Origin of the sequence: Mammaliicoccus sp. F-M27 (genome assembly GCF_022387115.1) — a bacterium.
In the GTDB taxonomy this organism is placed as follows: domain Bacteria; phylum Bacillota; class Bacilli; order Staphylococcales; family Staphylococcaceae; genus Mammaliicoccus; species Mammaliicoccus vitulinus.
In genome coordinates this window covers 57,672-114,801 of record NZ_JAJNIE010000010.1, presented here as the reverse complement: position 1 = coordinate 114,801, position 57,130 = coordinate 57,672, and the positions used below count along the sequence as shown (strand labels likewise).

At 33.2% G+C, this 57,130-nt stretch carries 54 protein-coding genes, 1 pseudogene and 1 riboswitch (1 of these 56 running past the window's edge); of the genes and pseudogenes, 31 read left to right on the top strand and 24 right to left on the bottom strand.

The genetic code is table 11. The features are described from left to right. Nucleotides 1–182: 182 nt before the first annotated feature. Entirely contained in the window at nucleotides 183–1,379 is a 1,197-nt protein-coding gene (locus tag LQ598_RS10575; protein WP_239745494.1) for a S41 family peptidase, read from the bottom strand. 30 nt (nucleotides 1,380–1,409) lie between these two features. Continuing rightward, entirely contained in the window at nucleotides 1,410–3,668 is a 2,259-nt protein-coding gene (locus LQ598_RS10570) for an ATP-binding cassette domain-containing protein (protein ID WP_239745492.1), read from the bottom strand. Nucleotides 3,669–3,805: 137 nt separating this feature from the next. Here LQ598_RS10570 and LQ598_RS10565 point away from each other — a divergent pair, with 137 nt between their 5' ends. Then, complete coding sequence (locus tag LQ598_RS10565) at nucleotides 3,806–4,426, top strand: cyclase family protein (RefSeq protein WP_107536521.1); 621 nt, start codon at nucleotides 3,806–3,808, stop codon at nucleotides 4,424–4,426. 2 nt (nucleotides 4,427–4,428) lie between these two features. Further along, complete coding sequence (locus LQ598_RS10560; RefSeq protein ID WP_016913060.1) at nucleotides 4,429–5,271, top strand: tryptophan 2,3-dioxygenase; 843 nt, start codon at nucleotides 4,429–4,431, stop codon at nucleotides 5,269–5,271. 459 nt (nucleotides 5,272–5,730) lie between these two features. Here the strand turns inward: LQ598_RS10560 and LQ598_RS10555 are convergent, their stop codons facing one another. After that, nucleotides 5,731–6,516, bottom strand: a complete 786-nt coding sequence (locus LQ598_RS10555) for a putative hydro-lyase (protein WP_239745491.1) — start codon at nucleotides 6,514–6,516, stop codon at nucleotides 5,731–5,733. A 139-nt stretch (nucleotides 6,517–6,655) separates the two neighbouring features. Here LQ598_RS10555 and LQ598_RS10550 point away from each other — a divergent pair, with 139 nt between their 5' ends. The 4 genes from LQ598_RS10550 to lrgB all read left to right on the top strand — a co-directional run bounded on the left by LQ598_RS10550 (nucleotide 6,656) and on the right by lrgB (nucleotide 10,367). Further along, the gene (locus LQ598_RS10550) at nucleotides 6,656–8,410 is read left to right on the top strand and encodes a sensor histidine kinase (protein WP_239745490.1); all 1,755 of its coding nucleotides are present in this window, start codon (nucleotides 6,656–6,658) and stop codon (nucleotides 8,408–8,410) included. After that, a complete protein-coding gene (locus LQ598_RS10545) occupies nucleotides 8,410–9,132 on the top strand; it encodes a response regulator transcription factor LytR (RefSeq protein WP_016913074.1) in 723 nt (240 codons plus the stop codon). The genes LQ598_RS10550 and LQ598_RS10545 overlap by 1 nt, the downstream gene beginning before the upstream one ends. Before the next feature lie 120 nt (nucleotides 9,133–9,252). Further along, entirely contained in the window at nucleotides 9,253–9,669 is a 417-nt protein-coding gene (lrgA, locus tag LQ598_RS10540) for an antiholin-like murein hydrolase modulator LrgA (protein ID WP_016913075.1), read from the top strand. Further along, nucleotides 9,666–10,367, top strand: a complete 702-nt coding sequence (lrgB, locus tag LQ598_RS10535) for an antiholin-like protein LrgB (RefSeq protein ID WP_016913076.1) — start codon at nucleotides 9,666–9,668, stop codon at nucleotides 10,365–10,367. Before lrgA ends, lrgB begins: the two co-directional genes overlap by 4 nt. Nucleotides 10,368–10,819: 452 nt before the next feature. On the opposite strand, the gene LQ598_RS10530 is transcribed toward lrgB, so the two are convergent. From LQ598_RS10530 to LQ598_RS10505, 6 genes are all read right to left on the bottom strand, one after another. Then, complete coding sequence (locus tag LQ598_RS10530) at nucleotides 10,820–11,197, bottom strand: GtrA family protein (RefSeq protein ID WP_016913126.1); 378 nt, start codon at nucleotides 11,195–11,197, stop codon at nucleotides 10,820–10,822. 29 nt (nucleotides 11,198–11,226) lie between these two features. After that, on the bottom strand, nucleotides 11,227–12,510 hold the full coding sequence (gene kynU, locus LQ598_RS10525) for a kynureninase (protein WP_239745489.1): 1,284 nt from the start codon (nucleotides 12,508–12,510) through the stop codon (nucleotides 11,227–11,229). 166 nt (nucleotides 12,511–12,676) lie between these two features. Continuing rightward, a complete protein-coding gene (locus LQ598_RS10520) occupies nucleotides 12,677–13,807 on the bottom strand; it encodes a zinc-dependent alcohol dehydrogenase family protein (protein ID WP_239745488.1) in 1,131 nt (376 codons plus the stop codon). A gap of 26 nt (nucleotides 13,808–13,833) precedes the next feature. Next, nucleotides 13,834–14,682: an AhlS family quorum-quenching N-acyl homoserine lactonase gene (ahlS, locus tag LQ598_RS10515; RefSeq protein WP_239745487.1), complete on the bottom strand. Its 849-nt coding sequence runs from the start codon at nucleotides 14,680–14,682 to the stop codon at nucleotides 13,834–13,836. Between the two features lie 563 nt (nucleotides 14,683–15,245). Then, nucleotides 15,246–15,881, bottom strand: coding sequence for an FMN-dependent NADH-azoreductase (locus LQ598_RS10510; RefSeq protein ID WP_239745486.1), 636 nt, complete (start codon nucleotides 15,879–15,881; stop codon nucleotides 15,246–15,248). A gap of 205 nt (nucleotides 15,882–16,086) precedes the next feature. Next, entirely contained in the window at nucleotides 16,087–16,788 is a 702-nt protein-coding gene (locus tag LQ598_RS10505; protein WP_103322905.1) for a GntR family transcriptional regulator, read from the bottom strand. Nucleotides 16,789–16,943: 155 nt separating this feature from the next. Here LQ598_RS10505 and LQ598_RS10500 point away from each other — a divergent pair. From LQ598_RS10500 to LQ598_RS10470, 8 genes and pseudogenes are all read left to right on the top strand, one after another. Next, nucleotides 16,944–18,833 (top strand): annotated as a pseudogene (locus LQ598_RS10500) (beta-glucoside-specific PTS transporter subunit IIABC). A 13-nt stretch (nucleotides 18,834–18,846) separates the two neighbouring features. After that, the gene (locus tag LQ598_RS10495; RefSeq protein WP_239745485.1) at nucleotides 18,847–20,289 is read left to right on the top strand and encodes a 6-phospho-beta-glucosidase; all 1,443 of its coding nucleotides are present in this window, start codon (nucleotides 18,847–18,849) and stop codon (nucleotides 20,287–20,289) included. 732 nt (nucleotides 20,290–21,021) lie between these two features. Continuing rightward, the gene (locus LQ598_RS13810; protein WP_481817248.1) at nucleotides 21,022–23,439 is read left to right on the top strand and encodes a YPDG domain-containing protein; all 2,418 of its coding nucleotides are present in this window, start codon (nucleotides 21,022–21,024) and stop codon (nucleotides 23,437–23,439) included. Beyond that, entirely contained in the window at nucleotides 23,420–23,713 is a 294-nt protein-coding gene (locus tag LQ598_RS13950) for an LPXTG cell wall anchor domain-containing protein (protein WP_481817247.1), read from the top strand. Before LQ598_RS13810 ends, LQ598_RS13950 begins: the two co-directional genes overlap by 20 nt. Nucleotides 23,714–24,031: 318 nt before the next feature. After that, a complete protein-coding gene (locus LQ598_RS10485) occupies nucleotides 24,032–24,427 on the top strand; it encodes an acyl-CoA thioesterase (RefSeq protein WP_016913242.1) in 396 nt (131 codons plus the stop codon). 14 nt (nucleotides 24,428–24,441) lie between these two features. Continuing rightward, a complete protein-coding gene (locus LQ598_RS10480; RefSeq protein WP_107536816.1) occupies nucleotides 24,442–25,248 on the top strand; it encodes a glutamate racemase in 807 nt (268 codons plus the stop codon). A 428-nt stretch (nucleotides 25,249–25,676) separates the two neighbouring features. Continuing rightward, complete coding sequence (locus tag LQ598_RS10475) at nucleotides 25,677–27,467, top strand: ABC transporter transmembrane domain-containing protein (RefSeq protein WP_016913166.1); 1,791 nt, start codon at nucleotides 25,677–25,679, stop codon at nucleotides 27,465–27,467. Next, nucleotides 27,451–29,214 carry an ABC transporter ATP-binding protein gene (locus LQ598_RS10470; RefSeq protein ID WP_107536817.1) on the top strand — a complete coding sequence of 588 codons (1,764 nt, stop codon included), beginning with the start codon at nucleotides 27,451–27,453 and terminating at the stop codon, nucleotides 29,212–29,214. Before LQ598_RS10475 ends, LQ598_RS10470 begins: the two co-directional genes overlap by 17 nt. Before the next feature lie 125 nt (nucleotides 29,215–29,339). On the opposite strand, the gene LQ598_RS10465 is transcribed toward LQ598_RS10470, so the two are convergent. Next, nucleotides 29,340–31,295, bottom strand: a complete 1,956-nt coding sequence (locus LQ598_RS10465; protein WP_107536818.1) for a fructose-1,6-bisphosphatase — start codon at nucleotides 31,293–31,295, stop codon at nucleotides 29,340–29,342. 148 nt (nucleotides 31,296–31,443) lie between these two features. Here LQ598_RS10465 and LQ598_RS10460 point away from each other — a divergent pair, with 148 nt between their 5' ends. Next, nucleotides 31,444–31,815 (top strand): DUF488 domain-containing protein, encoded by a 372-nt coding sequence (locus tag LQ598_RS10460; RefSeq protein WP_103323070.1) that lies wholly within the window; start codon nucleotides 31,444–31,446, stop codon nucleotides 31,813–31,815. Nucleotides 31,816–32,392: 577 nt separating this feature from the next. On the opposite strand, the gene LQ598_RS10455 is transcribed toward LQ598_RS10460, so the two are convergent. Genes LQ598_RS10455 through LQ598_RS10435 form a run of 5 tightly spaced genes read right to left on the bottom strand, consistent with a single transcriptional unit; the run spans nucleotide 32,393 to nucleotide 36,049 of the window. Beyond that, on the bottom strand, nucleotides 32,393–33,391 hold the full coding sequence (locus LQ598_RS10455; RefSeq protein WP_107536819.1) for a ThiF family adenylyltransferase: 999 nt from the start codon (nucleotides 33,389–33,391) through the stop codon (nucleotides 32,393–32,395). Further along, nucleotides 33,391–34,158, bottom strand: a complete 768-nt coding sequence (locus LQ598_RS10450; protein WP_107536820.1) for a thiazole synthase — start codon at nucleotides 34,156–34,158, stop codon at nucleotides 33,391–33,393. The genes LQ598_RS10455 and LQ598_RS10450 overlap by 1 nt, the downstream gene beginning before the upstream one ends. A gap of 1 nt (nucleotide 34,159) precedes the next feature. Further along, the gene (gene thiS, locus LQ598_RS10445; protein ID WP_016912621.1) at nucleotides 34,160–34,360 is read right to left on the bottom strand and encodes a sulfur carrier protein ThiS; all 201 of its coding nucleotides are present in this window, start codon (nucleotides 34,358–34,360) and stop codon (nucleotides 34,160–34,162) included. Beyond that, the gene (thiO, locus tag LQ598_RS10440) at nucleotides 34,357–35,463 is read right to left on the bottom strand and encodes a glycine oxidase ThiO (RefSeq protein ID WP_107536821.1); all 1,107 of its coding nucleotides are present in this window, start codon (nucleotides 35,461–35,463) and stop codon (nucleotides 34,357–34,359) included. Before thiO ends, thiS begins: the two co-directional genes overlap by 4 nt. Continuing rightward, nucleotides 35,456–36,049 (bottom strand): thiamine phosphate synthase, encoded by a 594-nt coding sequence (locus LQ598_RS10435; RefSeq protein WP_107536822.1) that lies wholly within the window; start codon nucleotides 36,047–36,049, stop codon nucleotides 35,456–35,458. Before LQ598_RS10435 ends, thiO begins: the two co-directional genes overlap by 8 nt. A 54-nt stretch (nucleotides 36,050–36,103) precedes the next feature. Further along, nucleotides 36,104–36,212, bottom strand: a riboswitch (TPP riboswitch). Between the two features lie 163 nt (nucleotides 36,213–36,375). Between LQ598_RS10435 and LQ598_RS10430 the strand changes: the two genes are divergently transcribed. The 4 genes from LQ598_RS10430 (at nucleotide 36,376) to LQ598_RS10415 (ending at nucleotide 38,890) form a co-directional block, all read left to right on the top strand. Beyond that, nucleotides 36,376–36,771, top strand: coding sequence for a hypothetical protein (locus LQ598_RS10430; protein WP_016912624.1), 396 nt, complete (start codon nucleotides 36,376–36,378; stop codon nucleotides 36,769–36,771). 19 nt (nucleotides 36,772–36,790) lie between these two features. After that, nucleotides 36,791–37,120, top strand: a complete 330-nt coding sequence (locus LQ598_RS10425; protein WP_016912625.1) for a YflT domain-containing protein — start codon at nucleotides 36,791–36,793, stop codon at nucleotides 37,118–37,120. Between the two features lie 227 nt (nucleotides 37,121–37,347). After that, the gene (locus LQ598_RS10420; RefSeq protein WP_107536823.1) at nucleotides 37,348–38,193 is read left to right on the top strand and encodes an HNH endonuclease; all 846 of its coding nucleotides are present in this window, start codon (nucleotides 37,348–37,350) and stop codon (nucleotides 38,191–38,193) included. Between the two features lie 226 nt (nucleotides 38,194–38,419). Continuing rightward, a complete protein-coding gene (locus tag LQ598_RS10415; protein ID WP_107557063.1) occupies nucleotides 38,420–38,890 on the top strand; it encodes a hypothetical protein in 471 nt (156 codons plus the stop codon). 112 nt (nucleotides 38,891–39,002) lie between these two features. On the opposite strand, the gene LQ598_RS10410 is transcribed toward LQ598_RS10415, so the two are convergent. From LQ598_RS10410 to LQ598_RS10395, 4 genes are all read right to left on the bottom strand, one after another. Beyond that, complete coding sequence (locus LQ598_RS10410) at nucleotides 39,003–39,386, bottom strand: DUF3021 domain-containing protein (protein ID WP_107536679.1); 384 nt, start codon at nucleotides 39,384–39,386, stop codon at nucleotides 39,003–39,005. A 13-nt stretch (nucleotides 39,387–39,399) separates the two neighbouring features. Further along, nucleotides 39,400–39,855, bottom strand: coding sequence for a LytTR family DNA-binding domain-containing protein (locus LQ598_RS10405; protein WP_239745482.1), 456 nt, complete (start codon nucleotides 39,853–39,855; stop codon nucleotides 39,400–39,402). 181 nt (nucleotides 39,856–40,036) lie between these two features. Next, nucleotides 40,037–40,591: a DUF4256 domain-containing protein gene (locus tag LQ598_RS10400; protein ID WP_239745480.1), complete on the bottom strand. Its 555-nt coding sequence runs from the start codon at nucleotides 40,589–40,591 to the stop codon at nucleotides 40,037–40,039. A gap of 57 nt (nucleotides 40,592–40,648) precedes the next feature. Further along, nucleotides 40,649–41,005 carry a winged helix-turn-helix transcriptional regulator gene (locus LQ598_RS10395; RefSeq protein ID WP_016912630.1) on the bottom strand — a complete coding sequence of 119 codons (357 nt, stop codon included), beginning with the start codon at nucleotides 41,003–41,005 and terminating at the stop codon, nucleotides 40,649–40,651. A 112-nt stretch (nucleotides 41,006–41,117) separates the two neighbouring features. Here LQ598_RS10395 and hxlA point away from each other — a divergent pair, with 112 nt between their 5' ends. Beyond that, nucleotides 41,118–41,750, top strand: a complete 633-nt coding sequence (gene hxlA / locus LQ598_RS10390; RefSeq protein ID WP_016912631.1) for a 3-hexulose-6-phosphate synthase — start codon at nucleotides 41,118–41,120, stop codon at nucleotides 41,748–41,750. A gap of 1 nt (nucleotide 41,751) precedes the next feature. After that, entirely contained in the window at nucleotides 41,752–42,291 is a 540-nt protein-coding gene (gene hxlB / locus LQ598_RS10385; protein ID WP_107536676.1) for a 6-phospho-3-hexuloisomerase, read from the top strand. A gap of 527 nt (nucleotides 42,292–42,818) precedes the next feature. On the opposite strand, the gene LQ598_RS10380 is transcribed toward hxlB, so the two are convergent. Continuing rightward, nucleotides 42,819–43,502: an LrgB family protein gene (locus LQ598_RS10380; protein ID WP_107536675.1), complete on the bottom strand. Its 684-nt coding sequence runs from the start codon at nucleotides 43,500–43,502 to the stop codon at nucleotides 42,819–42,821. Continuing rightward, on the bottom strand, nucleotides 43,499–43,885 hold the full coding sequence (locus LQ598_RS10375) for a CidA/LrgA family protein (RefSeq protein ID WP_107536674.1): 387 nt from the start codon (nucleotides 43,883–43,885) through the stop codon (nucleotides 43,499–43,501). The genes LQ598_RS10380 and LQ598_RS10375 overlap by 4 nt, the downstream gene beginning before the upstream one ends. A gap of 187 nt (nucleotides 43,886–44,072) precedes the next feature. On the opposite strand from LQ598_RS10375, the gene LQ598_RS10370 reads away from it, so the two are divergent. The 7 genes from LQ598_RS10370 to LQ598_RS10340 all read left to right on the top strand — a co-directional run bounded on the left by LQ598_RS10370 (nucleotide 44,073) and on the right by LQ598_RS10340 (nucleotide 51,756). After that, nucleotides 44,073–44,759 (top strand): 2,3-diphosphoglycerate-dependent phosphoglycerate mutase, encoded by a 687-nt coding sequence (locus tag LQ598_RS10370; RefSeq protein ID WP_016913014.1) that lies wholly within the window; start codon nucleotides 44,073–44,075, stop codon nucleotides 44,757–44,759. A 205-nt stretch (nucleotides 44,760–44,964) separates the two neighbouring features. Then, nucleotides 44,965–45,165, top strand: a complete 201-nt coding sequence (locus tag LQ598_RS10365; RefSeq protein WP_016913015.1) for a cold-shock protein — start codon at nucleotides 44,965–44,967, stop codon at nucleotides 45,163–45,165. Between the two features lie 165 nt (nucleotides 45,166–45,330). Further along, nucleotides 45,331–45,840 carry a thioredoxin domain-containing protein gene (locus tag LQ598_RS10360; RefSeq protein WP_016913016.1) on the top strand — a complete coding sequence of 170 codons (510 nt, stop codon included), beginning with the start codon at nucleotides 45,331–45,333 and terminating at the stop codon, nucleotides 45,838–45,840. Nucleotides 45,841–46,261: 421 nt separating this feature from the next. Then, nucleotides 46,262–47,590, top strand: a complete 1,329-nt coding sequence (locus LQ598_RS10355; protein WP_275590107.1) for an amino acid permease — start codon at nucleotides 46,262–46,264, stop codon at nucleotides 47,588–47,590. Then, nucleotides 47,574–48,491 (top strand): homocysteine S-methyltransferase, encoded by a 918-nt coding sequence (gene mmuM, locus LQ598_RS10350; protein WP_107536672.1) that lies wholly within the window; start codon nucleotides 47,574–47,576, stop codon nucleotides 48,489–48,491. The genes LQ598_RS10355 and mmuM overlap by 17 nt, the downstream gene beginning before the upstream one ends. Nucleotides 48,492–48,815: 324 nt before the next feature. Next, a complete protein-coding gene (gene pruA, locus LQ598_RS10345; RefSeq protein WP_103323130.1) occupies nucleotides 48,816–50,366 on the top strand; it encodes an L-glutamate gamma-semialdehyde dehydrogenase in 1,551 nt (516 codons plus the stop codon). 178 nt (nucleotides 50,367–50,544) lie between these two features. Continuing rightward, nucleotides 50,545–51,756 carry a CynX/NimT family MFS transporter gene (locus LQ598_RS10340; protein ID WP_239745479.1) on the top strand — a complete coding sequence of 404 codons (1,212 nt, stop codon included), beginning with the start codon at nucleotides 50,545–50,547 and terminating at the stop codon, nucleotides 51,754–51,756. A 594-nt stretch (nucleotides 51,757–52,350) separates the two neighbouring features. On the opposite strand, the gene LQ598_RS10335 is transcribed toward LQ598_RS10340, so the two are convergent. The 3 genes from LQ598_RS10335 to LQ598_RS10325 all read right to left on the bottom strand — a co-directional run bounded on the left by LQ598_RS10335 (nucleotide 52,351) and on the right by LQ598_RS10325 (nucleotide 55,287). Beyond that, entirely contained in the window at nucleotides 52,351–53,346 is a 996-nt protein-coding gene (locus LQ598_RS10335) for an LLM class flavin-dependent oxidoreductase (protein WP_016913240.1), read from the bottom strand. Nucleotides 53,347–53,560: 214 nt separating this feature from the next. After that, entirely contained in the window at nucleotides 53,561–53,929 is a 369-nt protein-coding gene (locus LQ598_RS10330) for a transcriptional regulator, SarA/Rot family (protein ID WP_016913241.1), read from the bottom strand. A 524-nt stretch (nucleotides 53,930–54,453) separates the two neighbouring features. Continuing rightward, entirely contained in the window at nucleotides 54,454–55,287 is an 834-nt protein-coding gene (locus LQ598_RS10325) for an aldo/keto reductase (protein WP_107557065.1), read from the bottom strand. A 181-nt stretch (nucleotides 55,288–55,468) separates the two neighbouring features. Here LQ598_RS10325 and panD point away from each other — a divergent pair, with 181 nt between their 5' ends. The 3 genes from panD to LQ598_RS10310 form a co-directional block, all read left to right on the top strand. Then, entirely contained in the window at nucleotides 55,469–55,852 is a 384-nt protein-coding gene (panD, locus tag LQ598_RS10320; protein ID WP_016912454.1) for an aspartate 1-decarboxylase, read from the top strand. Nucleotides 55,853–55,864: 12 nt separating this feature from the next. Next, a complete protein-coding gene (locus LQ598_RS10315; protein ID WP_107536670.1) occupies nucleotides 55,865–56,224 on the top strand; it encodes a DUF1304 domain-containing protein in 360 nt (119 codons plus the stop codon). A 185-nt stretch (nucleotides 56,225–56,409) separates the two neighbouring features. Further along, nucleotides 56,410–57,130 carry the 5' portion of an MMPL family transporter gene (locus LQ598_RS10310; protein ID WP_107536669.1) on the top strand. The gene runs 1,691 nt beyond the window's last position, so 721 of the gene's 2,412 nt are visible here — the first part of the coding sequence; its start codon is at nucleotides 56,410–56,412; its stop codon lies off the right edge, out of view.

The following is a 57,130-nucleotide window of genomic DNA, read 5'->3' as shown; positions in this document are numbered from 1 at the left end:
GTTTAAAGTTAAAATCATATTTTTTTCTCATAAATAATGCACCCCTATAAGCTAGATTTGAGGTTCAACTTTTGGGGTGCACATCAGACATTGCTGAAGTCGTGAGTTAAGTCCTGAGTTAATCCAAGAAATTACCTAAGTCGTGAGTTAAGTCCGGAATTAATCCAAGACAATGCCTTAGCTTATATACGAGTCAATGCAACATTTAATATGACGTCCTCGTCAAGTTCTTTAGGAGTCCAAGGTACATAATAATCAACAGTTATACCAGTTTTAGCCATACTTTTTCCTACGTCAACACGTCCATCTTTTGAGTGAGGTACACTTAATATGTATTGATCATTAATATTTATAACCATAATATTACTATAATCATTCATGCCTTTAGTTGGTCTTCCGATAATTTCTATATTATCAAACTGGTTAATGGTCTCTACAAAACTGTCTCCGGAACTACAACATTCGAAGTCACACAATACTTTCACATCAGGTAAACTATTATGTATACCTTTAATAGTGTCAGGTTGAGTATTTTTATTTATATTTACTAAACCTTTATTGTAGTTGTCTTCAAATAATGTTGAAAATTCTTTATATTTTTGGATTTCTTGTGAATCCGCTATTTGATTAATAATTTCAGATAGAGTTTTTAATCTTTCATCGCAATAATCTTTTGTAAACCTATGATAATAAGGGTATTCGTTCTTTATAGTAACGACGTTGTTAGTAAGATAAGGCAATAATTCTAGAAATGCTAAATCAGAACCACCTCTATTTCCACGAACATCGATAATAATTTGGTTGGCATTTAGAATGTTTTTTTCATGTTGTTTAATTAGATGAGAGATTTTATTGTGATCTAAAAAGTCACTAAATTGAATATAAAGATAATTTTTTCTATCTTTTATTTGGTACGATTCTTCAAAAAAGTTAGGCCTATCTTTTTGTAATATAGAAATTTTATTGGACTGAACAACTACATTATTATATTTTTTGAGGACGTCTGCCCATTCCATTCTTTCAGGATTACTAGATTTTAATAAATCATAGTCTTCACTCAGTACTTGATCAATAGTATGTTCATCTAATTGCTCAATAATTGTTCCTACAGGTAAAGAGTGATTTACAGAATCTATAACATATAATTTATCATTAAAATATTGAACGCGTATATTTGGATAGAGTCCATTAATTTCATGTAATTTTAAATGAGGATCTTGGAACTTATTTAAGTAAGCCGTCATATAAAAGTAAAATTCATTGCTGTTTTTAAAAGATTCATGTTCTGGAAAATAATCAATCAGTGTTTTTTTATCTTCATATCCAGCATATTCATTTATTAATTGATGTTTAATGAGTGATAATTCTTTTTTATACATTATAAGTGTACCCCTTATGCTTGTGTATTCTTATCTTTCTACATATCTTTTTAAATGTTTAGCGGTTACGGATTCTTTAATGTTGAGAAGGGCGTTTGGTTCTCCACTATATAATATTTTACCGCCGTTTGCGCCTGCTCCGGGACCGACGTCGATTATCCAGTCTGCGTGTGTCATCATTGTCAAATTATGTTCGATTAGTATGACGGTATTGTCTTGATTAATGAGTTGTTCAAAACATGATAGCAGTGTTGGTATATCATCTTCGTGCAGTCCTGTTGTTGGTTCGTCAAAGATAAATATTTGGTTTGAAGCGTATTGGTCTAAATATCGACTGAGTTTAACGCGTTGTATTTCTCCTCCTGATAAAGTATCAAGTGATTGACCTAACGTCATATAATGCAGACCGGTTGATTCTAAATGTTTGAGTCTTGTGTATACTTTCTGGTTGTTTTTGAACATGTCGATGCCTTCTTCAACAGTCAATGCTAATACATCTGCTATTGAATAGCCATTTACAGTAGCTTCTAATACTTCTGGTTGATATCTTGTCCCTTTGCATACTTCGCACACTTGTGAAAAATCTGGCATAAATGCAAGTTCTGTTTTGATTATACCTTTACCATGACATTCTTGGCATGCGCCATCTGAATTATAACTGAACATACTTTTTTTCAACCCTGTTTCTTTACTAAAAAAGTCTCTTACTTCATCAAAGAGGTTCATATAGGTTAGTAAATTAGAACGATTAGATGCATGCACGGGTTTTTGATCGATGAATGTCGTTGCTGTATGAGATTTCAGTCCTGTTTTTAGTAATGTACTTTTACCAGAGCCTGCCACACCTGTTATAACAGATAGGATATTTTTAGGTATATCAACGGATACATTTGATAAATTATTTTCGGATATGTTTTTTAAGTTGAAATATTGTTGTGCTTTTCTAGGCGCTGATTTTAATTTGTGTTGACGTTTTAAAGCTTTGCCTGTAGAAGTATCGGATTGTAATAGCTCATGATATGTTCCTGTAAAGGTTACTTCTCCACCGTGTTTACCTGCTCCAGGTCCGATATCTATAATGTTGTCTGCTATTTGAATGACATCTGGGTCATGTTCTACGACGAGCACGGTGTTGCCTTTGTCTCGAATGGATTTCATAATATCATTTATTTTCTCGATATCTTCAGGGTGTAAACCGACGCTTGGTTCATCAATAATATAGACGAGGTCAGATAAAGGACTGTTTAAATGACGTATTAATTTGATGCGCTGAGATTCTCCACCTGAAAGAGAAGGTGTCTTGCGATCAAGTGTTAAGTAATTGAGTCCAACGTATGATAAAGCATTTAATTGTTCTAATAATGGTTTGATGATATATGTTGCTTTTTCATCTTTAAGTTTATTTAAAAAGGTAATAGCATCATCTATTGGAAGCGCTGTAAAGTCAGTAATGCTTAGACCATTAATTTTGCAACTCAAAACTTTGTCATTTAATCTTTTGCCATCACATTTAGGACATTTATGAGAAGTGACAACTCTATTGACATCTTCTAAAAAACGTTTCTTTTCGAAATTATCATTGAGTAAAAATGAACGTCTAAAACGGTGGATTAAACCTTCGAATTTAGCAGTTTTTGGCCAATTGTCAGGCGGGTTTTTAAGCTTTTTTGGTTTTGTATATAGAAAAGTGTCCATTTCTTCTTGAGTATAATCTTTAAGCTTTTTGTCATTATCGAATAGACCACTATATAAATAGCGTTTACCACGCCAGCTATCTGGTCTGAATGAAGGGAATTTTATCGCATCTTCATTTAAAGATTTATCATAATCTAATAACTCATTTAAGTTGATATCTTCAACATAACCTAAACCTTGGCAACGTTCGCACATGCCGCTTGGATTATTAAAAGAAAAAACGTTAGAATAACCGACAAATGGCTCGCCAATTCTTGACCATAAAAGACGAACTGAAGCGTAAATATCGGAAATAGTACCTACAGTAGAACGTGAATTACCACCTAATCTTTTTTGATTAATAATCATAGCTACTGGTAAATGTTCAATTCTATCAACGTCAGGCTTTTCATAAGATGTCAGTTGGTTTTGAACATAACTTGAATAAGTCTCGTTTAATAAACGCTCAGATTCTGCCGCTAACGTATTGAAAACGAGCGATGATTTTCCGGAACCTGACCTTCCAGTGAAGACAGTGAGTTGATGTTTCGGGATATCTATATTAATGTTTTTTAAGTTATTCTGATTTGCACCGTGTACACGTATGTATGACATATTATTTCACCTCAATATTAGTTTACCCAAATATCAATGATTACAAAACGATAGACCCATTAAATCATGAAATTCATGTACAATAGAAAGATAAAAAGGTAAGATGATAACGATTACATATGTAAAGGAGCATGTTTATGTGGATTGATGTTACACAAACGTTAACAAATGATATTGCAAATTGGCCAGGAGATGAACCATTCCAATTTAAATTATCAGCAACTAAGGAAGAAACAGGTTCTGTAAATATTGGGAGCATTTCAACAAGTACGCATATTGGAACACATATGGACGCACCATTTCATTTCGATAATGACGGTATAAAAATTCATGAAATTGATGTGAATAGGCTGATCGGTGAGGCTACATTAGTAGAATTTATTGGTGAAAAACTGATTACACGTGAGCTATTAGAGCATGTCGATATTAAAGGGACTATTGTTATGATTAAGACAAAGTATGAAGCACATTCAGATGTGTTTCCTGATACAGTTCCTGTATTAACAGAAGATGCGATAGCTTATTTATCTTCAATTGGTATAAAAGTATTTGGGATTGATGTACCTTCAGTTGATGACATAGATTCCAAGACTTTAGATAATCATCATGCATTCAATCGTTATGATATTATTAATATTGAGAACTTGTTATTAGAAAATGTTACACAAGGTTATTATGACTTTATAGGGTTACCGTTGAATATTGTAGGTGCAGATGGGTCGCCAATTAGAGCGGTTATTGCTAAAAAGGGGGAATAGTCATGAGCAAATACCAAGATGATTCAATTAAAGGGGAAAGTGTTAAAACAGATTTCACAGAAGATATGACGTATAGTGAATATTTAGGTTTAGACAAGGTACTTTCAGCACAACACACTTTAACAGATGCACACGATGAGAAGTTATTTATCATTGTACATCAAGTTTCAGAACTTTGGATGAATCTGATTATCCATGAAATAAATTCAGCTTGTGATGACATTAAAGTAGACCAATATAAACAAGCTTTTAAAAAGTTAGCGCGAGTTGGTAATATTCAAAAACAACTCATTCAAGTATGGGAAGTCTTATCAACAATGACACCAAGTGATTATTTGAAATTTAGAGATGATTTAGGCAATGCTTCAGGATTTCAATCTTTTCAGAATAGAATGATCGAATATAGCCTCGGATACAAAACAACACATGCCTTAAAAATATATGAAAAAGACCCAGCGATTTATAATCAGCTGAAAACACAACTTGAACGACCAAGTATATATGATGAAACGATTAAAGCAGTAAGTAGAGCAGGATTCGATATTGATAAAGAGGTATTGGATAGAGAAGTTACCCAAAATTATGTAAGAAATGATTCCGTCAAAGAAGCATTTAAAGAAATATACTTAAATTCAGAAGAACACTTTGAATTATACGAATTGCTAGAAAAACTCACAGACGTTGAAGATAGATATAGTCAATGGCGATTTAGACATATGAAGACCGTACAAAGAATTATTGGATTTAAAATGGGTACTGGAGGCAGTTCAGGTGTAAACTATTTAAAACGTGTTATTGACCAAAACTTCTTCCCAGAATTATGGGAACTACGTACTGAACTATAGAAAGTTGCAAGACTAACCAAACAAGCAACATAGAAGGTCTGTATGTTGCAAGACTGACCAAACAAGCAACATAGAAGGTCTGAATGTTGCAAGACTGACCAAACAAGCAACATAGAAGGTCTGTATGTTGCAAGACTGACTAAACAAGCAACATAGAAGGTCTGAATGTTGCAAGACTGATCAAACAAGCAACATAGAAGGTCTGAATGTTGCAAGACTGACTAAACAAGCAACATAGAATGACTGTATGTTGCAAGACTGACCAAACAAGCAACATAGAACGCCTGTATGTTGCAAGACTGGCTAAACAAGCAACATAGGAGTTCTGAACACACCAACCTTATCCAATTAAAAATTTGGGACATCATTCCCAACTCAAAATAAATCACCCAATCCGTTGGAATCATTTTCGGATTGGGTGATTTTTATATTTCTAATTTTTTCTCTAGTTTATATTAATTAATGACTCATTTCGCTATCTTTCACATCTGTTATAAACATGTGACCTGGCGCGTGTGTGATCATGATTTCGGGCTTGGCATCTAAAGCTACCGATTGTGGTGTGACACCACATCCCCAAAACACAGGTACTTCATTAGGTTTAATCTTTACAGAATCTCCAAAGTCAGGTGTAGCTAAATTTTGAATGCCTATTTCACTTGGGTTTCCGATATGAATAGGTGTGCCGTGTACTTCTTTAAATTGTGTCGTAATTTCAGTTGCTTTAATGGCTTCTGCCATCGTCATCGGACGCATGCTCACTGTAATGTTTCCTTGGAAAGTACCACTCGGTGTTGCTGGTATATTTGTGATATACATAGGTACATTGTGATTTTCTTCTATATGTCTAACTGGAATGCCAGCTTCTAGTAAAGCATGTTCAAAAGTAAAGCTACAACCAATCAGAAAGCTAACCATATCATCAGTATACAAGTCTGTAATATCTTGATATTCTTCGACAAACTTACCATCTTTATATAATCTATATAATCCTACATCTGTTCGTATATCCGCTTCTTTACCGTACTTCATAAATGAAGGTGAACCTACTTCAGAAACATCAAGTAATGGGCATGTCTTAGGATTTCTAAAACAAAACTTCAAAAAATCATACGCATATTTGGAAGGTAAAATAACGACATTTGCTTGCACATATCCTTTTGCCATTCCGCTTGTAGGTACTTTTAATGCTCCGCTTCTAATTTGCGCTCTAATTTCATTTGGTAATGCATTTTGTAAATTCATTGTCATATCCCCTTTGTTCATTGGTTATATATAGAATATTATATCATTTACTGTTCATTCAATAGATTTCATCATTCATATGGTAAAATGTTTATTGATATAAATGTACGTGAAAAATAAAGAATCGATAGGTGTAAATATGTTGAATTTATTTGTTTTATTATTAGAACGGGTTGGTCTGATTATACTAGTCGCGTATATATTAATGAATACATCGTATTTTAAAAATATGATGGGCGAACGCGAAAAATGGTATGTAAAATGGCGTTTAATTATTGTATTCTCATCATTTGCGTTGCTCTCCAATTTTACAGGTGTCGCGATACATAATGGAGAAATCGTTTCGAGCATGATTTATCTACATCTTGGACCTGAAGTATCGCTCGCTAATACACGCGTATTAACAATAGGTGTTGCTGGTCTTATCGGTGGACCTTTTGTAGGTGTTTTTGTAGGTGTATTATCCGGTATATTTAGAGTTTATATAGGTGGTGCAGATGCATATACTTATTTAATATCATCAATCGTGATTGGTTTAGTAGCTGGATACTTTGGCACATATGCCATGAAATCTAAAGGCTATTTATCTGTTACGCAAAGTGCTTTAGTAGGAGCTTCTACAGAAGTGATACAAATGATTTGTATATTATTGTTTTCTTCTCAAAAATCTGATGCATGGGAACTTGTACAGCTCATAGCACTTCCAATGATTATTATAAACGGTTTAGGAACAGCTATATTTATGTCTATTATCATTTCAACCGTCAAACAAGAAGAGCAAATGAGAGCTATTCAAACCCATGACGTTTTAAAACTCGTTAATCAGACGTTGCCTTATTTTAAGGAAGGGTTAACAGAATCATCAGCACATCAAGCAGCAAAAATCATTAAAGATTTAATGAAAGTATCAGCAGTAGCCATTACTAATAAGACGCATATATTAGCGCATGTTGGCGTTGCAAGTGATCATCACACACCTGACAAAACGATTATTACAGATTTGTCCAAAGCAGTGATTGAAACAGGAAATCAAAAAGAAGTTTATTCAAGTAAAGATATAGGGTGTCAGCATCCAAACTGTCCGCTTGAAGCGGCTATAGTTATACCGTTATATGTACATGAGGATATTGTTGGCACATTGAAATTATATTTTACAGATTACCATGATCTAACATTTGTAGAGAAAAGGTTAGCTGAAGGCTTAGCAAAAATATTCTCTAGCCAGTTAGAACTAGGTGCTGTAGAAACTCAACAGAAGTTATTACAAGATGCTGAAATTAAGTCATTACAAGCTCAAGTGAATCCTCATTTCTTCTTTAATGCGATGAATACCATTTCTGCACTCGTTCGAATAGATCATGAAAAAGCACGTCAGTTATTGTTACAAATGAGTCATTTCTTTCGTTCTAATTTACAAGGTGCGAGAAACAATACAATTACGATAGAGAAAGAGCTCGAGCAAGTTCGTGCCTATATCGCTTTAGAACAAGCGAGATATCCAGATCACTTTGTTATTGAATGTAATATACCTCATCAATATCAAACCGCACTTGTGCCACCTTTTGTGATTCAAATATTAGTAGAGAATGCCATTAAACATGCATTTACAAACCGAAAAGATGATAATCGAATTTGGGTAACAGTAAGTGGCAATGACCAATCGATTAAATTATCTGTAAAAGACAATGGCCAGGGTATTCCAGAAGGTAAGAAAGAATTGTTAGGAAAGACTATCGTAGAATCACAGTCGGGAACAGGTAGTGCACTTGAGAATTTAAATAAACGATTAATGGGATTATTTGGTCAAACAGCAGAATTGGAAATTGAGACGAGCAATCAAGGTACGACAGTAAGTACTGAAATACCACATAAATATAGAGAGGTGGATATGTAATGCATGCACTTATCGTTGATGACGAACCGTTAGCACGTAATGAACTCAAATATTTACTCAATCAAATTGGATCATTCAGTCAAATAGAAGAAGCGGAAAATATCGAAGAAACTTTGGAACAGTTGTTATCTCATGAATTTGATGTCATTTTCTTAGATATTAATTTAATGGAAGAAAGTGGTCTAGACTTAGCAAAGAAAATTAATAAAATGAAACATGTTCCACACATCATATTTGCGACAGCGCATGATACTTATGCAGTACAAGCATTTGAGTTAGAAGCTACAGATTATATATTGAAACCTTTTGAAAAAGCGAGAATTGAACAAGCGATTAAAAAGATTACAAACAGTGAGTCATCTCAATTAAATGAAACAAAGCTTGTGAATCAAGATGAAGTGTTGCCGATTGAAATAGAAGACCGCATTTATGTATTGAACTTAGATGACATCATTGCTGTTTCAGTGAATCAAGGCGTGACGACAATTAATACTGTAGAAACCGAATATGAAACAAATGAGCCGCTCAGTTATTATGAAAAAAAGCTCAATCAATCTAAATTTATTCGTATACATCGTGCAAGTATCATCAATAAAAAGCATATCCAATCTGTTGAACACTGGTTTAACTCCACGTATCAAGTAACATTGACCGGTAACATCAAATTACAAGTGAGTCGTTCATATATGAAGCCATTTAAATCAGAAATTGGGTTAGTATAATTTTCACAGTATTAAAATGGTAACTTAGCCTTGAAATATTGCATCTCGCAATGAAAACGCTTTATTTAATTATTTTCATAATAAGATAACCTTAACAGATTAATTCGGGAGGTTGTCAAAATGAAAAAAGTAAATAACTTCTTTCACCAAGTATTAACCATATCAATTATATTATTGATATCTCATGTAATAGAAAGCTTCATGCCAATACCAATGCCAGCATCAGTAATTGGCTTAGTATTGATGTTTGTCGCATTAACAACAGGAATCGTAAAATTAGAACAAGTAGAAGCGGTCGGCACAGCATTAACAAATAATATTGGATTCCTCTTCGTACCAGCTGGTATTTCAGTTATTAATTCATTAGGCGTATTAAGTACTAGTCCAATACTCATCATATTATTGATCATCATTTCAACAATTTTATTACTCGTATGTACAGGCATATTTTCACAAATGATTATTAAACCGAGTGAAAAAACAGCTAAAAGTACGAAAGATATTAAACATAAAGGTGTGGCAGGTGATTACGCATGATGGAACATTTAGGGGTCAATACACCATATTTTGGTATCGGATTATCAGTAGGACTGTTCTTAATCGGTACATATTTATTTAAACGTTCAAAAGGATTTTTCTTATTTGCGCCATTATTTTTCAGCATGGTAGGTGGTATCGTATTCTTAAAAGCTACAGGCATACCATATGAAAATTATAAAATTGGTGGAGATATTATTAATTTCTTCCTAGAACCAGCAACAATATGTTTCGCAATTCCTTTGTATAAAAAGCGTGAAATATTGAAAAAGCATTGGCACCATATTATGGGTGGTATTGCAGTAGGTACAGTAGCAGCATTAGTCATCATTTATATTGTGGCCAAATCATTCCAATTTGGTGATGATATTATCGCATCTATGTTACCTCAAGCAGCGACAACAGCTATCGCATTACCAGTTTCAGAAGGCATATCAGGTATTAAAGAATTAACATCATTAGCGGTTATTTTAAACGCAGTAATTATTATGGCACTAGGTAATAAATTATTGAAATTATTTAACATCACAAATCCTATCGCAAGAGGACTGGCATTAGGTACAAGTGGACATACATTAGGTGTAGCAGCAGCGAAAGAACTCGGTGAAGTAGAAGAATCTATGGCAAGTATTTCACTCGTTTTAGTAGGAGTCGTAGTTGTAGCAGTTGTACCATTCTTCGTTATGTTCTTGTTATAGCATAATAGTGAGTACGGGATATAAGTACCTATACTCAAAATAAAAAATCTCTTCATTAGGTCTCGCCTAGTGAAGAGATTTATTTAAATTTTAGGATTTTTGGTAAAAACTGGGTAAAACGCACGAAGACTCAAAAGATATCGTGCGATTTTGGTAAAATCTGGATAAAACGCACGAAGACTCAAAAGATATCGTGCGATTTTGGTAAAATACGGATAAAACGCACGAAGACTCAAAAGATATCGTGCGATTTTGGTAAAATATGAATAAAACGCACGAAGACTCAAAAGATATCGTGCGATTTTGGTAAAATACGGATAAAACGCACGAAGACTCAGAAGATATCGTGCGATTTTGGTAAAATCTGGATAAGACGCACGAAGACTCAATTAAATCTATGGGTAGAGTGTTCTAGTTGATTGCTCGTTTGTATTTAGAATTGCTTATGTTATTTACTTACCTACTAAAATCCACTTAGACAATATAAAAGTAATAGGTATGGTAATAACAAGCCCAATAAATGGTGCGAATGTTTCATTCAAATGTAGCCACTGTACAAATATATATAATAATAAAGTTTGCAAACCCATATTCACAACTTGTGTGATAGGGAACTGAACGAATTTCTTAATTGTCGGTTGTACATGATATACAAAATAACAATTTAGATAAAAAGATATAATAAAGCTGATGATAAATCCTGAAATATGACTTACTAAATAGTTGATATCTAAAACTTTTAGCAATAGTAAGTATACCCAGTAATAGTTGATTGTATTAATGCCACCAACGATAATAAACCGAAAAATCTCTCCGTATTTCTTGTACATGATGTTGCTCCTTTATAAAACTTGATTCTTTATACGACAAGTCCACGCTTGTTACTATACTGTTCATATAAATGGTCTTGTGCAATTTCTTCTAAGATTTCAACGACTTTATAGACTTCTTCATATGAAGTGTATAAAGCAATTGGTGCTAATCGAATGACGTTTGGCTCTCTAAAATCAGGTATAACCCCTTTGTCTTTAAGTGCGAGACTGATTCGATACGCTTCATTGTGAACTAAACAAACATGGCCACCACGTTTGAAATCGTCACGTAAATTACCAACTGAATAGCCATAGTCGGACAGTTTTTCATCAATAAGGTACATTAAATATGCAGTGATATGTAAAGATTTATTTCTAATAGCATGCATACCAATTTCGTTGAAAATATTAAGTACACCTTCAAGTGGTGCCATAGAAAGAATGTTAGGCGTACCAACTTGCCAACCGGATGCATCAAGTTGATGTTCGAAAGTGTGATTAAGCTGGAATTGTGTTTCATCTTTGTTACCAAACCATCCAGCTGTACCAGGATTTCGATTGAAGTGTCTTTTATTAATATACAATCCTGCTGTAGAACCTGGACCGCCTGATAAATATTTATACGTACACCATACTGCAAAATCAGCATCAATTTGTGTGAGATCCATCTCAATTGCCCCGATAGCATGACATAAATCCCAACCGATTATGATGTCGCGTTCTTTAGCCGCCATTGTTAATTTTTTCATATCTAGCACTTGCGCACTTCGATAAAGTACAGTAGGCAATAGAATAAGTGCAACATCATCTGTCATAGCTTCAATAATCGCATCTTCATCAATAAATACACCGTCTGAGCTTTTGACGACTTTAACAGCATTTTTAGGATCTAAACCTTTTTGGCGTACTTGACTATCAACCGCGTAACGATCAGTAGGAAAGTTTAAATCATCGACTAATATTTTATATTTTTTATCAGTTGGCTCGTAAAAGGTACTTAAAGCTTGGTGAATATTTGAAGTGGTACTACCAACTATAACCACTTCATCTGATTCAACACCAATTAACGGTGCCATTTGAGAAGCGATGTGTTTAGAATAATGGTAGTATTTACTATCTTTAATATTCCAAATCTTAATGCCTTCCTTTTTCCACACTTCTAGAGCATTTAGTAATGAAGCTTCAGCATCTTTAGAAGCAAGACCTAAAGAATTACCATCCATGTAAATTTCATGAGGCTGTATGTAAAAACGATCACGCACATGATGTAAAACATCTGCCTTATCTAGAGACTCAGCAAACTCTTTCGTTGTGTTAAATGCAGTATCCATAAATTTCATCCCCTTTAAAATAATGAATCAATCTTTAACTATAATTGTATACTTTCATAACAAAAGTAACAAAGATAAAATAAAATCACCCAATCCGAAAATGATTCCAATGGATTGGGTGATTTATTTTCAGTTGGGATTTATGTCCCAGACTCTATTAAAAATTTTAATCATTCATTTTAACAACTAATCTCGCTGCGTCACCTTTTGCTAAGCGATCAAAGCCTTCGTTGATTTCATCTAATGATAATGTGTCCGTAAGTAATTCATCAATATCTAACCGTCCTTGTTTATATAGTGCAATAAATCTCGGTATATCTCTTACAGGTACACAACTTCCTACATAAGAACCTTTAATTGTTCTTTCTTCGGCAGCTAATGTAACTTGTGGAAAAGAGAATTCATGTTTTGGATCTGGTAATCCTGTTGTTATGGTTGAGCCACCACGTTTTGTTACTTTATACGCAACTTCCATAGCTGGAACTACACCTGCTGTTTCAAAAGCATACTCTACACCGCCATCAACATAATTTTTAATTTGTTCAACGATGTCTTCATCTCCTGAATTAAATGTAGCAGTAGCACCTAGCTTTTTAGCTAATTCAAATTTATTAGGATTAATATCTATTGCAATGATTTCGCCAGCTCCAGCTAATTTAGCGCCTAAAATGGCGTTTAGACCAATTCCACCTAGACCTACAACTGCAACTGAACTACCTGGTTTAACTTGAGCCGTGTTAATAACTGCACCAATTCCTGTAATAACTGCGCAACCGAATATGGCTACTTTTTCAAAAGGAATATCTTTATCGACTTTTACAATTGAATGTTGTGATACTACAGCATAATCAGCAAATCCTGAGACACCTAAGTGGTGATACATGTTGTCTGCTTCGTTATGTAGTCTCTTTCCACCCTCAAGTAGTTCACCTTGCTCATTTGAAGCAGCACCATTTTCACAAAGGGCAGGACGACCTTCACTACAAGGTAAACAATGGCCACAGCTTGGAATGAATGTACAAACGACGTGGTCGCCAACTTCGAAGTCTGTTACATTATCGCCGACTTCAATAATTTCACCAGCAGCTTCATGTCCAAGCGCCATAGGAGTTGGTCTCGGTCTACTTCCATTAATAACAGATAAATCTGAATGGCATAAACCAGCAGCACCAATTTTAATGAGTACTTCATTTTGGTTAGGTTTGTTTAATTCAAGTGTTTCTATTTTTAAAGGTTTACTTTCTGCATAAGGACTTGATAAACCCATTTCATGTAATACAGCAGCTCTCGTCTTCATCAATTAACACTCCTCAATATTTGTCCTTATTCATAATATCCATCTGTAGATTTTCTGAATCCTTCAAATTGATCTCCATCATGACCAAACCAAATTTGAGCATTTTTTTCTTTTGCTAATCGTTTAATTTTTTCGACTGATTTTGCCCATCCGACAGAATCATATAAAATGCCAGGTGGTTTTAAAATGTCTCCCATACTTTCTTGAGTGTAAATAGCATCAGAAGCTAAAATGAGTGTTCCAAGTTCTTGAGTTTCTACTTCAAGACCAATCATTCCCCATGCGTGGCCGCTTCCAAAGTTAAGCACTTTGACACCTTTAACAATTTCTAAATTATCTTCATATGGTTTAATCGTTTTCCAAGTTAAGTCATTTTTTATCCAGGCATCAATATCCGCCCAAATATAGGCACCAGCTTTTTGATTGCGAGCATAGGTTTGCATCGTGCCATTGAGTTCGTCATCATGAACGATTACAGTAGCTTTTGTAAAATATTCAAGACAACCAGCATGGTCTAGATGTAAATGTGATGCCACAACATAATCTACCTCGCTTGGATTAACATTAATTTGTTCAAGTCTGTTAGGTAAATAGCAAGACTCATCAGCAGTGTACGGAAATGCTTTTTGTGTCTGATTAATCCATCTTCCGTTATCTCCCATAGAATTTGGGTTACAAGCTGTATCGAATAAAATTTTTGCTTCAGGATGATCGATAAATACAGTATAAATAGGGAATTCAAACATTTCGTTTGGAGCATTTGGATTGTCTAAAGTGGCTTGATTCGAACCAGCAATCATTAAGTTTTTGTCCATTTTCATACGTCCGTTGTCTAATACATAAAGTTTTATTCCTTGGTTATTTACATTCACCATAACTCATCACCTCACATTTAGTGTATATTTACATTGTATGTGTAAACGTTTACGATGACAAATAAAATGAATAAAAGAGTGCGATAGGAATTAAATTTAAAAGATTTATTTATCCGACATGCTGCTTGTGGCGGGAGCGGGGTCTGAATGTTGCTTGTTTGGTAAGTCTTGCAACATAGAGGCGGTCTATGTAGCTTGTTTGGTAAGTCTTGCAACTTACAAGCGTTCTATGTTGCTTGTTTGATAAGTCTTGCAACTTACAAGCGTTCTATGTTGCTTGTTTGATCAGTCTTGCAACATACAGCATGTACTTAAAAGAACAATCGGAAAAATATAAAAAAAAGGATATTCTCCACGATTTTGTGAAGTGCTGACGCCCGGGGGAATAGTATGAGTGAGAGACTACAGGCTCGAGCCATACCCCTAGGCAAGCATGCACGAACAAAATCGTAGATTTTATAAAAAAAACAACTCATTTCTAGCTGAATAAATCAGTAAAATGAGTTGTTTTTTATTTTGAGTTGGGATTTATGTCCCAGCCTCTCTAAAAAATATAAATAATATTAGAATGTTTGTCCTAAATCTATAGCACGTTCTATACCATCTGCTTTAATTTCTTCTGCTTTTTCTGGATTAGCATTGTGTCCTTCAACGATTAATCCTTCGAAATCAGTAATGCCATAAAAACTCATCATTTGTCCGATATAACGATGACCCATTTCTAAATCAGCTGCTGGGCCTTCACTGTAATATCCACCGCGTGCTTGTATATGAAGTGCTTTTTTATCTGGTAATAAACCAACTGGACCTTCAGCAGTATATTTGAAAGTTTTACCTGCTACAGATACTGAATCTAAATATGCTTTCATTACTGGAGGGAATGAGAAGTTCCAGAATGGTGTTACGAACACATATTTATCTGCATTAACAAATTGATCACTTAATTCGTTAAGACGACGTACTTTACCTTGTTCGCCTTCAGATAGTGCGTCAAATGCTTCTCCTGATTGTAATTTACCCCAACCTGCAAACACATCAGCATCAATTTGTGGAATGTATGAATTATATAAATCAATATGAACGACTTCATCGTTAGGATTTGTAGCTTTATAACTTTCGATAAATGCTTTAGCTGTTGCCATTGAAAATGAAACAGTCTCATCATGTGGATGAGCAGTAATAAATAATACTTGTGACATAATAAAATTTCCTCTCTATAATAAAAATTAAACTAACTATAATTATTATACTTAGAAAAGATGTTAAATCAATAGGAATGCTCATGAAAAAGTGGGGATATTACACTTTCGAAATCGTAAAATTTAAAAAAATCTCTTCACTAGGCGATAGACTAATGAAGAGATCTTTTATTTTGAGCATGTATCTTTATGTCCCAAATAATTTTTACTTAATGGACGGTATATAGAATTGTGAGTTTTCATAATGGAAAATGATTTTAGAATAATCAAACGGTATGCCAGTACTTGTATAGAATATTTGTTCATATTCTAATGAGGGATCGCCTTCTTTTAATTCTAAGTGTTGGGCATTTTCTTGAGATAATTTTTCGATTTTGAAATAAATATCTGTGAAACCGACTTTGACTTTTAAATTGTTTTCTATGTAATCAAATATAGAGCCGTTAGCGATTTCTTCATTCATATAAAGTACTACATTTTTACTGAAATAAGATGTTTCTATACAAAATACTTTACTATCTACATATCTAATACGTTCTACATAGTATACGGATTCATTATCTTTTAATTTTAATTGATTTTTAATATATTCTTCAGGTTTCATTTCGGTCACTTTCAAGACTTTGCTTGTAACTTCATGACCTTTTAAATCATCTGAAAATCCATCTGCAGTAAATAAATTTAAGAAACCATCTCTTTTAGGGTTTCTGACATATATACCGCTTCCTCTTGCTTGATATATCAATCCTTCTTTTTCAAGATTTTTTAAAGCATTGATAATTGTACTCTTACTTACATTAAATTCAGCTCTCAATATTTCTACACTAGGTAATTTATCTCCAGCTTCATATTGCCCATTCTCTATTAACGCTTCTATACGTTCTGCGATTAACTCGTACTTAAGCATATTAAACCCCACTTTTTTTCTTGATAATACTTACATTATAGCATTTGTTAAATTAATAATACTATATAATTTTATATCCGTCTTTACAAATTGTATCGGTATAATTATAATGTAAGTGTATACAAAATAGAAAACGAGATAATCGAGGTGGAATTATGGCGAATAAGAATGAAAGAATAGCGAAAGAAATTCTTGAGCTCATAGGCGGGGAAGAGAATATTGTTAAAAGTACTCATTGTGCGACACGCTAAAGACTAGTGTTAAAAAGGTCAGACCCAACTGCAAAAGAAAAAGTAAAGAAAATTGAAGGTGTCGTGACAGTTGTTGAAAATAATGGACAATTCCAAGTTGTTATCGGGAATAATGTAGGAGAAGTTCATAAGTCGTTTGATGAATTGATTGGCGGTTCGAAGCAGGGCCAAAATCAAAATGAATCAGAAAATAAAGGAAGCGTATTAAACAGAATTATTGCTACCATGTCAGCAGTATTTGCACCATTCATTTATATTTTAGCAGCTGCAGGTATTTTACAAGGTTTACTCATATTAATTAATTTAATTGTACCTTCATTTGCTAAAACGGGAACATATGAAGTGTTCAATTTTATATCTTGGGCGCCGTTCACATTCTTACCAATTTTTATTGCGATTACAGCAGCGAAACATTTTAATGTGAATATGTATATCGCTATCGCTTGTTCAGCGGCATTAGTGAGTCCGGATTTTACTGCAATACTAGATAGAATTGGTGATGGAGAAACAGTTAGATTATTCGGTATGCCTTTAACTGAAACAGCATACACATCTTCAGTTTTACCACCATTATTACTCGTTTGGATTTTATCTTACTTAGAAAAGTTCTTAAACAAGACAATTCATGAAGTTGTAAGACCACTGTTTGTACCATTCTTATCTATCATTATTATGGTACCAGTGACGTTATTAGTGATTGGTCCAATTTCAACATTGGCAGCACATGGTATAGCAAATGGATACAATTCACTTGTAGAAGTTGCACCTTGGTTAGCAGGCGCAATTATCGGTGGCGTATGGCAAGTGTTTGTCATATTTGGTGTACATTGGGGTATTACACCAGTCGTCCTCGCAAACTTTGAACAACATGGAAGTGACTCATTCCAAGCTTACCAAACGATTGCCGTTATCGCGCAAGTTGGTGCAGTAGTAGGTGTGCTTATTAAAGCTAAAAGCCAAGAAGTTAAAAGAGTGTCATCATCTGCAGGGATTACAGGTATTTTTGGTATCACAGAACCAGCAATATACGGTGTGAACTTAAGATTTAAAAAGCCATTCATTATTGCATGTATCAGTGGTGCAATTGGCGCATTTGTTGCTAGTTTCTTCACCCCTAAATATTATGCTTATGCAGGATTGCCAGGTCCACTAACAATTGTAAATGGCTATAATGCAGACAATGCATCATCAATTTGGGGTATATTAATCGGTACTGCGATTGCGATCATCTTACCAATCATTTTAATTCAAATTTTTGGTTATGGTGAAGATACAACTGAACAAGTAGAAAATGCTGATCCTAATCAATCAGATGCAATCATTCCTAATGAGAAATTAGAAATAGAAATTGCTTCACCTGTATCAGGAAATATTGTTCAGCTTGAAAAAGTGCCAGATCCAGTATTTTCAGAAGGTTTAATGGGTAAAGGTATAGCAATAGAACCTGATGAGAATATCATTTATAGCCCGGTAGAAGGAAAAGTAACCATGATTGCACCATCGAAACACGCGATTGGTATTAACACATTAGATGGGGCTGAAATATTAATTCATATTGGTTTAGAAACTGTAGAGCTTAATGGTGAAGGATTTGAGGTATTAGTATCAGAAGGCGATACATTATCTGCTGGAACGCCTTTAATCAAATTCGATAAAACATCATTAGAAGAACAGGGATATAACACGATTACGCCGATTATAGTAACGAACAGTGCAGAATTCAGTGAAGTTATACCAGTAACTGCATCAACATCTAACAAAGGTGATGTAATTTTAAATATCATTAAAATATAAAGGAGATTTTAACATGGCTAAATTAAATAAAGACTTTTTATGGGGTGGCGCATTAGCTGCTAACCAATTCGAAGGTGGATATGATCAAGGTGGAAAAGGATTAAGCGTCCATGATGTTATGACAGCTGGTGAACATGGAAAAGCGAGAGAAATTACAGAAGCAATTGAAGCAGACAAGTTCTATCCAAACCATGAAGGCATAGATTTTTATAATAGATATAAAGAAGATATCGGTTTATTCAATGAAATGGGATTAAAATGTTTACGTACTTCAATCGCTTGGACACGTATTTTTCCAAATGGAGATGAAACAGAGCCAAACGAAGAAGGTTTGAAATTTTATGATGACATAATTGACGAGTTATTAAAATACAATATAGAACCCGTATTAACACTGTCCCACTTCGAAATGCCTTTACATTTAGCACGTGAATATGGCGGTTTCAGAAATCGTAAAGTTGTAGATTTCTTTGTACATTTTGCAGAAACAGTATTCAATCGTTATAAAGATAAAGTTAAATATTGGATGACATTTAATGAAATCAATAACCAAATGGATACAAGTAATCCACTATTCTTATGGACGAACTCAGGCGTCACATTGTCAGAAGATGAAGATGCAGAAGAGGTATTGTATCAAGTCGCACATAATGAATTAATCGCAAGTGCACTTGCAGTTACAAAAGGTAAAGCCATCAATCCTAACTTTGCAATTGGAAACATGATTTCACACGTGCCGATTTATCCATATTCATGTAATCCTAAAGATATTTTAGAAGCGGAAATCGCAAGTCGTCTAAGATATTTCTTCCCAGACGTTCAAGTAAGAGGTTATTACCCAGGTTATGCACTTAAAATGTTTGAGAAAAAAGGATGCGACATTAAGTGGCAAGAAGGCGATGACGAAATCTTGAAAAATGGAACTGTAGATTATATTGGATTTAGTTACTACATGTCTACAGTGGTTAAACACGATGCACAACAAAGTGTTGAAGATAACATTGTAAACGGAGGATTATCAAATTCAGTTGCTAATCCATATATTAAAGTGAGTCAATGGGGATGGTCAATCGATCCAGTAGGTCTTAGATATACATTAAACGCATTGTATAATCGCTATCAATTACCACTATTCATCGTAGAAAATGGATTCGGAACAACAGACGAATTTCAAGAAGACGGAACAATAGACGATCAAGAAAGAATTGATTATTTAAGAGAACATATCAATGCATCAATCGAAGCGGTAGACGAAGATGGCGTAGAACTAATGGGTTATACACCATGGGGCGTGATTGATATCGTATCATTCACAACAGGAGAAATGAAAAAACGATATGGTTTAATTCACGTAGACCGCGATAACGAAGGCAAAGGAACACTGAAAAGAACTAAGAAAAACTCATTCTACTGGTATAAAAACGTAATCGATACAAATGGTGAAGAATTAAAATAAAATAATCAAAAAGTGCGGACATAAATACCTGTAATTAAAATAAAATATCTCTTCATTAGGTTATCGCCTAGTGAAGAGATATTTTTATGTTTTAAAATCTCACGATTTTGAAAGTGCATGCTTGCCTAGGGGTACGGTTCGAGCCTGTAGTCTCTCTCGCATACTATTCCCTCAGGCGTCAGCACTTTGCAAAATCTTGAGTACTATCCATTTAAATCTAAAGTGAATAAATTGCTTTAGCTTTAATCGCTATCAAATTTAATAATTATAGTAAAAAGAGCGCAAATTCTAATTTTCAAAGAATTTGTGCTCTTTTAAGTTAATCTTGGATGTTAATGTCTTCGTCTTTTTTTTATAGTCAAAAGTGGAAGTAATTGGATATACATTAATGCATATTAAATATTTGAATAGTAATAATGTTGATGTGATTAGTCGATATTGTTATGTTAATCGAAAAAATAATTATAAAACAAATTAAAATAGTTTTAAAACATGCATATTAGTAAGGTTTTTAGTTGTTTATATTAATTGTAAATTACAACGTTGTACAATACAAAGTATATTTATATATATTATCTTTATTATTTAAATATTGTTTAATAGAAAATCGCAAAGTATAATAACCTATGATAAGTGCTCATAAAATAAAACTTATCAAGATATAAATGATAATACATAGGAGGAATGTAGAGTGAAAAAAAGCATAAATCAAATCGGGGAAAATTAGATTTTATTCCTAATAAACTGAACAAATACTCTATTAGAAAATTTACTGTCGGTACTGCTTCAATTTTAGTTGGAGCAACGTTACTTTTTGGTTTGAGTGATGAAGCTAAAGCTGATGAGTCAGCAAATAGTACATCAATACAAGGTGAATCTAAAAATAATAATGAGGTCAATCAAACTGAAGAACCATTAAGTGAACAACAATCTTCATTAACAGAAGAAAATAGTGTGGAAAGTCCAACAACAGAAGAAGTAGCAAGCACAGAAGAAAAAGCAACAGGAGCTAACACAACAGAAAAGCCGAGCACGGAAGAAAAAGTTAATTTAGTAGAATCAGTTGCAAAGGATATATATAACAAAAAAGAAATAACTGATAAAGAAAAAACAGAACTTTTAAAAGCATTACCAAAAGACATTTCTAATTTAACAGATAATGATGTCGAGAAACTTGTATTAAGCGAAGCATTGAAAGAAAGTTCAAATGAAAAAGATAGCCAACCAAAAGCTACATTCCGTTCTATAAATACTAATACAAGAACTGCAAATACAAATAATATTTCATTATTGAGAAGTGTTAGTGAAGCTGAAAATATTATGGTTACTAATAAAGGAACTGATAATTTTAATTATTATGGAGATGTAACCCATAAGCAGTATCCACAAGAGTTTCCGGGTGAAGGTACTATTACGGCGATAAATGCAAATACTAACACAGACACTGGGACTAAGGGTGCTTTAGAATATAAGAACAAAATTGATTTTAACAATGACTTTGTTATAACAGTACCTGTAGCTAATTCAAATCAACCAAATACAACGAATTCAGATAGCTGGGGATTTATTTTTACAGAAGGAACTGGAGATGATTTCTTAAAGCAAGGCGGCATATTAAGAGACAAAGGTTTAGTGAATTCAGCTGGATTTAAAATTGATACTTCTTACAATAATATCCAAGGCGTAGCTGACCCAATGGATAAAGATAAAACAAAAAATTTAAATCAAGTTGGTGGAGTTAAAATTGGTTATGGTACTTTTGTATCGAATACTGCTGATGGAACAAGTAAGCAGGTCGGTACAACAGCGATAGGGACTACAGATAAACCTGCTAATAAGATTATATATGCGGATAATGCAACTAATATTAACGATGGTAAATTTCATGGTCAAAAATTTAATGATGTGATTCTAAGTTACAATGCAAAAACTGGTATGATGACTGCAACTTATGCAGGTAAAACATGGCAAGCAACAACAGATGAATTAGGTATTGATAAATCAAAAAAATATAATTTTTTAATTACTTCAAGTCAAATGCCAAATAGATATTCTTATGGAATAATGAGAACGAAATTAGATGGTATTGCAATTACAGCACCGAAAGAGACTTTGTCATCTGATATATTTGATCCAATTTACCCAGGTGATCATACTAAACCAGGTATTTCAGTTACATCACCACCACCTTCAGATAGTAGTAATAAAGTAATTCCACCAAATTCAACATACAAAATTAAAGAAGGAGGTATACCTTCAGGGTGGACGGTTACAATAAATCCAAACACTGGAGAAATTACATCGACTCCATCGATTGATATAAACCCAGGAACGGTTGTAGAAATTCCGATAGAAATAACATATCCAGATGGTTCGACTGATAGTACATCGAACAGGGTTACAGTAGACAAAACTTATAAAGATGAAAATGAGCCAGGATATGAAGAAGGTAATACAAAACCAGGTCAACCTGTAAGTATCGAACAAACTGGAGATAAAGATTTACCACCAAATACGAAGTTTGAAATCCCAGAAGGTAGTAACATTCCAGAAGACTGGACAGTTGAAGTAGATCCAGATACAGGTGTGGTAACAGTAACGCCACCGGAGAACAGCCAACCAGGAGATTCAATTGATATACCAGTAAAAGTGACATATCCAGATGGATCAACAGAAGAAGTGGAACTAAAAGTAACTGTTGAAGAAGATAGTGACTCAGACAGCGATTCAGACAGCGATCCTGACGTAGGTAGTGACTCAGATGTAGATAGCGACTCTGATGTAGACAGTGATTCAGACTCAGACAGTGATTCTGATGTAGACAGTGATTCAGACTCAGACAGTGATTCAGATGTAGATAGCGATTCAGACGTAGATAGTGATTCAGATGTAGATAGCGATTCAGATGTAGACAGTGATTCAGATGTAGACAGTGATTCAGATGTAGACAGTGATTCAGATGTAGACAGTGATTCAGACGTAGATAGTGACTCTGACGTAGATAGCGACTCAGACTCAGATAGTGACTCTGATGTAGATAGCGATTCAGATGTAGATAGCGACTCAGATTCTGATAGTGATTCAGACGTAGACAGTGATTCAGACTCTGATAGCGACTCAGATTCGGACAGTGATTCCAGACGTAGATAGCGACTCAGACGTGGATAGCGATTCAGATTCTGACAGCGACTCAAAAGTAAGTATGGGTCCTGGATCTGGTTCAGACAGTAATGACGGCAATGGTACTGCTAAAGCAGCTACTATAAATGATGATAGCGATGGTAAAGGTGAAAACAAACAAAGTTTACCGGATACTGGTGAACAGCCTTTAACTAACACTACTTTATTCGGTGGATTACTTGCTGGATTAGGATCATTATTCCTACTTGGTCGTCGTAAAAGAAATCACAATGAAAATAACTAATATATTCAGTTGAATAGCAGTTAAGTGGTTAAGTCATATGGCTTAACCACTTTTTTATAATATAAATAAATAGCCTATTGAATTTATTCTTCATTAAACACTATTGTTACCGGATGAGAATCACTCCTCCGTCAAATGAATCAAAAGCAGTAGTTAAAATGTTCAAAATATCTTCTTCTTTGCCTCGTGATAGAATGCTTAAAGGAAAGAATAATTTTATATTTAAAAATGTGTCTTAAGTCTTAGGGTTGATTTAGCGAAGTACTTTAAGTGATAATGAAAAGTACATAGGAAAAAATGACTGAAGGAGTCCTTGAAATGCAAGAAAGAAAATTAGTCGCTGAAAAAGAAATTGAAATCAACATTTACGATATAGATGCTATGGGAATAGTGAGTAACATAGTTTATGTAAAGTGGTTCGAAGATTTAAGAACTGCATTTATTAATAAACATATAACTTACTCTGAAATGATGAAAAATAATATATCGCCTATATTGATGAGAACGGAAGCTGACTATAAAGTACCATTAAATATTCATGATAAACCAATTGGTAGATGCTGGTTAGTGAAAGTGAGTAAATTGAAATGGGAACTTGAATTTGAAATCGCAACAAAAACTAAAGTTCATTGTACTGGTTATCAAAAAGGTGGATTTTATGATGTTGTTGAAGAAAAGGTAGTACCAACGCCAAAAGAATTGTTAGAAATCTAAATAAGGGGATAAAGATGACGCATTTACAAAATGAATTAATTAAACCAATTGCTGTTTTTGATGCGGGAATAGGTAGTTACTCGATTGTTGAATTGTTAAAAAAGGAATTTCCGGGACAAGATTTAATTTATTTAGCCGATCGTAATCAATTTCCATATGGTCAAAAAACTAAAAGTGAATTAAAAGAGGTTATCAAAGCAACTATACAATTTTTAGAACAATGGGAGCCAAGTGTGATTATTATCGCATCAAACGCGCCAACGATAACTGTGTTAGATGATGTGAAAAGTGACTTTAAAACTGAAGTGATTGGTGTTTATCCGCCTATAAAAGAAGCAGTTGAGAAATCGACTTCTAAACAAATTGGTATTTTAGGTGCTCAATCGTTAATTGAAAGTGAAGAATTAGACACTTATATTCAAAGAGAATTATCTGAAGGTGATGCTTATAAATTTAATGCATCGTCATTAGTTGAACTGGTTGAAACGAGTACGTTTATTTCAGATAAGTATCATACTTTAATTACTGTTAAAAAGTTTATTGATCATATTATAGAGGAACACGAAGATATCGATGTATTTACTTTATCATCGACACATTTACCTTGGCTGTACAGTTATTTCAAAGAATTATACCCACACATTATGTTTATAAATCCAGCACATACTATTATTGAAAAAGTGAGGCAGAAGACGTCTAAAGGTAATGGTATTATAAAATCTTTAGTTACAACGAACGACAACTATAGAATAGAAGATTTTGAAACAATGCTTGAACAATTAAATATACAGTTGGAATTAGAAGAAATTAGTATAAAATAAAATTTCTCTTCATTAGGTTATAGCCTAGTGAAGAGATTTTTTTATTTTAAATTTCACAATTTTGCTTGTGCATGCTTGCCTAGGGGTATGGTTCAATCCTGTAGTTGCAAGGGTCATACCATTCCTCCGGGCGTCAGCACTTCACAAAATCGTGAGGACAAATCCAAATGAAATTAAGGTTACGGTGTTCAATGAGTGCTCTGGATAAAACGCACGAAGACTCAAAAGATATCGTGCGATTTTGGTAAAATCTGGATAAACCGCACGAAGACTCAAAGATATTGTGCGATTTTGGTAAAATCTGTTCAACATATAGGCCATTAGTATGAATTTGTTAGAAAAGTGACAAAATTCAATTATTTCAAGTGTTTAATTAATTTTTTGTGATAAAATTTTAAAGTAAAGATATAAGGGGAGGGTGGTTTGTTTTGAAAGTATTTTTAAAATTAGGATGGTTTATTAAAGAAGAAAAAAAGAATTATATTATTGGTCTATTAATATTATTATTAGTAGCTTTAATTGATTTATTGCCACCGCAAATTATTGGTAAGGTTATTGATGGTATAAGTTTTAATACTTTAACGAAGAAAACACTTTTGATTTATGTCATAGTACTTTTTCTTGCTGCAGTTCTTACATATGTATTTCGCTATTTTTGGCGCATTATGATATTTGGGGCGAGTATGAGATTGGGTAAGATATTAAGATCTCGACTTTACCATAAGTATACTTCGATGAGTCCTTCGTTTTTCCAAGAGCGTCGTACAGGGGACTTGATGGCACATGCTACAAATGACATAAGAGCCGTTCAGAATACTGCGGGTGGCGGTGTGTTAACGATTGCAGATTCGTTGATGTCCGGTGGGGCTGTATTAATCACGATGGCAATTACAGTTGACTGGCGTTTAACGCTAATTGTCATGATACCTCTACCTATCATGATCGTATTAACGAGTTACTACGGTAAGTTGCTCAATCGTGGATTTAAAAAAGCACAAGCTGCATTTAGTCAATTGAATGATAAGACACAAGAAAGTATTGCTGGTATAAAAGTTACAAAAACTTTCGGATATGAAAAAGATGACCAAGCAGATTTTAAACGTTTAAGTGATGATGTTGTAAACAAAAATTTAAAAGTTTCTAAAATTGATGCATTATTTGATCCAACCATTATGTCAGTTATTGGTGTCAGTTACTTTTTAGCCATTTTCTATGGTGCAAAAATGGTGATTAATGATGACATTACGATAGGCCAACTTGTTACATTTACAACGTATTTAGGAATGATGGTCTGGCCACTGTTAGCATTGGGGCTATTTTTTAATATTGTTCAAAGAGGACATGCATCTTATGAAAGAATAAATGAGATTACAAATGTTAAAAACGGTGTTAATACAGAAGTCGAGACGGACAAAATTCCTGAAGGTGATATTCAGTTTGATATTAAAGAATTTCATTTTCCAAATGATGACAGTATTGCTTTACATGATATTCAATTTACAATTTCTAAAGGTGATACGGTCGGTATTGTCGGTAGAACGGGCTCAGGAAAAAGTGCAATTATCCGCTTGTTATTACGTGAGTTTGATACTGAACAAGCTAGCGAAATTAAATATGGTGATCATCCATTACGCTATTTCGATATTAGTAGTTTAAGAGCACAATTTGGATATGTGCCGCAAGATCATTTCTTATTCTCAACATCGATACGTAATAATATTGCGTTTAGTGATCCATCACTAGAGAATGAAATCGTTTATAACGCGAGCAAAACAAGCTATATTCATGAAGATATTTTAAGTTTCCCTGAAGGATACGATACAGTAGTTGGAGAAAGAGGCGTATCATTATCCGGCGGTCAAAAACAAAGGATATCTATCGCGCGTGCATTGATTATGAATCCACCAGTACTGATATTAGATGACTCGTTATCTGCAGTAGATGCTGAAACTGAAGAACATATTTTAGAAAATATGCAGAACGTCAGACAAGGTAAAACAAATATTATAACGGCACATAGAATGAGTGCGGTAAGTCATGCGGATATCATTATTGTTATGGATGAAGGCACAATTATTGAGCGAGGTACACATCATGAATTAATGCGTCATAAAGGTTGGTATTATGAAACGTATCAAGCACAAGCTTTACACGAAGAAATTGCAAGTAGTCTAGATGAACTAGCGAAGGGGGATGACAACGATGGCACAAAATCATAATTTAACTGCTAAAGATCAATTTGTAGTACTTAAAAGATTGATTAAATATACATTCCCCTTCAAAGGTATTATTGCGCTAGCTTTTTTAATGTTGTCGATTTCAACAGTAGCGAGCATTGCAACACCTTATTTAGTAAAAGTATTTATCGATGATTATTTAACACCGCAAGTATTTCCAGAAAGTGATATGACTTTATTAATTATTGTATTCTTTACGATACAAGTTATAGGCGCTATTACGACTTATTGGAATGTTTATCTTTTTCAATATTTAGCGTTTAAAGTCATCCAACAATTAAGAATTGATGCATTTGATAAAATTGGTCAATTAGGTATGCGCTATTTTGATAAGGAACCTGGTGGCAGTATTGTATCTAGATTAACGAATGATACTGAAGCGATTGTAGAAATGTTCATCGGCGTATTTGCATCCTTTTTAATGGCAATATTTATGGTCATTTCAAGTTATGCCATGATGTTTATATTAGACTTTAAACTAGCGTTGATGGCGCTTATATTTGTGCCAGTTATAATATTAGTGCTCGCACTTTATCGAAAATACTCTGCTATATACTTCTCACAAGCAAGACAACTTTTATCTGATTTGAATGCTAAACTTGCTGAGTCGATTGAAGGTATGAGAATTATTCAAGTGTTTAACCAAGAGAAAAGATTACAACGTGAATTTAACGACATCAATGACGAGCACTATGAATTTAATATGAAGACAGTCCGAATTGATGGACTATTGTTAAGACCTGCAATTAGTATGATTTCAGTCTTTGCAGTTATTATGATTCTTAGTTATTTCGGTATATTGAGCTTCTCAGGGGGCGTAACAGCTGGTGTTGTATTTGCTTTTGTACAATATATGGAACGTTTCTTTGAACCGATTAACCAAGTCAGTCAAAATTTAAATGTGCTCCAACAAGCGCTTGTTTCAGCTAGTCGAGTGTTTAAACTGATTGATAATGATATGGTGGAACCGGAACAACTAGAGAGAAAAGATTATCACATCAGTGAAGGTAAAGTTGAATTTAAAAACGTTACATTTAGTTATGATGGCAAAAATGATGTATTAAAAGACATTTCATTTACTGCAAATCCTGGAGAAACAGTAGCACTCGTTGGACATACCGGTTCTGGTAAAAGCTCAATTATTAATTTGTTTATGAGGTTTTATGAATTTCATCAAGGTGATATTTTAATTGATAATCAATCTATTAAAGAGATACCTAAAAATGATTTGAAACATAATATCGGGCTTGTGTTACAAGATGCATTTATCTTTTATGGAACAATTACGTCGAATATAACGTTGTATCATCCTACGATGACTTTTGAAAAAGTACGAGAAGCGGCTGAATTTGTGAACGCTGATCAATTTATCAATAAATTACCAGGGAAATATGACCATCAAGTAATTGAAAAAGGAAGTGCCTTTTCCAGTGGAGAAAGACAATTGTTAGCATTTGCGAGAACAATAGCGAGTGATCCGAAAATATTAATTCTCGATGAGGCAACTGCTAATATAGATTCCGAAACAGAAGCACAAATTCAAATGTCATTAGAAAAAATGCGTAAAGGCAGAACAACATTAGCAATTGCTCACAGGCTATCGACAATACAAGATGCTAATCAAATACTTGTATTGAACAAAGGTGAAATAGTAGAGCGCGGCACGCACGATGAACTGATAAAAGAAAAAGGTATTTATCATAAAATGTATTTGTTACAAAATGGTTAAAATAAAACACCCAATCCGAAAATAAATTAAACGGATTGGGTGTTTTTTAGTAAATAGCGTGATCTGTTTTAAAATCTTACGATTTTGAAAGTGCATGCTTGCCTAGGGGTATGGCTCGAACTTTTTTAATTTATATAACGATAAGACATCAGTTCTTGTAACATGTTAATTTCTTCTTGTAATTTAGCTCCGATGTTAGTATCGCGTACTTTTTTTCTTTCGAGTTCTTCATCAACAACACGTCGTACAGATAGTTCGTCTGCACCGTTTAAAAGTACATTCTCTTTAGTGCCAAAGTGTTTATGGGCAACGAGTTGCATGCCGAATGAGTTGTATAGTAGTGTGTAGCCTGCAATACCTGTTGTAGACTGATATGCTTTGGAAAATCCACCATCTATGACAATCATTTTACCGTTTGCTTTGATTGGATTTTCACCATCTATTTCTTTAACAGGTGTATGTCCGTTTATAATACGGCCTTGTTCTGGGTCTAAGTCGAATTCTTCCAACATCTTACGACACATTTCACTATCTTCTCTTAAATAGTAATATGGATTTTTTACTTCTTTATGAGAAGATTTATCTTTAATAAAATATCTTTCAAATGTTGTCATGGCACGTTTACCAAATAGGGAAGAATATTTACCCGTCCATAAATACCAGATTAAATCTGTAGATAAATCATCTGTTTCATTTTTATGGCTAAATGATTCTCTAATATGATGTTCGAATTGATCAAGTAATACTCTACCACTGTACATCTTACCGTCAATTTCCATATCTTCCATGTTGCCATGTTCATCTACTGGAATACATCCATGAATAAGTAAATTGCCGTTGTATTTCAAATATAAATTACCTTTTTTCATTAAGAAGTTCATGTGACGTTTAAGCTTTTCTGATTCTTGAACAGAGAGTAAAAGTTTATTGATCACTTCTTCTTCTTCTTCGATTAAATGTGCTGGATTTTCTCGATCGATAGTTTCGAAACAAGTATTTTCAAGTGGATAAGTATGACCGTACACAGTGATTTCTTGCTTGTCATAATCTACTTTTTCAAGAACTAATCTTTCTTCCATATCGAAAGATGGTCGACGTTTAATGATTGGACTTTCTAACTTAAATTGAATGATGGCAATGGCTTGATGAATTTTTGTGATTTGTAGCTTTTCATCTGCTGATAGCTTTTTTTCTGTATGTTCTTTCGGATAAAATGCTGGATTATCTCCATAATATTTTTCTGCTAAATTGACTAATGGGCGCAAGTTTATACCGTATGCATCTTCAATAATATCTAAATTATCATAACGAGCGCATATTCTTAATATATTTGCTAAGCATACTTTAGAGCCTGCATATGCACCAATCCAAAGCACATCATGATTTCCCCATTGAATATCAACAGAATGATAGTTAATCAATGTTTCCATAATTTTGTCAGGTTCAGGGCCACGATCATAAATGTCTCCTACAACATGCAAATGATCCACTACAAGTTGTTGAATTGTATAAGCTAAGCCGACAATTAATTTATCTGATTGGCCAAGAGAGATAACTTTTTGAACGATGGTTTCATAATAAGTAGTCTTGTTGTTATAGACATTGCTTTTATATAAAAGTTCTTCGATTATGTATACAAATTGTTTCGGTAATGCTTTACGTAACTTAGAACGTGTATATTTACTTGATGCGTACGAAATGAGATGAATCATTTGTTTAATTGTTTCAATATACCATTCGTTTAAATCTGTTTTTGTTTCAAATTGATTTTTTATAAGCTTTAGTTTTTCTTCAGGATAATAAACTAATGCCGCAAGTTCACTAATTTGTTCTTCAGAATGTGTCTCTTTGAATATATCATTTATTTTTGCCCGTACATTACCTGATCCATTTCTTAATACATGTTGAAAAGCATGATATTCACCATGTAAATCACTCACAAAATGTTCAGTTCCTTTAGGTAAATCTAATATAGATTGTAAATTAATAATTTCAGTCGCTACTTTTTCTTCTTCATCAAACTTTTCAGCTAATAAATTTAAGTATTTTTCTTTTAAATTCTGGTTGTCGTATTGAGTCATAAAAAATTCACTCCAATCATCATATTCGAGATTTATTATTTTGAATTACACCTATCATTTGAGATATAGTATAACACATTAAGCGTTTTCTTTAATGGTTTAAAAGCTCGTAATAACGGTTATCATTATAAAAAGGAGTGGATGAATCATGAGTTGTAAAATAGAAAGAATTTATGAAAGTGACGAGCAAGATGTCATTAGAGTATTAGTCGATGGTGTATGGCCGAGAGGTATATCCAAAGATAAAGCAAATCTCGATTATTGGCTAAAAGAAATCGCACCTTCTAGTTCTTTGAGAAAATGGTTTAATCACGATGAAGATAAATTTTCTTCTTTTAAAGAAAAATATAAACAAGAACTTAAATCAGGTGAACAGCAAGAAGCTTTAGAAAAATTAAAAGAAATATACAAAAACAATGATAAACAAATTGTCTTATTGTACGGCGCTAAAGATGAAAAACATAACCAGGCAGTCGTATTAAAAGAGATTATAGATCATCAAAAAAAGCCAAAGACATAAATAACCATACTCAAAATAAAAGATCCCTTCATTAGTTAAGTCTAGTGAAGAGATTTTTTTTATTTTAAAATCTTACGATTTTGAAAGTGCATGCTTGCCTGGGGGTATGGTTCGAGCCTGTAGTCTCTCTCGCATACTATTCCCCCGGGCGTCAGCACTTTGCAAAATCAAAGTAATCTTTTATAACGATAAAATAAGACGTATTCGTGTAATGTCTTGGATTAACTCAGTACTTAACTCACGAAATGGGCGATGTCTTGGATTAACTACGGAATAAACTCACGATATGGGCAATGTCTGTACTGAACCCAAAAAGTTCAACTTTTTGGGTTCAGTACAGTCTTGGATTAACTTCAGACTTAACTCACGACTTGGACAATGTCTTGGATTAACTGCATACTTAAACAATCAAAAGTGTACATTATTAAATTATCATTTCCAGATTAACTTTATACTTAGTGCACGAAGACTCAGAAGATATCGTGCGATTTTGGTAAAATATGGATAAAACGCACGAAGACTCAAAAGATACTAGCCCTAATTAAAAAAGCATATCACCCTAGAATGATGTTGAAAATTATTTTATACATTTAATTAATTGTTGATACATATCTTCAGCGTGTTCTTTTGTTTCAAGTCCTCTAACGTTCATACGACCATCTTTAAACAAAGTCATGTTAATATCATCATAATTTATGAATTTAACATAGCTATTTTCTTTAGCAATATGACCTGGGAAATAGTGCGCGAACTCAAATGCATGTTCTTTAAATCTGAACAAAAATGTATCTCCACAAAGTGATTCGATAGATGGACTAGGCGACGCGTTCAAAGCGTGATAAATATTTTGTTCACAAACGGTACATTGATCGTTTTTTAATATATCAATATTTGTTGCACGAGTAGATATTTCAAAAGTATCAAGTGTCACAAGTTTCTTAGAAAAACCTTTTCCGGAAACGAAGCGCAATAACTCAGATACTTCAAAACTTGCGACTTGTTGAACAACGGGTGGTAATACACCATTAATCGCACAGCTTTCACCAGTTTGTGGAACTGTATTGAGTATGCATTTTAAACATGGTCCAGTAAAATCAATGCCATAAACGGTTCCTTTACTTCCGACTGCAGCGCCATAAATCCATGGAATGTGTAGTTTATGACAAGCTTCATTGATTAAAAAGCGTATATCAAACTGGTCCATGCCATCTATCACAATATCAGGTTGTACGTTGCTAATGATGTCTTCTATATTATGAGGTGTGATTTCTTGATGGATCGCATTTAATTCAACATTGTGATTAATGTGCTTTATTTTTTCTTTCAATGCGAATACTTTAGGTAACATTTCTTTGGCATCATGCTCATCGTAAAGTGCTTGTCGATGTAGGTTAGATAACTCTACAATGTCCATGTCGATAATGGATAATTTGTGCGCACCCATTCTGGCTAACAATTCAGCGACATGACTTCCGAGCGCACCAGCACCCATAATTAAAATATTCGTTTGTTGTAGTTGTATTTGGCTTTGTTCTCCAAATTGTTGATACTTCATTTGTCTTTCATAACGATTCATTATAAGAATCCTAAACCTTCTGTAGGGCTAGATGCTTGAGCGGTATATTTAACAGGGATTCTACCAGCACTGTAACTTAATTGACCAGCTTCTATACCTAATTTCATAGCTTTAGCCATCATTACTGGATCTTTAGCACCGGAAATAGCTGTGTTTAATAAAATTGCATCTGCACCGAGTTCCATAGCAAAGCAAGCGTCTTTTGGAGAACCAATACCCGCATCTACAATGACAGGCACGTTAGATTGTTCAACTATATATCTTAAATTCAGTGGGTTATTGATACCTCTACCTGTACCGATTGGAGAAGCGAGTGGCATAATCGCGTGCACACCTAATGCTTCTAATCGTTTAGCTAAGACGACATCACATGAAATATATGGACAAACGATATAACCTTTTTCTAATAGTATTTCACAAGCTTTGTATGTTTCAATTGGATCAGGCAATAACGTTTTGTCATCTCCAATAACTTCTACTTTAATAAGGTTACATAAGCCAGCATGATCCGCAATTTCTGCGATGCGCACAGCTTCCTCTGCCGTATGAGCACCAGCAGTATTAGGGAAAGTAATAAATTTCTCTAAATCTACGTTAGCCAACGGGTTAGGAAGTGATTTATCGTATAAATTCATTCGTCTAACAGCAAATGTAAGGACTTCTGTCCCAGAAGCTTCAATGGCTTCCGATTGCGTTTGTTCATCTTCAAATTTACCAGTGCCTAATAATAATCTTGAGTTTAATTCATATGGTCCTATTTTTAACATTTTATCCGCCTCCAACAAATTCTAATAATTCTAATCGATCTGATTCTCTAACGACAATTTCATTAAACTGATCATTTTTAACAAGTGTGTCGTTCCACTCCACGATGATTCTTTCTTGATCTAATTCCAGTGACTGTAGTAAGTCCGACAAAGTTAATGCCTCATCGAAATTAAATTCATCTCCATTAATGATACATTTCATAAATGAACACTCCTTTTAGCTTTAAAATCTTTAATTAATGATGGTGGTTGATCATTGACGATCCATTCTGACATGAGCTTTCCAATGATCGGTGAAAGTAAAATGCCATTTCTATAATGGCCAGTAACGAGAAACAGTCCATTATCTATTTCATCCATGATTGGCCACTCATGATCAGTGTATGGTCTAATACCTGACCATTTATGAATAATGTTGCTACTGTTTAACAGTGGAATATATGCGGCTGCTTTGTTAAATAACCATTGTTCTCCTTCAGTTGAAGTGCCAACAGAGTAATCATCTACATAACTCGTCGCACCTACTAAAAATCTATTGCCTCGTTTAGGTACGATATAGCAGCCATTCGTCATAAACAAAGTTTGTTTTAAGTTAAGATGTTTATGCTCTAATAACAACACTTCACCTTTAACCCCCGTTACTTTAGGTTCGATTTGATAGTTTTCTAGTAAGTCATTACTCCATGCACCTCCAGCTACAACAACTTTTTTCGCAAGCAAAATGCTGTGAGAAGTTTGAACTTTATAACAGTCTTTCAAACGCTTTAAAGATTTGACCTCGGTATGATATAAGCGGTCAATGCCTTTATTGTTAATAGATTTCAACAATGCTTTCGTATATTTAGAAGCATTAATTTGACCATCATTAGGAATGTAAATGGCATGATGATTGAACTCAATTGAGTCGTTACAAAGGTCTTTTAAACTATTTTCACTAAGCGTTGTCACAGAACGATCTCGCTGATTCAAAAAGTGATATTGTGCTTTTAAACATTCAATATCATCTTCTGATGCAGCCATTTTAATTAAGCCATGTTCTTGATAATCGATATTAATATTTGTTTCTTTGTATAAATCTTGGCTCAAAGATTTGAAATAATCTCTTGAACGTAATGCAAGTTGGTAAAGAGCTGTATCTTGTACAAATTCATTTTGAGCACCTAACATGCCACCAGCTTTATATGAAGCATGTAAACCAGGGACATCACGGTCAATCACGGCAATAGATAAAGAATCCTTATCACTTAGCGTTCGTGCAATAGACATACCAATCACACCAGAACCGATAATTACTACATCATACATATGCATTCCACACCTTTCTTAAAGAATCAATTTCTTTGATACTAGAATCTCTGAAAAACGAAATTGCACAAATGCCTTGAAAACCTTTAGGAAGAAATTGAAGAGAATGTTGATCAATACCACCAATTGCAAAAATAGGTATATCAATAGAAGTAGCACGTTTGATTTCTTCAGCTGTCCTAGGAACATAGCCTTCTTTAGAAGTTGATTCAAAGATGTGGCCAAAGAACACAAAATCTAAATGATGCAATTGCGCTTGTTGAATGCTCTCAGATGAATGTGTCGACATGCTCACTGAAATATGAGCATGATTTTGTTTATATAGAAAAGCTTGCGCATCATTTTCTCGAAAATGAATAAAGCTTAAGTCATATAATTCAAGCAGAGAAGTATCTGAATGAATCATTAATTTATTTTTAGGAAATCCATGGTCCATTAAATACTCAATAGAATGGCATAGTGAATCACGACTCATAGGCACTCTGAGCAATAACAAATCAATCTCCTTAGAAATGCTAATGTAATGATCTAAATCAATATGTTCCAAATACTTGTACGGTGAAACGGCAATAAACAATTGAATCACTCCAAATAAAAAAGCGCTATTTCTCTAGATAGAAAAATAGCGCAAAAATTAGCTTCTTTAGATACGCCACTTTCCTACGCCAGTATGAACTGGATCAGGTTCAGGGAATCCCAAAGTCACTACTTTAGTCTCAGCCTCTAATAAGGCACTTCCAGTGGTTACTTATTTAGTTATTAATTTCATTGTACATATAATAGTTTGAATGTTCAAATAGAAAAGTAAAAGAGCATGGAGTTTAATAAAAATAATAAAGGGAATTAAAACATATAATAACAAGATTATTATACACGTTTGAAGAGTTTATAACATAAAAGGTGGGATGAGAGATGGGTACACTTTTATTTATCGTATCATTAATTATTATTTTGATTTTATACCTTATTCTTAGAATGAAATATATTAAAGATTTCAAAAAAAGAAGAAGCGTACGTAAAAGAGAACAAAGAATAAAAGAACTCGTTAACGCAGCATTTAAAATCGATCAATTACAGTTGATTGAAGAACGGAAAACGGACATTAAACTGAAATATAATAAAAGGGCAATAGCCGTTCAGCCTGAACAAATCAAATTAGTAGATGCTATTGAAGATGAAAGAATAGAAGTTACGTACGAATTACCAAATGGAATTACGAAAGAAGAAGTCTTTGATTTCATCATAGACAACAGTAATTTCTATATATCTAAAGAACGCTATAATGATTTAAAAACACATAATAAGTAATTGAATGGAGGTTGTATTTATGAACCCTGTTGTAAAAGTATATACAAATGAAAAAGACTTAGAAGCGGATCTTAATACGCTGAAAGATACTGGCATTAGCCAAAAAGATATTTATGTATTGTCATCAAGCGAAGAACACACAGAAAAGATTGTCAGCCAAACCGAATTAGAAAATGTGAATTATAATAGACAAGATATTGGTGGTTACACATATAAAGAAGATGAATTTCTAAGAAAATTAGAAATACTTAATGTAAAAAAAGAAGAAGCGGAAAAATATATAAAAGAAATAGAGCAAGGAAACGTGCTGTTGATTGTAACAGATCAAAGAATAAAAGGTGCGTTGTAATAGGATAGGTGATGAAAGTATAGAGCAAAAGAAACACTCCAAAGAATAATTGGAGTGTTTTTATTATGACTGGACTGATTAATCGAATTATATTCGTTAAGAAATTAGAAAATAAGAGGAAAATTGCACTATTTATTTGAATAGTTTAATATTAAATAAAATCAATAAATTGTGAGCATTTAATAATTAAATTAATAATATATAGAAAATGATTAGGAGTATAATAAATGTTCGAATTTCATAATATTTCCACTAAAAGCAACGAGTATATAGATACAAAAGAAAAATATAAACAAGAATTAGAAAAATTTAAAGATTATGCTCAATATCTCACTGATAAAGCAGGAAAAGCAAATAAAAGCAGTCAAAAAGCTAGTTCTTATATGAGGAGTCTCGTTAGATTAATTATTGGCTATGAAGTAAAATTTAAAGACAGCATCAGTACACTTAACAACTTTGATACATATAAAAAGCTTATGAAAATAACTGAGATTGAAGGATTTAAAGAGTTTAATGGAAATACTAATCATTTTTATAGTGCTACTTTAGGATGTTTATTATCATATATAACATATTTAAACTCTGAAAATGAAGAGAAAGTAGACATAGAATTAAATAGTCAAAATCAATATTCAGGTAAAAGTAAGTTGATAAGTTTTGAAGATACTGATTTGAAGAATGTTAAAAGAAAAGAAAAAAGATCAATTCAAAACACTTATTTTTATCCTAGAAACTATCATGAAAGTGTAAAAGCTAAGAAAAAAAGTGGTTGGGTATGTGAATTTGATAATTCCCACAAAACCTTTATAAATGAATCAGATAAAATGCCACACGTGGAAGCTCATCATCTTATACCAATGGCAGCACAAGGACTATATGAGAATTCAATAGATTTTTCAGGGAATATCATAAGCTTGTGTCCAACATGTCATAGAAGGATTCATCATTCAATTGATGAAGATAAAAAGCAAATGTTAAAATATTTTTATGAGAAGAGAAGAAATATTTATAAAAGTATGGATATAGATATTAGTTTGAAGGAATTATATAAGATGTATGGAATACTGAAGTAATTCAAATATAGCCTTATATATATCGTTCGTTGTATTAAATAATGTAAAAAAGACACTTCGACTTTAATGCGAAGTGTCTTTTGGTAACAAATATAAAACGTATGTGAGATGAAAATGTATTGGTAATATAGTTATATGTATATATAAGTGTAAATATTAAATTTATTGATTTTATTTCGATTTTTAGTGATAATTATATTATTATTCTATATAAGTGGGTGTTAGCATGACTGAATCTAAATATGCTAAAAACATAGAAGATGAAAGAATAGTAGGGGAATTTTTAGATAAATATTTTTATCCTGTAATAGAAAAGAAATACATGAATAAAATTAATAATATTGAAAGAAATTATGATGTGTCTAAACAAAACAAAGGAGTAGATGTAATATTAGAATCAAAAAGTGGGTCTTTAATTAATATTGATGAAAAGACAGCAACTGATTATTTTAATAAAGATATTCCAACATTTGTTTTAGAAATATCATTTCTTAAGGATAATGTATTAAAAGAAGGTTGGCTATTTGGTAATAAATATAGTGACACTGATACATATCTATTTTGTTGGGGATGGAAAGAAGATGCAAACAAAGATTTATCTGTAGAAAACATTAAACATATAGAAGCATATTCTATTAGAAAATCTAAGCTACAAAAATTATTAGATGATAAATATGACCTTAACAAATATAATTAGTGGAAGATATTGTAGAAGATATAGTGGGAATAAATATTTTCGAACTTTAAAAGTGGGATATTGAATATTTTAAAGAAGGCCCTTAAGGTTGATGACCTTAAGGGCTATTTTTTTACATTTTTTTAAGTTTTGTATTAATTTTCTTGCTTTGTTGTATGTTGATCATGAGGAATATCAACCATATTACAATGAATATGAGCGTGAATACTGTGAGTGCGCCTATTAGGGGCTCAGGTTGTAATGGTACCCAATTGTTTATCGTTGAGATGATGAAGAATGTTAAGATGCTGCCTCCTAAATGAATGATGAGTTTGAAGGGTAATGGTATGCGATCTACTTCATAAACGATTGGTAAGAATCCGCATACTGCACCGAATAGGTAAACGCTGAATACTTCTTGGAATCCTATTGTAACTTCAAATATGGCGATGAATATGAGCATGATACTGCTTCCTATGCCAATGCCTTGTAGGGTTGATTTTAATGTTTTATTCATGATTTTATCCTCCTTATATTCCTAATATTTGAGTTAAGTTTTTGACGTATCTTCTGGATATCGTCACTTTTTGATTGTTTATAAGTGTTGCATACAAATTTCCTGAAAAGGAAGGGGATACTTTTGTGATATGTTCTATGTTTACGATGGATGATTTAGTAATTTGTACAAATTTATTTTCGGGCAATGATTGTTGTAAGGCATTGAGTGACATTCTAGTCGTATATGTTTCTTTTGTTGTCGCAATGGTAAGTTGTTTATCAAATACTTCTGCGAATATAATGTCTGTTTTCGTAATGAGATAAACACCTTGTGAAGTTTTAATGCCTATTTTCCCGTTAGGCGTTTCATATTGTTGTATATATTTTAATAGGTTGTTACCAATTTCTTGTTCATAAGTGTTGATGGTGACATCAGTTATTGTTGTAGATGCATCAATTTGTAAGTGTACATTGAATTTAACTTTCATATCCATGCCTCCTTTATATATATCGTATGTGTTTTGTACGATGTTGTCAGTAGTTATGTCATAACCGGTTTGATTGAAGGTGCAAGTGGTTATAAGTGATGCTTTATTGTTGAATTTTAATCGTGAATTAAAAAGCTGCCTTAACAAATCACTATACGTGGATCGTTAAGACAGCTTTAATTTATATTTTTAACATGCTACGGAAACCTCTTGCGCCATAATATGAATCGGCTCCGTTGTGATAGGTAAAGACTGTGTCGTAGCGTAAATTACAGAATAATGCACCACCAAGGTTTCTAATTTTCTCTGGTGTTTCTACCCAGCTTGATGATTTTTTATCAAATTCTCCAAGTGTTTGAAGGTGTCTATATTGTTCTTCTGTAAGCAATGTGACTTTCATTTCATTTACCATATCTATCGCGCTTGTTTCTGGTTTATATTTTTTTCTAGATTCTAGTGCTTCTCTGTCGTAACATACACTTCTGCGGCCTTTTGGACTTTCTTTTGAGCAGTCTACAAAAATATATTGACCATCTTCATATCCTATAACGTCAGGTTCTCCTTCTGTACGTTCCATTTCATGAAGTGACCATAATTTTTCTTGATTAGATTGTAAATGGCTTTCTACATCCGACCATTCGATATTTTCGTGTCGTTCTGGAAATTTTTCAAAACGTTTTTTTAAGGTAGTGATAAGTTCTGTTTGTTCTTCTTGAGTAAGCTGTTGTGATGTCATAAAATAACCCCTTTTTATTTTATTTTAGCAAAATCTAACTTTATGAAAAGTCATATGTTATTGCTCTTTAGGAATGGATTGTAAAAATGATAAATATTCGTCTCCCCAGTTACATATCCCGTTTACGACAGGTTCTAAATCTTTGCCAATTTCAGTTAAACTGTATTCTACTTTAGGAGGAACGACTGGATAAACAGTTCGACTAACAATATGGTCCTCTTCAAGTTCTCTTAATTGTCTAATCAGCATTCGTTGGTTAATATCTGGTAATTTTTTTTCTAACTGATTGAGTCTTAATGGTGTTTCTTGAAGTAAATGCCAGATGATTGGTATCTTCCATCGGCCACCGATAACCGATAATGCTAAGTCTTTAGAATTATAATATTCCGTTTCTTTATAATTGATGAGTAACATGATACGACCCCGTTTCTTCACTAAGTGACATATTTGTCAGTATTGCTTATTTTTGTATATTGTATCATAATTGATGATGTTAAGTAAAAAATACAAAGGAGATATAAATACTATGAAATTACAATTAGCAATAGATTTATTAAATAAAGAAGAAGCTGCCAAATTAGCTCAACAAGTTGAAGAATATGTAGATATAGTAGAAATCGGTACACCAATCGTAATTAACGAAGGTTTAGGTGCTGTTGAATTATTAAGTCAATCTGTTAAAGATGTTCAAGTTCTTGCAGACTTAAAAATTATGGATGCGGCTGGATATGAAGTGAGCCAAGCTATTAAATTTGGTGCTGATATCGTGACAATTTTAGGCGTTGCAGAAGATGCATCTATTAAAGGTGCTGTTGAAGAAGCACATAAAAATGGCAAAGAATTATTAGTAGATATGATTGCCGTTCAAGACTTAGAAAAACGTGCTAAAGAATTAGATGCATTAGGTGCAGATTATATAGCTGTTCATACTGGATATGATTTACAAGCTGAAGGTGAATCTCCATTAGAAAGTTTACGCAAAGTAAAATCTGTTATTAAGCAATCTAAAGTAGCTGTAGCAGGCGGTATTACACCTGAAACAATTAAATCAGTTGCAGACGAAAATCCAGATTTAATTATCGTAGGTGGAGGAATAGCGAACGCTGAAGATCCAAAAGCAGCTGCTAAATTATGCCGAGATATTATTGAAGGTAAATAATATGAATAACTATAAAGTAATTCTTAATGAAATAGAAGATACTTTAAATCAAGTGAGTAAGCAAGTTACAGAGCAAGTCATAGAACATCTTTTATCTAAAGATGCTGTATTTGTAGCTGCAAAAGGACGCTCAGCATTTGTCGCAAATGGTTTTGCAATGAGATTGAATCAATTAGGTAAGAAAAGTCATGTCGTTGGTGAATCAACAACACCATCGATTAAACAAGACGACATATTACTTATCGTTTCAGGGTCAGGTAAAACAGAACACTTAAAATTACTCGCACAAAAAGCAAAAGACATTGGTGCAGAAGTTATATTGCTATCAACGCAAGATAGCTCACCGATAGCAGATATTGCAAATCAAGTGATTAAATTGCCAGCAGGTACAAAATATGATGAGCAAGGATCAGAGCAACCGCTAGGAAGCCTATTCGAACAAAGTGCTCAAATATATTTAGATAGTATCGTAATAGATTTAATGCGAGAATTAAAAGTTAGTGAAACAACAATGCAAAATAATCATGCAAATTTAGAATAAAAAGTTTAGGACTTTATGTCCTAAACTCAAAAAAATCTCTTCATTAGGCGATCGCCTAGTGAAGAGATTTTTTTATATTGAATTATACGATTTTGTTCGTGCATGTTCAACTCACAATACTGTTTTTAGTATATATCATAATATGTTTTAAAATCTTACGATTTTGTTCGTGCATGCTTGCCTAGGGGTATGGCTCGAGCCTGTAGTCGCGCGCGGCATACTATGCCCCCGGGCGTCAGCACTTCACAAAATCGTGGAGAATAAACCCAAGTGAAAATAGGATTACGTTGTTCAATGAGTGCTACGGATAAAACGCACGAAGACTCAAAAGATATTGTGCGATTTTGGTAAAATCTGGATAAAACGCACGAAGACTCAAAAGATATCGTGCGATTCTGGTAAAATCTGGACAAAACGCACGAAGACTCAAAAGATATTGTGCGATTTTGGTAAAATCTGGATAAAACGCATGAAGACTCAAAAGATATCGTGCGATTTGAGTAAAATCCGGATAAAGTGCACGAAGACTAATATATCAATAAAACAAACAGCGGTAAGATTATAGAACTGATCAGCGCAGTTAAAATCATACCTATTGAACTAAAAGCAGCCGACTCGATATCAGTTTCTAATATTTTAGCGGTACCTATAGCATGTGAAGCATTTCCGTACGTGAGTCCTTTTGCAATGGAAGATTTAAAGTTAGCTATTCTTATTAAATATGAGCCTAGTATACTTCCTATAAGACCTGTCCCGATAATAAACAGTACGGCTAAACTGTCTGTCCCTCCTATTTGCTGTGATACTTGAACACCAACTGCTGCTGTAATGGATCTAGGCAATAGTGAAGCAATCATTTCTTTTGAGTAACCTAAGACGTTTAACACGGTGAACATTAATATGAGATTGACGGATATTCCGACAAGTACGCTTGTTATAATAACTTTGAAATGTTTGACGATCATCGTTCTATACAAATATAAAGGATAGGCTAAACATACAACTGTGCAATTTAAAAAGTTATAAATCCACTTACCACCTGTCATATAATCTTGATAATCATATCCTAAGATAATGAGCACAAATATAATCGCAATCGAGGATACTAGGGCAGGATGGAGTAGGGCAATTTTAAATTTTTTTTGAATAAATAGTGAGAATATGTACATGATAATTGTTAAAACAATCATAAATAATGCTTTAATAATCATGAGTTATCACTACTTTCTTCTATATAACTGTGTTTTATCATTTTTTCAGCAACGTATCCAGAACATAAAGCAACGATACATGTGCTTGCAATGACTAAAACGATTAAGAAGATAAATTGTGAATTCATTTGTTCCATTAAATCCATTGCACCTACAATAGAAGGGATAAAGAAAAATATCATTGTCCCTAATAATAAGTTCGCACCATCTTTTATCCAGTCTTCTTTTATAATTTTGAACTGCAATAGTAAGAATAATATTACGAGTCCTATAATACTCCCAGCAATTGGAATGTTTAACGTTTCCTGAATCCAACTACCTAATAAGGTAATTAAATAAAGAACACAGATTTGAAGTACGATTTTAATCATTTTTGAAATCATGTTAATCCAACCTTTTGTAAAAAAATTAAGATGGCTGAAAGGTCATCCGATTATATAATAGTTAATTATAGAACTGATTCACGTAATTTGGAATATTATTTGTAGTGGTATGCTTTCTTTTTATTTTAAAAAATAAGGGATTAGTGTTTCAATGGATATAACAAGTGTATAGATTGGAGCGAATCATATGCCAAAATTAATTTTATGCCGACATGGTCAAAGTGAATGGAATGCTCAAAATTTATTTACAGGTTGGGCAGATGTGGCATTATCAGAACAAGGCTATAATGAAGCGAGAATCTCAGGTGAAAAATTATTAAAACAACAAATAGAAATAGACGTTGTGTATACTTCTCTATTAACTAGGGCCATTGAAACAACTTATTTATTATTAAAACATTCTCATCAATTATGGATACCTGTTTATAAAAGTTGGCGTTTAAATGAACGACATTATGGAGGACTACAAGGTAAGAATAAAGATGAAGCAAGAGAAGAGTTTGGTGAAGAACAAGTGCATATTTGGAGAAGATCATATGATACTAGACCACCAGAAGCGGATGAAAAGTTAAGAGAAACATATTTAAATGATAGAAGATACGCAATGTTAGATAGAAGAATTATGCCGGTATCAGAAAGTTTGAAAGATACATTAGACAGAGTGATACCATTTTGGATAGATCATATTTCTACAAGTTTGTTAAATCATCAAACAACACTTGTGTCTGCCCATGGAAATTCTTTAAGAGCACTCATTAAATATTTAGAAGATATACCCGATGATGAAATATCGGAATTAGAAATCAAAACAGGTGCACCGCTTATATATGAATTAGACGAATCATTAAAGGTAATTGAAAAGTATTATTTGTAGTGATTATGAGTGATAAAAGTAAGAAAAAAAGTTATTTTTAACATAAGGGTTTACATTTTCTAATTTATACTGTATAGTAAGTCTCAAGTGATATTTCGAGATTAAATTAATTGGTAGTTTTATTCATTGTTAATAAAGTCCATTTAAGTTTGAAGATTGATTATTGCAAATATATCGTGCAAAAGCACACAGGAGGACTTTTATTATGAATAAAGGTACAGTAAAATGGTTTAACGCAGAAAAAGGTTATGGTTTCATCGAAGGAGAAAATGGTAACGACGTATTCGTACATTTCTCTTCAATTCAAACTGAAGGTTACAAATCATTAGACGAAGGCGCTTCAGTTACATTTGATATCGAAGAAGGCCAACGTGGACCTCAAGCGGTTAACGTTAACAAAAACTAATATTAAATTATTAGTTAAACACCTCATAACTTAGTTATGAGGTGTTTTTTTGTATGCTTTTTTATAGTTAATGACAATTGATTAACAATTCTGAATTTAATCATTAGCATTATAGTCGATGAAATGGTTAAATTAATATAACAATATATATAGGAGGTAATCGTGATGACAGAAATACAACATTTAACTTTAGGCAATAAAGATGCAAATATAACAGTAGAAGCATTTATAAATTTCGCATGTCCATATTGTGCGCATTATTTTGCAGCAGCTGATGAAGTTTTAGAACCTTATATCAATGATGGAAGTGTTCAATATGTGATTAAGCATTTTGATAAGACGAAACAAAGGCTATTAAAAGGTACTGTTGCAAATATTCATCTAGATTATAATGATCCTGAAGAAACATTGAAGATTATACGTCACCTATATGATACACAAGAAGAATGGACATTGAATTTTGAAACGATAGAAAGAAAAATGGAGTATGATCTTAGTTTATCTCCACAAAAAAATGCAGACGATCGATCATTAGCGATACATCAAGAAACATTTGAAAGAGGTATTAAAGGTATACCAACAGTTTTTATAAATAATGAAAAGTTTGAATTTAGCCCAACAGAAGATGATGTAGCTACAATTCAAGAAAAATTAAAAAAAGCACTCGAAAGTTAATGTATAGCATGATGATTAAATGGAGTCTGGGACATAAATGTCCTAAACTATAATGATTTTGTAACGTGCATGCTTGCCTGGGGGTATGGCTCGAGCCTGTAGTCTCTCCCACATACTATTCCCCCGGGCGTCAGCACTTTACAAAATCAGAAATATAAAATCACCCAATCCGAAAATGATTCCAACGGATTGGGTGATTTATTTTAAGTTGGGATTTATATCCCAAACTCTTGGCATGATAATCATAAAAGTGAATCTTATAAAACACATGAAATATTATCCTTTTTATATCAATTATTCTTTCTATATACTGTTTGCAGAAAATTTTGAGTTGACTGAATTATTCGAAAGATATAGAATTAAAGATATTTTTAATTTAGAGAGAAGGTATTTTGTGTCTAGTCAGTCATATAAGCGCGATATGAAACAACGTCATATTATGTTATTAAGTTTTGGTGGTGTAATCGGTACTGGTCTCTTTTTAAGTTCTGGTTATACTTTGCAACAAGCTGGTCCTTTAGGTACGATGTTATCTTATATAGTAGGTGCAGTGTTAGTTTATCTCGTGATGTTATGTTTAGGTCAATTGGCCATTGAACATCCTGTTACGGGAGGGTTTCATGTATATGCTTCTAAATATATTCATCCTTCTATAGGATATATCGTCGCTTGGTTTTATTGGTTAACGTGGACTGTTGCACTTGGTTCAGAGTTTACTGCAGTAGGTATTTTAATGCAGAAATGGTTGCCCGACGCACCTGTATACATATTTTCAAGTATTGCGATAATACTTGTACTCGTTTTTAATATTATATCGACTAAGTTTTATGCTGAAGTTGAATTTTATTTTTCTTTAGTGAAAGTCATAGCTATTATTGTTTTTATTGTTTTAGGTGCATTAACTTTATTCGGCCTTATTCATTACAGTGGATATAATGGGTTAGAAACAATTAAGTCTAGGTATACTAATCCTTCATTTCCAAATGGTTTAGGCGCTGTATTTTTAACGATGTTAGCAGTCAATTATGCATTTAGTGGTACTGAACTGATTGGTATTGCAGCTGGTGAGACTAAAAATCCTAAAGAAGTGATTCCTAAAGCGATTAATGCAACTTTATGGAGGTTAATTATTTTCTTTATCGGAACAATGATTGTTATTTCTATTTTAATTCCGAGTTATCAAGGCAAATCTTTAGAAAGTCCTTTTGTTGTTATTTTTCAAAATATGGGTATTCCATATGCTGGAGATATCATGAATTTAGTGATCATTACGGCACTGTTATCTGCAGCAAATTCAGGACTGTATGCTGCGAGTAGAATGGTATGGAGTTTATCTAATGAAGGCATGTTTCCAAATTATTTTAAAAAGTTGAATAAACATCACATGCCGATACGCGCTACAATATTCAGTATGTGTGGAGGTTTATTAGCGCTATTTTCAAGTGTTTATGCAGCAGACTCATTATATATTGTGCTCGTATCAATTGCAGGTTTAGCTGTTGTCATTGTTTGGATGAGCATTTGTTTATCTTATTTTAATGCTAAACGTTTAAATAAACATATGAAAATACATCAAAGTGTGCCCATTATTGGCTTTATCTTATGTTTAATTTCATGTGTAGGTATGGTGTTTGATTCTAATCAATTTCCGGCCTTATACTTTGGAATACCATTTGCTATAATTGCGATTATTTTTTACTTTGTAAAATATCATAAAAAGGACGGTCAAACTATTGAGACTTCTAAATAAAATCAATCATGAACAAACATTAGTGTTAGATGGCGGTTTAGCGACAACTTTAGAAGGTTATGGATGTGATTTGAATTCTTCATTATGGTCTAGTGAAGTGTTGATCCATCAACCTGATAAAGTAAGAGAAGCACATCAAGCATTTACGGATGCTGGTGCGGATATCGTATTGACGAGTACATATCAAGCAAGCTTTGCTACGTTTAAATCTATTGGTATGTCGACTACAGAGATAGAACAATTATTTGATGTTGCGGTTAATAATATAAATGCAGCTGTAACAGATAAGCAAGTCGTAGTTGGAAGCTTGGGCCCATATGGCGCATATTTGAGTGATGGTTCAGAATACACTGGAGAATATGACATCTCGGTTGAAGACTATGTTCATTTTCATGAAGAACGTATAAATGCTTTGATTAATAGAGGTATTTACGATTTCGTATTTGAAACGGTACCTAATATTAATGAGATTAAAGCGATTGTCGAATATATCATTCCGAACTATAGTGATCAAATGACTTTTTGGATATCATGTACGGTTAATGGTGAAGGTAATTTATCAGATGGTACTGATTTTGAAAAGGTAGTTCATTATATTAGTCAGCATGTCGATCGCGTGCCTGTATTTGGTATTAACTGTTCAAGTATTAATAGTGTAGACAAAGCTATTCATAAAGGATTGCTCGAATTACCACAAGTTATCGCATTGTATCCTAATGGCGGTAAAACATTCGACCCTATTGAGAAAGTTTGGATAGGTGAAGCAGAGAACGCATTACTTATTCAAAAATCAATAGAATGGATTGAACAAGGTGTTCAAATAGTTGGCGGTTGTTGCGAAACGACACCTCAAGATATAAAGCAAATATATGATAGAACAAAGAAAACGTTTGGGATATAAATCCTAACTTAAAATAAATCACCCAATCCGTTGGAATCATTTTCGGATTGGGTGATTTTATATTTCTGATTTTGTAAAGTGCTGACGCCCGGGGGAATAGTATGTGGGAGAGACTACAGGCTCGAGCCATACCCCTAGGCAAGCATGCACTTTACAAAATCATGATAGTTTAGGACATTTATGTTCCAAACTTTTTTTCTTTATTTTGATGAATATCTCATTCTTGAAAGCCCTTTACTTGATAAAAATGGAAATAGAATAGTAAAATGTTCTATAAGAGGTATTTCCCTCTTATTAGTTTTATATATTTAGGAGGTATTTAGGATGGTAGTAGAATTTCACAATGAACCTGCAACAGATTTTACAAATGAAGAGAATCAACAGGCTTTTAAAGAGGCTTTAAAACAAGTTAAAGCTGAATTTGGTAAAGAAATTCCTCTCGTGATTAATGGAGAGAAAATTTTTACAGATGATAAATATGAATCTGTAGATCCCGCTAATCATCAACAAGTCCTAGGAACAGTTTCTAAAGCTACTAAAGAACAAGTCGATCAAGCTATGGAAGCGGCGAAAGAAGCTTATAAGACTTGGAGAAAATGGACTCCTGAAGAAAGAGCTGAATTATTAATAAGAGTATCTGCTATTATTCGTAGAAGAAAACACGAATTTTCTGCTTTAATGGTTTATGAAGCTGGTAAACCATGGAATGAAGCTGATGGAGATACAAATGAAGGAATAGACTTTATAGAATACTATGCACGCTCTATGATGGAATTGGCGCATGGTAAGCCAGTCTTTGATAGAGAAGGCGAGCATAATCAATATATTTATAAACCTATGGGCCCTGGTGTTACGATACCACCATGGAACTTCCCATTTGCAATTATGACTGGTACGACAGTAGCACCCATTATCGCGGGTAATACAGTATTATTAAAACCAGCAGAAGATACACCTTTAATCGCATATAAGCTTATTGAAGTCTTAGAAGAAGCTGGTCTTCCTAAAGGTGTTGTTAACTTTGTACCAGGTGAACCTAAAGAAATAGGTGATCATTTAGTAGATCATAAAGATACACACTTTGTCACATTTACTGGTTCAAGAGCAACTGGAACACGTATTTTTGAAAGAGCTGCTAAAGTTCAAGAAGGACAAAACTTCTTAAAACGCGTTATCGCTGAAATGGGCGGTAAAGATGCAATTGTTGTAGATGAAAATGTCGACACAGATTTAGCTGCGCAAGCAATTGTAGATTCAGCATTTGGCTTCTCTGGTCAAAAATGTTCAGCTTGTTCAAGAGCAATCGTACACAAAGATGTCTATGATGAAGTTCTAGAGAAATCAATCAAGTTAACAAAAGAACTGACAGTTGATCATACAGAAGGCGGTTCTGATGTGTATATGGGACCAGTTATCAATCAAAAACAATTCGATAAAATTAAAAATTATATCGAAATTGGCAGTAAAGAAGGTAAACTTGAAGTTGGTGGTAAAACGGATGACAGCAAAGGTTACTTTGTTCATCCAACAATTATCTCTGATTTAAAATCTAGCGATCAAATTATGCAAGAAGAAATTTTCGGTCCAGTCGTTGGGTTTACTAAAGGAGAAAATTTTGAAGAACTATTAGAAGTAGCGAATGATACGGACTACGGTTTAACAGGTGCAGTGTTTACAAATAATCGTGAGCATTGGAGACAAGCTTGTGAAGATTATGATGTAGGTAACTTGTACTTGAACAGAGGTTGTACAGCAGCAGTTGTAGGTTATCACCCATTTGGTGGTTTCAAAATGTCTGGTACAGATGCTAAGACTGGTAGCCCTGATTATATGCTTAACTTCTTAGAACAAAAAATTCTATCAGAACAATTTTAAATAAAGAACAAAATATAAAAAATAAACGAGCAGTAAGCGATGCTTTCATGTTAGACTGTCGATAAAGTCTTTAATTTATCGACAGTCTTTTTTGTTTAAAAAGTTAATTTACTTATATGAATTCAACTATACTCATGTAGTTTAATACATATAAAGCATAATCGTGGTGGTGGAAAATTTGGAGCATAATATTAAGAAATATAAATTTAAAGAAATATGGCTAATTCTTTTTGGCATGATATTCGTAGCAGCTACATTAAGAGCGCCTTTAACATCGGTAGGACCTGTAATAGAATTAATTAAATCAGACTTAGAAATCAGTAACACCCTTGCAGGACTGTTAACAACGATTCCGTTGATTATATTTGGATTTGTCTCACCGTTCGTATCTAAAATCGTGACTAAGCTTACGATGTCGAGCACCATTCTATATGCTTTATTAATATTATTAGTAGGGTTGTTATTACGCGTATCAGGAGATATAGGGTTATTTATAGTCGGAACAATTCTATTAGGTATCGCTATCGCTTTTGGAAACGTATGTTTACCAAGCTATGTAAAATGGAGATTCCCATTACAAATAGGATTATTTACTGGTGTATATAGTGCCACTATGAATTTCACTGCAGGATTAGGTGGTGGATTAAGTTATCCATTGTCTGAAATAACACCACTAGGATTTCGGTTATCACTATCATTTTGGGTTGTATTAACAATATTAGCCATCGTATTTTGGTGTCCACAAGTTAAAAGTGGCAAACAACAAGAATTACAAGCTACAAAAGCAATGCAAGCTAAAACACAAGGACCAAAAGTTAGAATGGCCACATCCAAATTAGCTTGGGTAGTGGCATTAACAATGGCGATGCAATCAATGGTATTTTATACGGTTATAGCTTGGATGCCGACCATTTTAGTAGATAAAGGTTTGTCACCAACAGTAGCAGGCTTTTTATTAATGCTAAACCAATTTTCACAAGTACCAATGACATTTATATTTCCAATAATCGCATCTAAAATGCAAAATCAAAAATTACTCGTAACAATTGTAAGTATGCTGTTTGTATTAGGATTTAGTTTGTTATTCAGTCAATCATACATAGTATTAGTTATTGGCATTATAATAGCAGGATTTGGAATGGGAGCAGGATTCAGTTTATGTATGACATTCTTTTCAATACGTGCAAGAACAAACGCAGGAAGCATGTCATTATCAGGATTCGGACAATCGATTGGTTATTTCATAGCTGCCATAGGACCATTCTTAATCGGATTTTTACATGATTTATTAGGAGGATGGGATGTCGGAATCATCTCATTAATTGTCATATCAGTGTTATTTTATATCTTCGCATTACAAGCAGCTAGCGATAAATATGTAGAAGATTAGATGATAAACGATTCGTGAATTAAAAATTAAAAGAAGAGTCCGGGATATAAATCCTAACTCAAAATAAATAACAACTCATTTCACTGATTTATTCAGCTAGTAATGAGTTGTTATTTTTTATAGAATCTACGATTTTGAAAGTGCATGCTTGCCTAGGGGTATGGTTCGAGCCTGTAGTCTCTCACTCATACTATTCCCCTGGGCGTCAGCACTTCACAAAATCGTTATAAATATCCATTTTTCTTATATTTTTTTCGTTTGTTCGTTTAAGTACATATTCTATGTTGCAAGACTGATCAAACAAGCAACATAGAACGTCTGTAAGTTGCAAGACTGACCAAACAAGCAACATAGAACGCTTGTAAGTTGCAAGACTGACCAAACAAGCAACATAGAACGTCTGTAAGTTGCAAGACTGACCAAACAAGCAACATAGAACGGCTCTAAGTTGCAAGACTAACTAAACAAGCAACATAGAACGTCTGTAAGTTGCAAGACTGATCAAACAAGCAACATTCAGACCCCTTTAATATGTTAATTGTAAAATAGACATTAAAGTTAGTACCGAATATGATACACAATCTATAATTCTCATTACAACATTTCTTCTGCTATCAATTTATATGACTTCTTCTTGTCTTCAAAGTTATATATATTTGTGATGATCATAAATTCGTCTGTTTGATATGCTTCAGCTAGTTGATTAAGCTGCTTTTTAACTGTGGATGGTGATCCTATTATACATCTATTTCTATTTTTCTTAATTTGTTCTAATTCTTCATTACTGTATTCATCACTATTTATTTCTTCAGGTGGTTGTACTTTTGTACCTAATCCTTTCCCAACGTTTAATAGCCATCTGTCTTGCGTGATAGCAAGTGCTTCTGCTTGTTCGTCAGTTTCTGCACATACGACAAATATGCAAATAATTGTTGCAGGTTCTTTATGATTTACTGATGGTGTGAACTCTTCATAATAGCGTTTCATCGCGACTTTACCGTACTTCGGATTAATAAAATGCCCAAATACAAATCCTATCCCTAGTTGTGCTGCATTTTTTGCACCATTTTCTGTCAGACCTAAAAGCCACATTGCAGGTGGATTATCTATACGAGGTCCAGCTTTAACGAGTCTGAATTCATGATTTCTAGGCAATGTATTGTGCATGAAGCCTTGTAAATCTGACGCTTGTCTATAAAAGTCTTCTTTCGGTTTAATATGATGATCTGTTAAAGCTTTTTGAGTAATTGGAGAACCACCTGGTGAATTTCCAAATCCTATGTCGATGCGATTAGGGTATAAAGCAGATAAAGTTTTTGCGTTCTCTGCAATTTTGTATGGGCTATATTGAGGAAGTAATATACCTCCAGATCCAACTCTGATTTCATGAGTAGAAGCGGCAATTTGTGTCATTAAGATTTCCGGTGATGAACTCGCTAAACCGCTTGTATTATGATGTTCAGCAACCCAATAACGATGGTATCCTAGCGACTCAGCCCATTTAGCTAATTTAATAGTATGTTGTAGTGTCTCTTCAGGTGTATGCCCTTTAGATATAGGCGCTTGATCTAATACACTTAATCTCAACATTGTAATCCTCCTTCTGAACAAACACGAATAGTGCCATCTACGTCTCTTCTCATAGCACGTCTATAATTCATAAGTTTCTCCAACTCTATATTTTAATACAAGTATATCCTATCCATAAAAATATAATTAGAATTTGCTCATGGATATGAGAGGAAATATAAATCACCCAATCCGTTGATTTCATTTTCGGGTTGGGTGATTTATATATACATACTTACAATACTGTTTTTTCTTCATCTGAATCGAATCGATCTAAATGATCCACTGTGATATTTTTGCAAATGCATAAAGTGGAATTAATTGCTTCATAGTCAATATTCTTCAATATAACAGAGCGTTCGTCTAATGGATCTCTAACTTTTTTGAAATAATTTAAATTTTCTAGTGTTTTTAATGCGCCAGTTAATTCAGAAGATGATGGATCAAACATAAGTTTTCGAAGTTTTCGAACGTATACTTCATCTTCATTCATTTCAGCTAAATGATACAAAGTGAGTATATCCATACGTTTTAGTTGTGTTTCATCGAATATGTTGTTGAAGATGTCTTTTTTTAATAGTTCGTAGTGAATAATATTTTCCATAAAATCCTCCTATTTATTAGGTTTTTCAGGTGTATATGTCTTAGTTGTTTGCTCATTGATTAAAATGTTGAGTTTTTCATTTTTATTCATTTGTTGAATGTTTCCCGCGAAATTAGTTTACTCCTAAATAATACCAAAAAATTAACTACTAACGCAATATAATAAGTATGAAATAATATGTAATATATTAAAATAAGATGTTCTAATAATAATTTTATAATACAAATAAATTAATAATTAGCTTGCGTATAATTGAAAAAACTAATATATTGGAAATTAAAAAATATTGAATATAAGCACCCGTTCTCAAAATAAAAGATCTCTTCATTAGGTTATAGCCTAGTGAAGAGATCTTGTTATATTTTAAAATCGTAGAGAACGAATCCAAGTGAAATTAGGATTACGTTGTCCAATGATTGATACGGCCAAAACGCACGAAGACTCGAAAGATATTGTGAGCTTTTGGTAAATACTGGATAAAACGCACGAAGACTCAGAAGATACTGTACGATTCCCTCAACAACTTAACCGTTGAATTCTGCTGGGTTAGGTCCTATGCGTTTGTTTTGATTAAGCGCGTCTAATTGTTGCATTTGCGCTTCGTTTAAACTGAAGTTAAATACGTCGTAGTTTTCTTCAATGCGTGATGGTGTAACGGATTTTGGTATTGTAATTACATCGTGGTCGATATTCCAACGTATGATGACTTGCGCTGGAGATTTGTTTATTTCTGTAGCAATGTTATTGACTACTTCGTCTTGTAAAATCTCTGCATTCATAAGTGGTGACCATGATTCCATTTTTATTTCGTGTTTGTTTAAATAATTTCTCAGTTCTGTTTGTGTTAAGTATGGGTGGAATTCTACTTGGTTTAAGACTGGTTTAACAGTTGCTTTGTTTAATAGGATATCTAAGTGATCTATATTGAAGTTACTTACACCTATATTTTTAACTAATTGTTGATTGTATAATGCTTCTAGACCTTCCCATGTATTTAACATTAAATCTGCATCTGTACCTGGCCAATGCATTAAATATAAATCTAAATAGTCTAGTCCTAGTAGGTTTAAAGATTTTTCATAGGCTTCTTTTACGTTATTTTTTCCGTAGTCATCTAACCATAATTTAGATGTGATAAACAAGTCGTCTCTTGAGATGTTTGCTGCTTTGATACCTTCAGCGATACCTTCGCCGACTTTAGTTTCATTTCCATATATAAATGCTGCATCTATACTTCTGTATCCTGATTGAATGGCATGTTTGACAGCATCTTTAGCTGTGTCGTTATTTTCTACTCTAAAAACACCTAGACCAACACTAGGCATATTATTTCCATTATGAAACTGTGTGAAATTCATGTTCAAAACTCCTTTTTATTATTGTATGGATTAGTATAAAGTGTAAGACGATAAAATGTAAGTACGCACTATTTTGTTCTATAGGCACTAAAAAGTAATAATAGGATATAATAGTTGACGGATTAAAATATCATTGTATGATAATAACGAACATACAAATATAGATATGGAGATGAATACGATGATTAGAACTATGATGAACGGGAAGATTCATCGTGCTAGAGTCACTGAGGCTAACTTAAATTATGTAGGTAGTATTACAATAGATGCAGATATTTTAGATGCGGTAGATATATTACCGAATGAGAAAGTAGCGATTGTTAATAATAATAATGGTGCAAGACTTGAAACTTACGTTATTGAAGGTGAAAGAGGCAGTGGTAAAATTTGTTTAAATGGTGCAGCTGCAAGATTAGTGCAAGTAGATGATGTCATTATTATTATGAATTATGTTCAAGTCACTGATGAAGAAGCGAGAACGCATGCACCAAAAGTAGCAGTTATGAATGAGAAAAATGAAATCATTGAAATGATACACGAAAAAGAAAATCAAACTGTTCTATAAAGGAGACTTGTTATGCACATATTAGCGACGATTTTTGTAGTTATTGTTGCAGTTGAACATCTGTACATTATGTATTTAGAAACGATTGCAACAGACTCTAAAAAAACATCACAAACATTTAATTTAAAGCAGCAAGTATTAAAGGATAAAAACATTCAAGTACTTCTGAAAAATCAAGGTATATATAACGGGTTGTTAGCTCTAGCCTTATTCTATGGTGCTTTTTTCTCTACAAATCCTAAAGAGTTTGTAGCGGTGTTTTTAATATTTATTATTTTAGCAGCAATATACGGTAGTCTTACAAGTTCTAAATCGATTATTTTGAAACAAGGTGGCCCTGCAATCATCGCCTTAATTCTATTATTATTATAAAAGTTATAAATCCCAAATGTGAACGTTTAGTAAACGGCTTTTCTACATTATTTTAAATGTGTAGACAAAGTATACACATTTGGGATTTTATCTCTTTTTTGGTATGTACTGAAGTGTTATTATATGCGTTATGTTGTATACACTGTATGCATAAACTATAGAGTAGATTTAAGGGAGGAAATATTTTGGCGAACTTTTTATTCAGATTGGGTTCATCCATTGCTAAACATAAGTGGTTAACGATTATTATTTGGCTAATTGTTTTGGTAGGTATTGTTACACCATTGACGATTAATAAACCCACTTTTGATAACGACATTACAATGAATGGTATTAGATCAATCGATACGAACGATAAAATTGAAAAAGAATTTAATCAAGATAGTGAAAAGGCAAATGTGAGAGTTGTCTTTAAAAGTGAAGATAAAAAAGGCATAACAGATCCAAAAGCGATGAAAGATATTCAAGCTGCCTTAAAAGATGCTAAAGATAAAGATGATGATATAAAAGAAATTACGGATCCTTATGAAAATAAACAAATAAATAAAGATCAAACAACTGCTTTTGCAGATATCAATTATAAAGTATCTCAAACATCTATAAAATCAGATTCTGTCGATAAAGTTAAAGATGCTATGAAATCAGTAGATGATGACATACAGACAGAATTAACGGGAAATGCATTAAATGCAAATACTGAAATAGGGGGCAGCTCTGAAGCAATCGGGATTATTGTTGCTTTCGCTGTCTTGCTTGTAACTTTTGGTTCATTAATTGCTGCTGGGATGCCAATTATCAGTGCAATTGTTGGATTAGGTTCAAGTATTGGTACAATCGCATTATTAACATATTCATTCGATATTCCGAACGTTACGTTATCGCTAGCCGTGATGATAGGTTTAGCAC

Coding starts and splice junctions, on each gene's coding strand:
- LQ598_RS10330 (WP_016913241.1), bottom strand. CDS start 53,929: ATGGAAAATATTATTCACTACGAACTATTAAAAAAAGACATCTTCAAC.
- LQ598_RS10335 (WP_016913240.1), bottom strand. CDS start 53,346: ATGTTGAGATTAAGTGTATTAGATCAAGCGCCTATATCTAAAGGGCAT.
- hxlA (WP_016912631.1), top strand. CDS start 41,118: ATGAAATTACAATTAGCAATAGATTTATTAAATAAAGAAGAAGCTGCC.
- LQ598_RS10565 (WP_107536521.1), top strand. CDS start 3,806: ATGTGGATTGATGTTACACAAACGTTAACAAATGATATTGCAAATTGG.
- LQ598_RS10560 (WP_016913060.1), top strand. CDS start 4,429: ATGAGCAAATACCAAGATGATTCAATTAAAGGGGAAAGTGTTAAAACA.
- LQ598_RS10550 (WP_239745490.1), top strand. CDS start 6,656: ATGTTGAATTTATTTGTTTTATTATTAGAACGGGTTGGTCTGATTATA.
- LQ598_RS10420 (WP_107536823.1), top strand. CDS start 37,348: ATGTTCGAATTTCATAATATTTCCACTAAAAGCAACGAGTATATAGAT.
- ahlS (WP_239745487.1), bottom strand. CDS start 14,682: ATGGTGAATGTAAATAACCAAGGAATAAAACTTTATGTATTAGACAAC.
- LQ598_RS10570 (WP_239745492.1), bottom strand. CDS start 3,668: ATGTCATACATACGTGTACACGGTGCAAATCAGAATAACTTAAAAAAC.
- LQ598_RS10505 (WP_103322905.1), bottom strand. CDS start 16,788: ATGCTTAAGTACGAGTTAATCGCAGAACGTATAGAAGCGTTAATAGAG.
- LQ598_RS10470 (WP_107536817.1), top strand. CDS start 27,451: ATGGCACAAAATCATAATTTAACTGCTAAAGATCAATTTGTAGTACTT.
- LQ598_RS10325 (WP_107557065.1), bottom strand. CDS start 55,287: ATGAATTTCACACAGTTTCATAATGGAAATAATATGCCTAGTGTTGGT.
- LQ598_RS10410 (WP_107536679.1), bottom strand. CDS start 39,386: ATGAATAAAACATTAAAATCAACCCTACAAGGCATTGGCATAGGAAGC.
- LQ598_RS10360 (WP_016913016.1), top strand. CDS start 45,331: ATGACAGAAATACAACATTTAACTTTAGGCAATAAAGATGCAAATATA.
- pruA (WP_103323130.1), top strand. CDS start 48,816: ATGGTAGTAGAATTTCACAATGAACCTGCAACAGATTTTACAAATGAA.
- LQ598_RS10520 (WP_239745488.1), bottom strand. CDS start 13,807: ATGAAGACGAGAGCTGCTGTATTACATGAAATGGGTTTATCAAGTCCT.
- LQ598_RS10415 (WP_107557063.1), top strand. CDS start 38,420: ATGACTGAATCTAAATATGCTAAAAACATAGAAGATGAAAGAATAGTA.
- LQ598_RS10460 (WP_103323070.1), top strand. CDS start 31,444: ATGAGTTGTAAAATAGAAAGAATTTATGAAAGTGACGAGCAAGATGTC.
- LQ598_RS10355 (WP_275590107.1), top strand. CDS start 46,262: ATGAAACAACGTCATATTATGTTATTAAGTTTTGGTGGTGTAATCGGT.
- LQ598_RS10450 (WP_107536820.1), bottom strand. CDS start 34,158: ATGTTAAAAATAGGACCATATGAATTAAACTCAAGATTATTATTAGGC.
- LQ598_RS10375 (WP_107536674.1), bottom strand. CDS start 43,885: ATGATTTCAAAAATGATTAAAATCGTACTTCAAATCTGTGTTCTTTAT.
- LQ598_RS10455 (WP_107536819.1), bottom strand. CDS start 33,391: ATGAATCGTTATGAAAGACAAATGAAGTATCAACAATTTGGAGAACAA.
- LQ598_RS10545 (WP_016913074.1), top strand. CDS start 8,410: ATGCATGCACTTATCGTTGATGACGAACCGTTAGCACGTAATGAACTC.
- LQ598_RS10495 (WP_239745485.1), top strand. CDS start 18,847: ATGGCTAAATTAAATAAAGACTTTTTATGGGGTGGCGCATTAGCTGCT.
- LQ598_RS10370 (WP_016913014.1), top strand. CDS start 44,073: ATGCCAAAATTAATTTTATGCCGACATGGTCAAAGTGAATGGAATGCT.
- lrgB (WP_016913076.1), top strand. CDS start 9,666: ATGATGGAACATTTAGGGGTCAATACACCATATTTTGGTATCGGATTA.
- LQ598_RS10480 (WP_107536816.1), top strand. CDS start 24,442: ATGACGCATTTACAAAATGAATTAATTAAACCAATTGCTGTTTTTGAT.
- LQ598_RS10315 (WP_107536670.1), top strand. CDS start 55,865: ATGCACATATTAGCGACGATTTTTGTAGTTATTGTTGCAGTTGAACAT.
- LQ598_RS10575 (WP_239745494.1), bottom strand. CDS start 1,379: ATGTATAAAAAAGAATTATCACTCATTAAACATCAATTAATAAATGAA.
- LQ598_RS10425 (WP_016912625.1), top strand. CDS start 36,791: ATGAACCCTGTTGTAAAAGTATATACAAATGAAAAAGACTTAGAAGCG.
- lrgA (WP_016913075.1), top strand. CDS start 9,253: ATGAAAAAAGTAAATAACTTCTTTCACCAAGTATTAACCATATCAATT.
- LQ598_RS10555 (WP_239745491.1), bottom strand. CDS start 6,516: ATGAATTTACAAAATGCATTACCAAATGAAATTAGAGCGCAAATTAGA.
- kynU (WP_239745489.1), bottom strand. CDS start 12,510: ATGGATACTGCATTTAACACAACGAAAGAGTTTGCTGAGTCTCTAGAT.
- LQ598_RS10530 (WP_016913126.1), bottom strand. CDS start 11,197: ATGTACAAGAAATACGGAGAGATTTTTCGGTTTATTATCGTTGGTGGC.
- LQ598_RS10380 (WP_107536675.1), bottom strand. CDS start 43,502: ATGATTATTAAAGCATTATTTATGATTGTTTTAACAATTATCATGTAC.
- LQ598_RS10365 (WP_016913015.1), top strand. CDS start 44,965: ATGAATAAAGGTACAGTAAAATGGTTTAACGCAGAAAAAGGTTATGGT.
- LQ598_RS10405 (WP_239745482.1), bottom strand. CDS start 39,855: ATGAAAGTTAAATTCAATGTACACTTACAAATTGATGCATCTACAACA.
- LQ598_RS10430 (WP_016912624.1), top strand. CDS start 36,376: ATGGGTACACTTTTATTTATCGTATCATTAATTATTATTTTGATTTTA.
- panD (WP_016912454.1), top strand. CDS start 55,469: ATGATTAGAACTATGATGAACGGGAAGATTCATCGTGCTAGAGTCACT.
- LQ598_RS10395 (WP_016912630.1), bottom strand. CDS start 41,005: ATGTTACTCATCAATTATAAAGAAACGGAATATTATAATTCTAAAGAC.
- LQ598_RS10485 (WP_016913242.1), top strand. CDS start 24,032: ATGCAAGAAAGAAAATTAGTCGCTGAAAAAGAAATTGAAATCAACATT.
- LQ598_RS10400 (WP_239745480.1), bottom strand. CDS start 40,591: ATGACATCACAACAGCTTACTCAAGAAGAACAAACAGAACTTATCACT.
- hxlB (WP_107536676.1), top strand. CDS start 41,752: ATGAATAACTATAAAGTAATTCTTAATGAAATAGAAGATACTTTAAAT.
- LQ598_RS10465 (WP_107536818.1), bottom strand. CDS start 31,295: ATGACTCAATACGACAACCAGAATTTAAAAGAAAAATACTTAAATTTA.
- LQ598_RS10510 (WP_239745486.1), bottom strand. CDS start 15,881: ATGTCACAAGTATTATTTATTACTGCTCATCCACATGATGAGACTGTT.
- thiS (WP_016912621.1), bottom strand. CDS start 34,360: ATGAAATGTATCATTAATGGAGATGAATTTAATTTCGATGAGGCATTA.
- thiO (WP_107536821.1), bottom strand. CDS start 35,463: ATGTATGATGTAGTAATTATCGGTTCTGGTGTGATTGGTATGTCTATT.